Below are 51,255 nucleotides of genomic sequence, written 5' to 3' on the forward strand. Positions count from 1 at the left end.
GATGAAGTCGGACTCTCATTAAAACCATCATTATCGGTAAAACTGGCTTGCACGCTAATGGCCTCTCCACCATCGGCGGCCACTAGGGTGTATTTATCAGAAGTCGCACCACTAATAGCAACGCCACCACGGTACCATTGGTAACTGACTGAGTTAACATCAAAGCCATTGCTGTCGCTGACCGTTGCAGTCAGCTCTGAGCCGATACTGCTAGTGCCAGTTATCGACACCGTAGCGACAACATTGGTTGCAGCTGTGATCTCATTAGAGCTCGGGCTTTCATTAAAACCGTTATTATCGGTATAGGTTGCCACCACAGACAGCTTTTTACCCGCATCTGCTAAGGCTATGACATAAGTGGAGCTAGTGGCGCCTGTTATCAACACACCATCGGCGTACCATTGGTAGTTGACTGAGCCATAGCCGTCATCATCGCTGACCACCGCCGTTAAGGTACTGCCAATGGCTGTATTACCCGAGATGGTCACTGAACCGGTATTATTAGTTGCAGTGACCGATGGATCAGCGGTTTTTGCAATACCATCTTCAATTCCGTCATTAGGAGTTAAGGTAAAAGCAGGTAAATCAGAACCAGCATTAACCAGTGCCAGACCAGCTGCCGTTAAAGTAACAAGTTGATTGCCTTCATCTAGGGCATAATTGATAGTATCTGATAAAGTAACAGTGACTGTGTCATTATCGGCATCAGCTGTGGTATAGCTAACTACAGTTTCCCCTACCGTATGACCATTATTTTGGGTGAAGTTACTAACGGCACCCAAGGTTAACTCTGGAATATTATTATTTGGGATCAACTCTTCAGAAAATAATCCCAGTTCAGCAAAGGTTTTATCTAGCTCACCTGCTAAATTATCATCAACACCCGCAAAATCCCCATTCAAGGAATTCGTTTGCTGGGCACTAAATAACATAAAACGAATTTTTTCATTGGCTGCAACAGCTGTTTTGCCATTGGCAATTAACGCGCTGTTGATTTGAGAGAAGGCAAATTTAAAATTTAAGAAATGATCAAGCGAACCATTATTATCGACATCGGAATTAATGTTATTTCCATCAATGCTCTGGGTACTAGCAAAATAGTAATTAGTGAAAGAAACCTCATCATAATCTTGTGCCCATAGGTTTGAACCTATGGTAGTAGTACTTGGAGAGATATTACACTGGGGGATTTTATTGGGGCATTCATCTGTTCCCCATATTGTGATATTTCTAGAATTACGTCCATCCGCACTGATAAACAAATCTAATTCGTTATCTGTATTTATATCCAGTCCAATCAAGTAGACATTAGATTCAGTATTATCGGTTAAGCGTATCCTAAACGCTAAATCCTCATTTTCATCAATCCAAGAGTACAAAATAGGATGATCATCATCACCAACCAGATCAAGACCCGCTGCTTGAGCTTGTTCATCACCAGAAGGATCAAAACTCTGGCCATAGAGAATGATGCGCCAATTCTCAGAAGAAGCGCTAAGGTCTATCACTGCAGCAAATGCAAATTGATTAGCGCCAAATAACAACAATAAAAAAGTTATGCTCTTTAAAAACGTCATTTAATTCTTCCTTGAAAGGCTGATCGTTTAATAATCGTGCAACGATAGCGCTAGACGACCGAAAAAGCAAAAACTTTAGGGCAAATCCAATTAAATTTTAAAAATTATTTTCCATTATATTTCAATGCCTTAGAGTATTGATTACCAAAATTAGTGATAATTTAGCATAAAAAAAACCGCCTATAAGTGGCGGTTTTTTTAAATATGAATAAATTAGGCAAGGTATTATCTTTCCCAGTAAGCTTCTTCTAGTGAGTCTTCTCGCTCTGGTAATGCCCTTGAAAGACGTGGGCTATGTTGTGCCAACACCTCAAAAGCCACACGGTTGGAATATTTGCAAAGTTGGGCCAGTGATGAATAACACAAAGCTTCAACATTATGCTTAGATGAATTTGGAATGTTCATCTTGTGGTAGACGTTTGATGCCATATCATGCAGCAATGCTGCTAGTGCGCCATCGCCGGCACCATTGGTATTACGGATTTTATCTGGCCCCCCCATATAAGGTGCAATATGGGAAAATACTTTTATGGGATTTTTACAACCCCCTCTAGCCATCGGCCTAGAATATTCATATTGATTAAATTCAGCAATCGAGCCTGGTAATAGGGGCTGTTTAGTCTGACGCTTATGCTCTTCTTCAGTCCAAGCCCCCATATACAAGCCCGCAGGGCCTGCTGTGGTTAAGATCAGATCACACCATTGCAATGCAATATCTGTCGCTAGTAATGGATCAGTTTCCCCCGTTAGGGCTTCGGCTTCCTCTTCATTCATCGCTAACACGGTAACATTATCATTAATAAAGCCTTGCCACCATTTTGGATCTTGTGCAATGAGAAATTGCGTTCCTAAGGTGAGCACAACAGGTACGTTAGCTTGTTTAGCATACTCAACGGCTTGTATCGCTGCTGAGGTCATAGGATCACCTTCATCGGCCCGCATCAAATAGGCACTAATGACAAAAGCAGAAGCTTCTTGGATCACTTTTTTGTTGATGTATTCAGGCTCAAGTTTATCCATTACCCCTTTTGAGATCGCAAAAGTGCGTTCTCCGCATGGAGAGATCAAAGTGAAGCAGCGCCCTATCGCGCCATCTACTGGTTGTAAATGGTTAAGGTCAACTTTTGAAGATGTATTGCATAAATAACGGTATGAATAACTGCCAACATCGATTTGTTTACTCATAACGCCGAATAGTACCGACTTATCATCAGCTAACGTTGAGTAATTATGTAGGGTGTTACCTATGGTGCCACCAGCGAATTCTTCTGAAACCAACTCATTACGCTTTAGCTCTTGATAAAGCGCATGGGCAATATCGTCCGCAACAAGGTTAGAAGCCGCTTTTTGTAGGCCATAACGCAGCAAAAACTCTTCGTCAACAGCGGCCTCGATATCAACCAAAATTTGGTCAATACCGGTTACATATGTAGAAAACGGCACAGAATGTGGTTGTAAGTCTTGTAGGTGCGGATCCCGCGATTGCACCGGAAAATAGTGTTTGGACTTACGTTGACCAGGAAACTTCATAGCCCTTGTTACCTCAAGATTTTATTTGCCCCATTTTGATTTAATCAGTTCTACCATTAAATCAATATGTTTAGGGTCGTCATTTAAGCACGATATATAACGATAGTCGTTGCCACCATTTTCGATGAACAATTGTTTATTCTCTATCGCAATTTCTTCTAGCGTTTCTAAACAGTCGCTGGCAAATGCCGGACAAATTACATCAATGCTAGTACATCCTTGACTAGGAAGCGTGGTTAAATACTCATCTAGGTATGGTTGCAGCCATGGCTCACGACCAAACCTTGATTGGTAACACACCTGCCATTGCTGCGCGTTCAAGCCTAAGTGCTCAGCCAGCAATTCTGCAGTTTTTTGACATTGTGCTTGGTAAGGGTCGCCTTCATCCACAAATCGTTGTGGAATACCGTGGAACGACATTACCAATTTTTGCGCCTGACCATGTTGCTGCCAGTGCGCTCTTACCGAAGCTGCTAGAGCTTCAATATAAAATGGGTGCTGATAATACTCTTTTACAAAACAATATTCAGGTATATTTCTTAATTTTTTGATGCTATTGGCTAAATTATCTACAACTGATGCGGTAGTCGTGCAAGAGTACTGTGGATAGAGGGGTAAAGTGATGATTTTCTCTACACCTTGGGCCTGCAATTTAGAAATACCATCAGCAATAGCAGGGTCGCCATAGGTCATCGCCAACTGCAATGGCACCTCATGACCCATCGCCTCATTGAGCGACTGCTGTAGAGCTTTCGCCTGTAATTTTGAGTACACCATTAAAGGTGAGCCTTCATCAGCCCAAACACTTTGATAAGCTTTAGCGACCTTTGGCGGCCTAATGTTTAAGATCACGCCGTGCAGAATCGGTTTCCAAAGCCAGCGCGGTAAATCCACCACCCTAGGGTCGCTCAAGAACTCTTTTAAGAACGCACGCACTCCTTTGACCGTGGGCTCAGATGGCGTACCTAGGTTCACTAACAGAACACCTGTTTTATTAGCTGCTTGTGTTGGGCTCATTAAAGACTTCCTTGATTATTATGCTTTTTTGCTGGCTTCTCTTTGGGCCTGACGGCGAGCTTGTTTTTCCAGCTTACGTTGTTCCATCTGATTACGTGCATCTAAACCAATATGATCAAGACCACGCTCTTTGGCTAACTTAGCTTGCTTTTCACGCTCTTTAAAGCGGGCAATTTGTTCTGGGGTTAGCTTATCGTGGCACTGGTGACAGCTCACACCTTCAATATATTCTGGCTTAAGCTTATCTTCTTGGGTAATTGGTAAACGACAACCATGACATAAATCGTAGTTACCTGCTTCTAGGTTGTGATCAACCGTCACACGGTTATCAAACACGTAACAGTCCCCCTTCCACATGGTATCTTCTTGCTCAACCTCTTCTAGGTACTTGAGGATACCGCCTTCAAGGTGGTAAACCTCTTCGAAGCCCTGCTCTTTCATATAGGCGGTCGATTTTTCACAACGAATACCACCGGTACAGAACATCGCCACTTTTTTATGCTTAGCAGGATCTAAGTTTTCCTTCACATAATCTGGGAATTCACGGAAGGTCTCGGTATTTGGGTTTACCGCCCCCTCGAAGGTACCCAGTTCGATTTCGTAATCGTTACGGGTATCAACTAGAATCACTTCAGGATCACTAATCAGCGCATTCCAATCCTTAGGCTTAACGTAGGTGCCCACCACCTTATTAGGGTCTATGCCCTCAACACCCATGGTGACGATTTCTTTTTTCAGCTTAACCTTAGTGCGGTGAAATGGCTGTTCATCGGTGAACGATTCTTTCCAGCTGATTTCAGCAAGGCCATCAATGCCTTTAATATAAGCCAATAAAGCGTCAATGCTTTCGCGACTGGCGGCAACCGTACCGTTAATTCCTTCTTTGGCCAGCAATAGGGTACCAACCACACCTAAATCCAGCATTTTTTGCTGCAATGGTTGGCGAATTTCTTCAAAATTTTCCAAAGTGGTAAAGCGATAAAGCGCACAGACTACGAATTTTGACACTTTTTTATCCTTATAATTGTGATGGAGTTCATTTACAGCAATTTAATTAAGCCAAGGATTATACTATTGATAAAGAAAAATTTATAATACTGCGCTTCTCTTTAATGGGTAAGCTAGCCTTATTTATAAGCAATTGGCTACTTTACCCGATAAATTCTCCTGTTAAGAGTTTAAAAGATGTTAAAACCTGAACTGTTATCGCCTGCGGGCACCCTAAAAAACATGCGCTATGCTTTTGCCTATGGCGCTGATGCCGTTTATGCCGGCCAACCTCGTTATTCCCTTCGAGTTCGTAATAATGACTTCAACATGGAAAACCTAAAAGTAGGTATTGATGAAGCCCACGAACTTGGTAAGCAGTTCTATGTAGTGAGTAATATCTCACCACACAACACCAAATTAAAAACCTACATTAACGACATGAAGCCTGTGGTTGATATGAAGCCTGATGCTATTATCATGTCTGATCCAGGCCTAATCATGATGATGCGTGAAGCCTTCCCAGAGCAAGTTGTACACTTGTCTGTGCAAGCCAACGCCATTAACTGGGCATCGGTTAAGTTTTGGGAAAGCCAAGGCATTAAGCGTGTCATTTTATCGCGGGAGTTATCTCTTGATGAAATTGAAGAGATCCGCCAACGCTGTCCAGATATCGAGCTAGAAGTATTTGTACACGGCGCACTTTGCATGGCGTACTCTGGCCGTTGCCTACTATCTGGCTACATTAACAAGCGTGACCCTAACCAAGGTACCTGTACTAACGCTTGTCGATGGAAGTACGATGCCCATGAAGCGACTGAAAACGAAAATGGTGATGTGGTTGCAATCCAACAACCTGAAGCGGTTGCCCCTACCCTAGGTGAAGGTGAAACCACAGATAACATTTATCTGCTACAAGAAGCCAATCGCCCGGGCGAATACATGCCAGCGTTTGAAGACGAGCACGGCACTTATATTATGAACTCAAAAGATCTGCGTGCCATTCAGCACGTTGAACGCCTAACCAAAATGGGCATTGATTCATTGAAAATTGAAGGTCGTACTAAGTCATTCTACTACGTGGCCCGTACTGCTCAGCTTTATAAGCAAGCCATTAACGATGCCTACGAAGGTCGTGAATTCGATCCTAGCTTAATGCATCACCTAGAAGGCCTTGCTCACCGTGGTTACACCGAAGGTTTCTTACGCCGTCACACCCATGACACTTACCAAAACTACGAATATGGCTATTCGGTATCGGATCGCCAACAATTTGTCGGTGAATTTACCGGTAATCGTAACGCCGCTGGTCAAGCTGAAATTGATGTGAAGAACAAGTTCAGCGTAGGGGATTCAATTGAAATCATGACCCCGAACGGTAACTTAAACCTGCAACTTGAAGCACTAATGAACCGTAAAAACGAACAAGTGGAAGCGGGTCTAGGTTCTGGTCATACCGTATATATGGATATGCCAGAGGGTGTTGACCTTGATAAAGCGATTTTACTGCGTAACTTAAAAGGTGGTGAAGATACTCGCAATCCTCATGTTAAAATAACGGAAGTGAAGTAAGCACCTAAGTTCTAAGTCCTAGATCCTAAACCCTAAGATCTAGGTTCTGGAATCAAAAAAGCCGCGCCATGGTAACCCATGACGCGGCTTTTTAGTGCTTGTCACTCAGTGTAATTACAGTTGAGGACCCGCTTTAATTAGGTCTTTGCCTTCTTGGTTGTCGGCAAAGCGTTCAAAGTTATTAATGAAACGCTGGGCTAGGTCCTCAGCTTTACCCTGCCACACTGCAACATCTTGGTAAGTGTCGCGTGGGTCTAGAATATTACTATCTGCACCCGGTAAGCTCGTTGGTACTTCTAGGTTAAAGATTGGCAATGTTTTCGTTGGTTGTGCCTCAATTGAACCATCTAAAATAGCATCGATAATGGCACGAGTATCTTTAATCGAGATACGTTTACCTGTACCGTTCCAGCCGGTGTTCACTAGGTAAGCTTCAGCACCTGCCGCTTCCATACGCTTAACTAATACTTCGGCGTACTTGGTTGGGTGCAGTGTTAAAAACGCAGCGCCAAAACAAGATGAGAAGGTTGGCGTTGGCTCAGTAATACCACGCTCAGTGCCCGCAAGCTTAGCAGTAAAGCCACTTAGGAAATGGTATTTAGTCTGCTCTTTAGTCAGTTTAGATACCGGTGGTAACACCCCAAAGGCATCGGCCGTTAAAAAGATAACTTTTTGCGCATGGCCGGCTTTAGACACTGGCTTAACAATATTGTCAATATGATGAATTGGGTAAGACACACGAGTGTTTTCCGTCTTTGAACCATCATCGTAGTCTACTGTACCATCGCTCAGTACTGTTACGTTCTCTAGTAGTGCATCACGTTTGATAGCAGCATAAATGTCTGGCTCGGCCTCCGCACTTAGATTAATGGTTTTGGCGTAACAACCACCTTCAAAGTTGAAGATCCCTTCGTCATCCCAGCCATGCTCGTCATCACCGATTAGCTCGCGCTTAGGATCGGTCGATAACGTGGTTTTACCCGTACCAGATAGACCAAAGAAAACCGCAACATCGCCTTCTTTACCTACGTTGGCACTACAATGCATAGAAGCAATGCCTTTAAGTGGTAGGTAGTAGTTCATCATCGCGAACATACCTTTCTTCATTTCACCACCGTACCAAGTACCGCCGATCAGCTGCATTTTCTCGGTTAGATTAAAGGCCACAAAGTTTTCAGAATTCAGGCCGTGCTCTTGCCACTTATCGTTGGTTGCCTTAGAACCGTTCATTACTACAAAGTCAGGCTCAAAATCAGCAAGCTCTGCTTCGGTTGGGCGAATGAACATGTTTTTCACAAAGTGCGCCTGCCATGCCACTTGCATGATAAAGCGAACTCTTAAGCGAGTTTCTGGATTGGCACCACAAAAAGTATCCACCACAAACAAACGTTCAGCGGAAAGCTGTTTAGTCACGGTTGCTTTTAGATCATTCCAGACTTCAGTGCTGATCGGCTTGTTATCATTTTTAGCATGCTCACTGGTCCACCAAAAGTTCTCTTTGGTGGAGTCATCAAGCACAATATATTTATCTTTAGGAGAACGACCGGTAAACTCACCTGTGTCTACCGCTACCGCACCAGATTCGGTTACCACACCACGTTCATAACCAGTCAGAGAATCTTTAGTTTCTTCCAAGAACAGTTGCTCATAACTTGGGTTATGAATAACCTCAGTTGGGTTAATAATACCGTATTGGCTTAGGTCTAATTGCTTAGGTGTTTGATCTAGTGCGTACATCTTGTTTCCCAATGACATTAATTGCCCGTTAATTCTTTCAACTATGGAATAAGAATAACATCCCCCCCTGTGGGTAAGCTATTGAATTTAGTAAATTTATTTTCAAACCAAAATGTAACTTAATTACAAACATATAAGAAATTTTACACAAATTGAGCTGAGAAATTAGGCTTTTAGTAATTTTGCATCATTTTTAAATTTTCATATAAAAGTGCATGACCCATTTCAATTCACTTTACTTTATTAACAAATGATTAAAATACCATGTAACTACATACATTTAGCGCTATTGTACAGCAACGCACTGTCATCAGCTGTGGAACCAAAGATCCTACAGGATCGAGATTTTAAAAAGTTGTAAAATAACCAAAGCTATAATGGCAATTTTATTTTATTCACTGACAAGTAAAAAATTATTCATGTTTATTTAAGGGGTGACTGCATAAAAGTACTGTTAAAAAGCAGCAATACAAGCTAGCGATTTATACCAAATAATAATAAGACGACTTGTAACGGTGGGGTAATTCATGCTGACTTAGGTTCCGCCCTATTATCAAAAGTCTTGAACATTTCACTGGCCAACACGCATTTTTAAACTTCTCATTGAAAACTAAATTTTCCAATATGTTACAATAATCTTAATTGGTATTAATTTTTCTCTATGACTTGGAACCTAAACACTGTGGCGCTGTATATTAAGAAAAACTGCATTAACTGCGATATGTGTGAACCTGAATGCCCAAACCAGGCGATCACCATGGGAAAAGAAATTTATGAAATTGATCCTGCACGCTGTACCGAATGTGTCGGCCACTATGATAAGCCCACCTGCGTCAGTGTTTGCCCGATTGATTGTATTGACCCTGATCCCAACCATAAAGAAACCACAGACCAGTTAGCTGAAAAGTTCATATTGCTCACCCAAGCGTAAAATGATCCCGAAATGAACATTTCGGGATTTCTTCATTGGCTTTATACTCGCTCGGCTAAGTAGCTTTGATAATCAGGTATCGTAATTTCTACTTCTGTATCAAATAAAGGTGAGGCAATTAAAAAGTCAGCACTGGCTTGGTTGGCTGCCACCGGAATATTCCATACCGAAGCGATACGCAAAAGCGCCTTCACGTCAGGATCATGGGGAACGGCATTTAAAGGGTCCCAAAAGAAAATAAGCATATCAATCTTGCCTTCAGATATCATCGCGCCAAGCTGTTGATCTCCTCCCATAGGGCCAGAAATCAGCGGGGTAATAGCCAAGCCTGTTTCTTTAGCCAGAATATTACCTGTGGTGCCTGTGGCAAACAGAGTATGCTGGCCAAGTTGTTGCTTATGGGTTTGCACCCAAGTTTGTAATTGCGGCTTGTAATGGTCATGGGCAACCAATGCAATATTCTTGCTGGCTGCCATTACTCTTGTGGTTTGATTCATAATTTAATCCTTTAAAAATCTTCTTCTATAATGCTTTAATCAGTATTCTGGGCGCAATACCGCGATATCAGCAAGCCTTATAGAAAGTAGCTGAATGATATCTTGTGGTTTAATTTGCAGAGATAGGCCGCGTTTACCGCCACTGACATAAATATAATCGAACTCTGTGGCGCTATTATGAATAAAGGTTGTTAATTTTTTCTTTTGCCCAAGCGGGCTAATGCCCCCTTTTAAATAGCCAGTCACCTTTTGCGCATAGTCGACATCTGCCATATTCATTTTCTTAATGCCGCTCGCTTTGGCTAATTTTTTTAAATCCAAATGACAGACAACCGGCACTAATGCCACCAGCAACTTTTTAGGATCGCTTTCATCGGCAGCAAGCAGGGTTTTAAACATTTGCTCAGGCTTGATGCCTAGCTTTTGTGAGGCTTCATCGCCCACATTGGTGGTGCCAATAGGATCAGCATCGAACTGGTGAGCAGTAAAAGTAATTTTATGCTTTTTTAATAGGTTTATCGCAGGGGTCATACAAAACTCTCGAGCTTTGAATACAGAATACGGATTACCGACGTCTGTGATCCGTAACCCGTATTCTAAAAGCTTATCTTAACCGCGAGAAGTTACGATAAGTAGGTGGTAGCCAAACTGGGTTTGAACTGGGCCTTGAACTTCATTGATAGGAGCAGAAAATACTACCTTATCAAATGCTGGTACCATCATACCTGGGCCAAAGCTACCTAGATCGCCACCTTGAGCAGCAGATGGACAGTTAGAGTGCTGCTTAGCCATTTCTTCAAAGCTGGCACCGTCTAAAATTTGCTGTTTAATTTCATTACACTGTGCTTCAGTATCCACTAAAAGGTGCTTAGCCGTTGCTTGTACCATGGAAATTTTTCCTCAGATAAAAAAGAAAACGATTATACCTATCAACAGCCGCAAGTGCTATCGCAATCACTTTGTGGGCCGTGCTCATCGAACTCTATAACACAGCACTTACTCACCTCTTGCTTAAATTCCTGACGGGCACGTTTTAGACGAGATTTAACTGCTGTAAGACTTAGCTCAAGTTGCTCGGCAACCTGTTGCTGCTTAAGCCTTTGCAAATCCGCCAACTCAATCACCTGTTGGGATTTATCAGATAACCCCTGCACTAGGGTATGCACACACTCAAGCAAGGCATCTTGATCGTGATCGTATAAATCTGGCGCAACCAGTTGCTCTAATGCCAGTTCATCGTTGTCCGTTTTACGTTTGCGATAATAATCAATAATCGTATTACGGCAAATCTGATAGAGCCATGGAGTTAACTTAGTTTCGTCACTCAGTTTATCCAGTGATTGATGAACTTTAATAAACACCTCTTGCAAGATATCTTCAGCATCTTCACTGTGACTTACTTTAGAGCGAATAAACTGCAGCAATTGACTGTGAAATTGCTGCCATAAATCAATAAACATGGCTCCCACCTTTCCTCTAACCTAAGTTAAGATTAACTTAACAACAGCTGCTTGTCTGCTCTGCACAGCATTCCGTTTCTTTACAGCATTGTGCTGTGCAGCCGTTTGTGCCTTCACAGCAATTATCATCAGTGCAACACTCACTCTGGCTACAGCACTGGTTATCTTCACAACAGTTTTCGGTTGCACAACACGCCTCTTGGTTGCAGCACTCTGGTGCTGGCTCACAACAGTTTTGTTCAATTGGTTCTGGTGCTGAGCAGTTATAGTTAGTCATATTAATACCTCAATTAAAAATAGCGTTAATTTGCTTCATTAATAAAGACGCAAGCACTCCCAAAAGGAGTCAGATTATTTTTAAATAAGTATCAAAAAACTTGCCGAAAACCTTTACCCCCTTGTTTTTCACCTACAATTATTTCACAGTTCACTCATTTAATTTGATTATGCTTAGTTATCAGGTAAAACGGACGGCTACCATAAATAAAAACCTTGATACGGTAAAACAACATCTCACTAATTTTCAGCTTTGGCCCGAATGGTCACCATGGTTAATGATGGATCCTGACTGTCAATTTGAATACAAAGGAGAAACTCATCAAGTCGGCCATGGCTACTACTGGAGTGGTGATTTGGTAGGAGCTGGAAAGATGTTCCTTTTGGACGACTCAGACTCCCTAAAAATGTCCTTAGAGTTTTTTAAGCCCTTTAAGTCCCGTGCCTCAGTAAGTTTTATACTTAAACCTTTCGAGCAGAAAACCCATGTCACTTGGGTGATGGACGCCAAAGTTCCGTGGTTCTTACTGCCTTTTAAATCGTTTATTAAGAATATGATTACCCTAGATTATGAGCGCGGCCTAAAAATGCTAAAGGCAAAGCTTGAGCAAGGGCAAATCCATTCCCAGTTAAATATTATTGGCATTAAAAAGGCTAACAGTATTAACGCTATTGGTTTACGTTCTAAATGTCATATGAACGAAATGCCACAATATATGGGAGCCAACATAGAACAGTTAGAAAAATACCTAAATAAGATAAACATTACACCGACTGGAAAAACATTTAACTACTACCTAAGTTTTGACATGGCCAAACAAGAGTTTGATTTTTATACCTGTATTCCGGTTATGCAAACCAGTTTTGGGAAACCCTTTGAAAAAATCACCATTGGAGCTGGTAAAAGGTTTATTGTTGAACATACTGGGGATTATCAGTTTTTAGGTAACGCTTGGGCCAGTGCTCATCAGCACTGTCACCATCATAGCATTAAGGTTAAACGCAAACCTTTAGGCATTGAAACCTATTTAAATTGCCCTAGGGAGACTTCACCAGAGCAGTTAAAATCCCAAGTCAGTTTATTTTGTAAATAGAACCATTGGCGTGGGTTAAGCGTACTTATCCATAAAAGTACAAGGATAATTTTATGCTTAATATTGCTGTTTTTGGTGCCAAAGGTACTATAGCGAGTGCATTGATCAATGCGCTTCAACACACACATACTATTACTGCTATATGTCGCCACACAGATAAACTCCCTAGTTCCTATATTGCTATTGAGGATTATAGCGAAGCTAACATAATTAAAGCCTGCCAATATATAAATAATGATTCGTTAGATGCCGTCATAGTCGCAACAGGGTTGCTGCATAACCATCAGTTGCAACCTGAAAAAAGCATTCAAGAAATCCGTGCTGAAAGCTTCACCAAGATAATGCAGGCTAATTGCTTAACACCACTGTGTATCTTGAAACATTGCCTGCCTAAACTAAAAAAAGACAAATTCACATTAATGGCTACACTCTCTGCCAGAGTCGGCTCTATCAGCGATAACCGTCTTGGTGGCTGGTACAGCTATCGTTGCTCCAAAGCGGCATTAAATATGGGCCTTAAAAACCTCGCCATTGAAGCCCAACGTAATAAACAACAAACTTGCGTGGTTGGCTTGCACCCAGGAACGGTAGACAGTCCACTGTCTGCTCCTTATAAAAAAGCATCAAGCCAGTGGCAAACACCACAAGAGTCTGCCTCTAAGCTAATAAGCGTAATGCAAAACCTCAGCATGCAAGATACGGGTAAAGTTTTTGACTACAATGGAGCTGTGATTCAACCATGAAGAGTATCGACCTAGTCATTTTAAGAAACGATTTACGCCTTGATGATAACCCTGCTTTGCAAGCTGTGACGGGTAAGACTTTGGTGATATTTCCTAAAGAAGCCAAGCCCAGCAAATTGCCCAGCATATTGAAAATATTGAAGAAGAGTTAGTGACCAAGCCTCAAGTGAGTGAGTCATTATTATAACTAATGACCCACGGTTTGGCGCTAAAACTAAAAACCCAGCATGTGCTGGGTTTTTTAGTGACTAAATTAGCGTAAAGCGGCAATACGCTTTTCGATTGGAGGGTGAGTCATCATTAATTCAGACAGTGACTTACCACCATTAATGCCAAAGGCTGCCATATTTGATGGCATGTGCCCTTCTGCGCCTGATTGCAAACGCTGTAAAGCTGAAATCATCTTATTGGCACCAACAAGTTTAGCGGCACCAGCATCGGCACGATACTCACGCACACGAGAATAATAATTAACAACAAACGATGCCAGTAGGCCAAAGACTAAATCCAACACAAAAACGACCGCCATATGGGCCATCATACCCAGACCTTCGCCCTCTTCGTCATCACCACGTAGGAATGAATCAATGATGCCAGCAACCAAACGAGCGGCAAACATTACAAAGGTATTCACCACACCTTGCATGAGTGCCATAGTCACCATATCACCGTTAGCCACATGGCTAACTTCGTGAGCGAGCACCGCTTCGACTTCATCTTGATTCATGCTATACATCAATCCCGTCGAAACTGCCACTAATGAATTATCTTTACTAGGGCCTGTCGCGAAAGCATTCATATCATCACTATGGTAAATAGCAACTTCTGGCATTTTAATACCCGCTTGCTGAGCTTGACGGGCAACCGTTTGCATTAACCAATGTTCAGTTTGATCGCGTGGTTGCTCAATCACATGAAGATTCATGGTCTTCTTAGCCATCCACTTAGACATTTGTAAGCTGATGAATGAGCCGCCAAAACCAAACAGAGCACAGAAAATCAATAAGCCACCCATGGTTTTGGTGTTTACACCAAGAAGGCTCATAACAATACTTGCTAATAACAGTACTGCCATATTAGTAAGTAAAAAAAGAAAAACGCGCTTCATATTGCTCCTCAAATGCAATTAAAAATTAAAGGCTCCTATATAATATGGTCAGAAACCGTAATTTCAAGGCATAGAGTTTAACAAAATATTAATTGCGAATTATATGGCCTGTATATCGACTGCGTCAGTTGCTACTATCACTAGCAATACCGTTACCAAGGAATGGAAATGTCGCACAACTTGTTGTTACTTAGCACTGCTAAGTGTAATGGCCAACCTTATTTACAACAGGCCATCGAGCCCCTAAAACAATTTACCGTTACTCGAAAAAAATGGCTATTCATCCCCTACGCAGCCATCAAATTTAATGAACAGCAATACCACAGCATCGTCATTAATGCGCTGCAGTGTTTAGACATTAACATTCTCTCAATTAATCAATACCAATGCCCCAAGCAAGCAATCGAGCAGGCAGAAGGGATCATCGTAGGCGGAGGCAATAGTTTTCGACTGTTGAAGTTATTAAAAGAACAAAATTTATTAGAACCGATTAGAGCTAAAGTTCGCTCCGGCACCCCCTATCTGGGTTGGTCAGCTGGGGCCGTTATTGCTGGGCCCAGCATCCAAACCACTGTAGATATGCCTATTGTACAAGTGGATTCATTTGATAGCCTTAAGCTCGTCGACTTTTTTGTCCACACTCATTTTGAACCACTGGCGATCAAAACTAAGTTAGCGAATACTTTAAAAGAATTTTATCGCTTCAATCAAGATGCAACAATTTTAGCCCTACAAAACTGCAATTTGCTGCTAGTAAAAGAAAATAAAATCAGAATTATTGGCCCCAAGCCGGCCTATTTGTTCAATCGCTCATTAGAGCGCGCCCCATTATCACCAGAGCAAGATCTCAGTATCCTTTAAATTATGTATTTTAAAATCTACTTAGATTTGTTTCGCTACTCTGGCGCCATTAGCTTAGGTAAAAGATTCAATATAACTTAATTGGTTTTCTTTAGTAAAAGCACCCGGTCTTAATGCTTGCACTTGCTGTTTAATTTGCGGCCATTGCCAACCTAAAGCCAATAATAACCTAGCAGCAATTAACCCTGTACGACCAGATCCACCGGCACAATGGATCACGACCTTAGCATCCTGATTTAATACCGATAAAAGCTGAGTGCGGTTTTGTTTAAAGGCCAATTCAAACTCATCATCAGGGATGCCATCATCGTCTATCGGAAAATGAAACCATTGCATCGACTGCATTTCAACTTGAGAACCAAAATCGGTAACCCCTAACTGCTTTAATTCATCAAAGGTTAAACCAGTGATCACTGCAATTGCCCCTTGCTTTCTTAACTGGCTCAAGCTGTCTACTAAATCCACGCCTTTAGTTCCTGGGCAAGGTGTTAAAATCAGTCCCGCTTCTGAATCAAGGGGAAGAAACCAAGTTGGATGTGTCATTTTTATTCCTTGGGTTGGCTAAACTCAGATATTATAGAAGAAAATTTTGACAACTAAATTAAGCAAGTTGCAACTTTAATATTCTTCAGTCAAACAAGTTAAGTTGTGAATAAGTTGGCTTAGGCTGAAGTCTTAAACATACCCCGACTAAGCGCACCCCTTTTTGTGAATTTTGTTGCCACAACTGTTGTAATAAGCCTCTGACCATATCTGCTGCCAAAAATGAGGTTTTACACTCTTTTGAAAACACCTTAAAGCTGGCGTCTTTTATTTTTACTCTGATCCCCTCAAGCTGCATATCAGGCAACTGAATTAACTTAAGTTTAAGATACTCTAATAGTCCTAAACAGATTGGCTCTGCTTGCTCAATGGTGTGAATATCTTCAGATAAAGTCGTTTCTTTAGCCATTGATTTGGGCAGCCTAGATAATTGCAATACTCGCGGATCTATGCCGCGGGCTCTTTGGTATAACACTTGCCCAAACTTACCATATAAATCAATCAACTGCTCTCGGGTCAGCAGTCTTAATTGGGCAATAGTTTCAATACCTAAACCCTGTAATTTCGCAGTCATCACTTTGCCAACACCTGGAATTGCACTCACTGCTAACGGGCTTAAAAATTTCTCAATGTTATTTGGGGTAACCATAAACTGGCCATTGGGCTTATTTAAATCAGAACCTATTTTGGCGACAAACTTCACCGATGAAATACCGGCCGAAGCCGTTAAAGCCGTTGTTTGGTAAATCTGTTCACGGATGGCTCTGGCAATATCACTGGCACAATTATTAAATAGCGCGCAGTCTGTAACATCCAAATAAGCTTCATCAATTGACACAGGCTCGACTAGGTCGGTGTACTGATAAAAGATATTGCGAATAATTTCTGCCGTGTCCTTATAGACTTGCATTCTACCAGGTACCAAAACCAGTTGCGGGCAAAGCTTCAAGGCCATTGCTGTCGACATAGCACTTTTAACGCCATACTCCCTTGCTAGGTAGTTGCATGTCGCAATTACTCCACGGCGCTCCTTAGCACCGCCGATAGCCATTGGCACATCGCGAAGGGAAGGATTGTCACGCATTTCTATAGCGGCAAAGTAACAATCCATATCAATATGTATAAATTTACGATGTTTAGACATGAATAAACGTCAAAAGTCAGAAACTTAAAATGAATACGGATCACTGTTAACGCAATACAGTCAATCCGTCATCCGAATTCAGTTAGTTAAATCTCGAGCTCCGCAGTGGCGTTCTGAAAGCCAAAACTGCCCGCGCCGCTCTAATCTACGCAACTGTACAAAAACACAGTATAGCAAGTTTTGGATATAAAAAAACCGCTCGAAGAAAATCGAACGGTTTTATTAGCTCATAGCTTACTAAAGTTTAAACTGACTAATATTGCCATCGAGCTCATTAGTCAATTTAGAGAAATGTCCCATATTGGAAGCTAATGACTCACTCGCCTGTTGGGTTTCTGACGTCATCGAAGATACCATTTCAACGGAGCGTGCGACTTGTTCAGCCACTACCGCCTGTTGGCCAATCGCAGCGGTAATTTCTGTGGTCTGATTTTCAATTTGTTCAATCGCATTAGTGATGGCTCCTAGCGCACCATGAACTTGTTCTGTTAAAGCCTGGCCCGACTCTGCTTTAGCCACACCCTCTTCCATCACATTCTCAGCCTCAAGGGTCGATTGTTGTAATTTTTCAATAATGGTCTGAATATTGGCAGTTGAGTCTTGGGTACGGGATGCTAGGGTTCTCACTTCATCAGCAACGACTGCAAAGCCGCGACCTTGCTCACCGGCACGAGCCGCCTCAATTGCCGCATTAAGTGCTAATAGGTTAGTTTGCTCTGCGATGTTACGAATGACTGACAGCACCTCGCCAATCTCCTGGGAGCTGACTCGTAATTCACGCACCACCTTAGCGGCACTGATCACTTGCTCTGACAGTTGCTGCATACCTGTTGTCGCTTCGGCAACAATTTTGGCACCCTGCTCGGCCTCGGTATTTGCTTGTTGAGCAAACTGAGCGGCCCTATCTGCACTATTGGCAATCTCTTGGCTTGATTGCGCCATCTCAGTACTGGCAGTCGCCACCTGCTCCATTTCATGCTTTTGTTTGGTCACTGTCGTTAAGGTCTGATCACAAACCACCACCGATTGCTCTGAAGCTTGGTTAACTTGAACAGATAGGGTGCTGGTTTCTTTTAGTAGCTCTTGAATTTTAGCGGTGAAAATATTGAACGCTCGTGCTAGCTCACTGAGTTCATCATTTCCTGATTCACTTAACCTTAAAGAAAGATCACCATCACCTTGAGCAATGTCTTGCATCGCTTGCACTTGGCTGTTTAAGCGATTTTTAACGGGTAAAATAATTAACCACGCTGCAGCGCCAATGACCGCAAGAACAATCAATGCGATGATCAATACCAATGTTGCAGCATTACTAATCTGCTCTTCCATATAACTGGTGGGCATCATAAAGCCTAAATACCAGCGAACATGGGGGTAATCGGAAACCACCGGTGCGACTAAAATATGATAAGTGGCGCCTTTATAAGTCACCTCTTTAAACTGAGTTTGGCCTTCATTAACCAATTGCTCTATATTGCCAAAGCCCGCGCTGTCACTAAAGTGACGATCCACCTCTGCTAATTGCGAACTCGGTGGGAACTCTTGAGAAAATTCAGGAAATGAAATCAGCTTTCCTTGGTCTGTAAACACAAAAGCCTTGCCCATATTTTGGTACTGAATTTTAGCCACCATCTTATTCATAGTCGAAACTAAAATATCCATACCACCGATACCGACTAACTGGCCCTTGCTATCACGCACCGGTATTTTAATCGTGGTAGAAATGGACAAGTCGTTAGCATCAACCGCTGGATCACCTACGAACAAACGGTTTTGGTCTAAAGCAACCTGCCACCATGGACGTTTATTCGTATAATAATTAGCATCGCCATCGTAGCGGCCATTTAAATCAAAATACTCGAAAGTATTAGCAGATCCTAAAAATACCGATTTAATATCTGGATCTGAGTCCGAGAAAAACTTGAAATAGTCGACAATTTGTTGGTATTGCTTGTCCTTGGAAAGATCGCTGCGACGATCATTATAATTAGCAAACCAATCAACTAGGTTTGGATTATTAAATACTGAATGAATGATTTGGCCTTTTGATTCAAGATAAGCAGAGATCCGCGAAGCATTACCATCAACCACGCGCTCTATTGAATCGGTCACCTCCATTTCAACATTTTCGGCATCAAAAATTAACGTGTAATAAACCACCGGAATAAGCAGCGCCGTCATGCTTCCGATAATGCCAAACAATAATCGTTGACTGATCGACAATCTTTTCATGAAGCTCTTATAAAAGTCCATTTTTCCCCACTTAAAACAAAAATCAAAAAAATTAAAAAATTACTAAAAACAAAGCGTCCCAATTAACCTAAACTTTAAATTGTATACAAAAAAAGCGCAACCTAAAGGTTGCGCTTTCTTAACAAAAACTTAATAGAAATCATATGATTCGATTTTCTTCAAGCATTTTGCGTTTTTGTTCTTCTTTGGCCATCTTAGCTTTACGATTATCACAAGGATCATCGCAATCACACACCTTCTTCATTCCTAAAGAGCTAATGCCGCCACAACTACTGGCCATAGACTTACGTTTAAAAATATAGCCAACTGACATCAGTACCACTAGGGTTAGCAGTAAAACAAAGGCTGCTATAAAGGTTTGCATGGTTACTCCAACTCTTTATTTAAAAATCGTTCAAACGATTGCGAGTATATCACTTTATATTGTTCAGCAGAACGTTCAATAAACATCACCGCGAGATTTTCTTTGTTGGCTAACGCTAAACCTGCCTCAGTGCCCATCACAATTAAAGCCGTGGCTAATCCATCTGCAATCATCACACTTTCATGTAAAACGGTCACCGATGCTAAATTATGAGCGATTGGCTTACCGGTGCGGGGATCAATTAAATGACTTAAGCGCTGACCATTTTCTTCGAAGTAGTTACGGTAGTCACCAGAAGTCGCCAAACCAAGGTTACCAGGCGCAATCACTGACTGAATTGACCGTCCTTCACTGTTTGGTTTTTCAATTGCAATTCGCCAAGGTTGACCGTCAGGCTTGGTACCATTGGTGCGAACTTCACCGCCGATTTCAGCTAAAAAATTGACATAACCGCTCCCTTGAAGATAACTTGCGATCACATCAACACCATAACCTTTGGCAATAGAAGATAAATCAATATACAAAGCACTGTCGTACTTGATCAGACGATTACCTTCTATTGCAAACTGATGGATACCTGTTTGTAACTGGGTCCGTTTAATTTGTTCATCCGTTGGCGCTTTGAGTGGGCGCTTATCAGGTCCAAAGCCCCATAGATTGACTAGCGGACCTAAAGACACATCCAAAGCGCCATCAGTGAGTTGATACAACGCCAAAGCCGCTGCTGCAACTTTGATGGTATCCGCCGACACGGCCATTTCACCAATGCCCATCTGGTTGAATTGTGACAATTCAGAGTCCAGCTGATAGGTAGACATCTGATCATTCACTTTACCCAATAGTGCATCAATTTCGGCTTGGATTTGCTGCGAATTGACGGTTTCATTGGTAACAAATTTAACGTGATAAGTTGTGCCCATGGTTGCCCCAGATAGGGAAACAATGTGCGCTTTAGGGCTACAGCCCATAACAAAAAAGGCCAGCCCGATAAGGGCCAGCCAGTAATTAATTAATCTCATTCAGAAACCAATTTCAATTAACCACCGAAGTCGTCGAGTAGGATGTTTTCATCCTCAACACCAAGATCTTTTAGCATACCAATTACAGCAGCGTTCATCATTGGTGGACCACACATGTAGTATTCACAATCTTCTGGTGCTTCGTGATCACGTAAGTAGTTCTCATATAGAACATTGTGAATAAAGCCAGTGTAACCGTCCCAGTTGTCCTCTGGTTGAGGATCAGACAGAGCGGTATGCCAGATGAAGTTATCGTTTTCTGCTTGTAGAGTATCGAAATCTTCAACGTAGAACATTTCACGCTTAGAGCGAGCACCGTACCAGAAAGACATCTTACGCTTAGACTTAAGACGACGAAGTTGGTCGAAGATGTGCGAACGCATAGGCGCCATACCCGCACCACCACCGATGAATACCATTTCGTTGTCAGTTTCTTTCGCGAAGAACTCACCAAATGGACCAGAAATGGTAACCTTGTCACCTTCTTTCAGGCTCCAAATGTACGAAGACATTTGACCAGCAGGTAGGCTTAAATCACGTGGCGGTGGCGTAGCAATACGCACGTTCAGCATGATAATGCCTTCTTCTTCAGGGTAGTTCGCCATAGAGTAAGCACGAATAATCGGCTCATCAACTTTTGACTCAACTTTGAAGAAACCAAAGTGATCCCAATCTGGACGGTATTCTTCAGGAATATCGTAATCAGAATACTTAACATGATGCGCTGGCGCTTCAATTTGAATGTAACCACCCGCACGGAAAGGTACTGATTCACCATCAGGGATGCCAAGCTTAAGCTCTTTAATGAAGGTGGCTTTGTTATCGTTAGAGATAACTTCACATTCCCACTTCTTAACACCAAAGATCTCTTCTTCTAGTTCGATCTCCATGTCTTCTTTTACGCTTACCTGACACGCTAGACGACAGCCTGCTTTAGCTTCACGCTTGGTGATGTGGTCAAGTTCGGTTGGCAGAATGTCACCGCCACCTGAATGAACGTCCACACGACACTGGCCACAAGAACCACCGCCACCACAAGCTGACGATACGAAGATACCGCTTGAAGATAGTGCGTTAAGCAGTTTACCACCTGCAGCAGTGGTAATTGATTTTTCCGGGTCACCGTTAATAGAGATAGTTACATCACCAGAGTTCACCAGCTTAGAGCGAGCAAACATAATGATAAGTACTAGCACGGTTACAATGGCGGTGAACATACCTACGCCAAGAATAATTAGATCCATTACTAATTCCTACCTTATTACAGTGAAACGCCAGAAAATGACATAAAGCCAAGCGCCATAAGACCAGTTGTGATAAAGGTAATACCTAAACCTTTAAGACCATCTGGTACATCAGAGTACTTCATCTTCTCACGGATACCAGCCAGTAGCGTAATCGCTAATGCCCAGCCCACACCAGCACCTAAACCAAATACCACTGATTCAGGTAGGTTGTAGCTGTTTTGCTCCATCATAGATACACCACCGAAAATCGCACAGTTAACTGTGATCAACGGTAGGAAAATACCCAGTGCGTTGTATAGAGGTGGGAAGAACTTGTCTAACGCCATCTCTAGAATTTGCACAAGTGCAGCAATTACACCAATGAAAGTAATGAACTTCAGGAAGCTTAAATCAGCATCCGGAAGACCTGCCCAAGCTAATGCGCCTGGCGCCAAAATATTAGTATAAATAATTTGGTTTACAGGAACTGAGATAGTCAGAACGAAGATTACCGCAATACCTAGACCAAACGAAGTGGTTACCTTCTTAGATACCGCTAGGAATGTACACATACCTAGGAAGAAGGCTAACGCCATGTTTTCAATGAAAACAGCACGAACAAAAATGCTTAAATAATGTTCCATTGCTTATTACCCCTTCTCAACTTGATCAGGTTTGTAGGTACGGATAGCCCAGATGATCAAACCGATAATAAAGAACGAGCTAGGTGGCAGTACTAACAGACCGTTAGTGACGTACCAGTCTTTGCTTAGGATTTCGATGCCAAATAGGGTACCTGAACCAAACAGTTCACGGAAGAAACCTACTGTCATTAGAATCGCTGCGTAGCCTAAACCGTTACCAATACCATCAATAAAGCTTGGTAGAGGCGGAGATTTCATGGCAAACGCTTCAGCACGGCCCATTACAATACAGTTGGTAATAATCAGACCAACAAACAAAGACAACTGCTTAGAAATTTCATAAGAGTATGCCTTTAGGATAAGGTCAACCAGAATTACCAATGACGCAATCACAGTCATCTGTACGATAATACGAACAGCGTTAGGAATGTGGTTACGCATCATAGAGATAAACAAGTTTGAGAATGCTGTTACTGCAGTAAGAGCAATACTCATAACCAGTGCAACTTCCATTTTAGAGGTAACAGCTAAAGCCGAACACACACCTAAAACTTGCAGAGCAATCGGGTTATTGTTAACGATTGGATTCGTTAACGCTTCTTTTAATTCTTTTGCGTTAGACATTACTCTAGGCCTCCTTGACGAACTTTAGCAATGTAATTGCCAAATGCTTCTTCACCAAGCCAAAAATGAATCGAGTTAGTTACACCGTTACCCGTTAGGGTCGCGCCAGATAATGCATCTACCTGGTTCATTGCATCTAAACTTGGGTTTGGTTTAGCAACCGCAAGTGCAATCTCGCCATCTTGGTTATAAACCTTCTTGCCTGGCCATAGCGCCATCCAAGTTGGGTTTTGAATTTCTGAACCTAGACCAGCCGTTTCACCTTGCTCATAGTAAACAAGAGATTTAACTGTGTTCATATCCGTTTCAAGTGCAAGGAAAGCGTACATGGTTGACCACAGTCCAGCACCCTTAATTGGTAAGATGATGCTAGTAACTTGACCAGCTTCATCTTTAACAAGATAAACCTGAGCAGTGTTAGGAACGCGCTTAACCTTAGAACCCGCATCATCTGCAACTAAAGTAGAAGTTGCCGCTTCACGAGCCGCTTTAGCTTGATCAAAAGCTTCTGCATCACCGGCAACATAATCACCAGATTTTAGGTCAACTAAACGAGCTTCAATGTGCTTTTCATAGGTTGCGCCCACGTCACCGGTGGTTTCATAACCTGCAGCTTGTAATAGGTACTTTTGCTTATCAAGTTTGATGTTAGCATCTTGCAGTGGCTTAAGGGCAACTGCAGCACCAGATACGATTACTGAACACACTAAACATAGGCCAATAACTACACCTAAAGTTTTACCGAAAGTATCGTTGTTCTTAGACATTGCGTGCCATCCTTCTCTTAATGTTTGCTTGAGCTACAACGTGATCAAACAGAGGAGCAAACAAGTTAGCAAATAGAATTGCTAGCATCATGCCTTCTGGGAAAGCAGGGTTTAGGACACGGATAAATACCGCCATTGCACCGATCAACATACCGTACGCCCACTTACCTTGGTTAGTAAATGATGCCGATACTGGATCAGTTGCCATGAAGATCATACCGAAGGCAAAACCACCTAGTACGAAGTGCCATGCAAAGGTCATTTCGAACATTTTGTTGGTTTCAGAGCCAATAGTGTTGAATAGTGTCGCCACTAGGAAGCCACCTACAAGCACACCAGCAATAATGCGCCAAGAAGCAATGCGAGAGTACACTAAGAAGGCACCACCAACTAGAATGGCTAGGGTAGAAACTTCACCTACTGAACCACCGATGAAGCCTAAGAAAGCATTCATCCAGTTTGCATCAGAGTATTCAATAATACCTTGAGCCGCTTGTGATAACGCAGTAGCACCAGAGAAACCATCCGCAGCAACCCAAACCGTGTCACCAGACATGCTTGCAGGGTATGCAAAGAATAGGAAGGCACGACCAGCAAGTGCAGGGTTTAGGAAGTTACGACCGGTACCACCAAAGATTTCTTTAGCGATTACAACACCGAAAGTAATACCTAGTGCCACCATCCATAAAGGAATCGTTGCAGGCAGTGTTAGTGCAAACAGAACTGAAGTAACGAAGAAACCTTCGTTTACTTCGTGGTTACGAACAGACGCAAAAAGCACTTCCCAGAAACCACCCACGAAGAAAGTCACCGCATAGATAGGTAGGAAGAAACACGCGCCGTACCACATAAGGGCGGCAACGCCAGATTCTGCATTTAGCGTAGTGCCAAACAGTTCGAATAGACCCACTTGCCAAACATCAGGCAGTTGATAACCCGCGGCTAATGCGTCTTGTGCTTGCAAACCCACATTGTACATACCAACAAACATCGTCGGGAAGGTACACATCCACACCATGATCATCATACGCTTAAGGTCGATGTTATCACGAACGTGAACGCCACCTTTGTTGGTGTAACCTGGGGTATAGAAAATAGTAGCTACCGCTTCATAAAGGGCATACCACTTTTCGTATTTACCGCCTTTCTCGAAATCAGGCTCGATACGCTCTAGGAAATTTTTTAAACTCATTACCCTTCCCTCTCGATGATGTCTAGACACGCACGTAAGTGAGCGCCGTAATCATACTTACCTGGGCATACAACGGTACACAATGCTAAATCTTCTTCATCTAACTCTAATGCACCTAATAATTGTGCATTATCTGTATCACGAGCAATCAGATCGCGCAGTAATAAAGTAGGAAGAATATCAAGAGGCATTACACGCTCGTATTGGCCAATTGGCACCATCGCACGCTTAGAACCACCTGTCGAAGTGCTCATGTTGAACAGCTTAGAAGGACTTAAATGGCCTAGGAATGTACGGGTGAAAGAGAACTTCTCTTTACCTGGCATAATCCAACCGAATAACTCTTTCTCTGTACCTTCATGCAGAACAGATACCTGATTGTGGTAACGACCAAGGAAAGCATGTGGGCCTGCCGCATTTGTACCAGATAGGATAGAACCAGAAATAATTCGGTTAACACCATCTGATACGTTACCTGCGGTAATATCGCTCAAAGACGCACCAACTTGAGTACGAACTAGACGAGGTTTAATTACTTCAGGACCCGCAAGGGAAATCACACGATCAGTAAACAATTCACCGGTAGTGAATAGCTTACCAATAGCAATGACGTCTTGGTAACCTAAATGCCAAACTTGCTTAGTTGCAGACACTGGGCAAATATTATGGATATGAGTACCCACGTTACCTGCTGGGTGCAGACCCGCAAACTTTTCTACCTGAATGTTAGCTGGCGTTTGAATTTGGCTATCAGCAGCCTTACAAACGGTCACTTTTGCTTCAGTTAGTTGGTTTAGCACCGTTAGACCATCAACGAAAGCTTCGCTGTTGTCGCTAATGATCACTTCTGGGTTAGCTGCTAATGGGTTAGTGTCCATTGCAGTAACAAAGATCATTGCTGGAGTCGCATCTAATGCAGCAACTCGGCTAAACGGACGTGCACGTAAAGACACCCACTGACCTGATTGAACTAATACGTCTTTAACTTGCTCAGCAGTAAGCTGAGAAAGCGCGGTACGCTCAAACTTAGGGAACTCTACTGACTCATCGCCTTCTACTTCAATCACTACTGACTGAAGTACACGCTTAGCGCCACGGTTAATTTCTACTACCACACCGGCTGCTGGAGCTGTATGTAAAACGCCTGGTGACTTTTTATCTTCAAAAAGTACCTGACCTTTTTGCACACGATCGCCAACCTTTACTTTCATGGTTGGGCGCATGCCTACAAACTCTTCACCTAATGTAGCAACACGCTTGATGGCTGGGCCATCATGGATTACTTGTTCTGGGCCGCCACTAATGGGCAAATCCAAGCCTTGTTTTATTGTAATCATACTCTCAAGCACTACGTTAAATTGAAAGTGTTACGTCGCGTTCTTTAACGCCTAAAGATGACCAACGCACGTAGTTTATTTCCATACACAACATGAGTTGGTTCGATTAAATCTAAAGAAACGAGACACAAATCACATTGATCCGGGCGCATTCTACAGGAATTGAAAAATTGTTGCCATGAAAAATACCTTTTAAAATGGGTGCTAACCCTTTAGTTACACTAAAGGAACAATTAATGACCAATGCGTCCGAACGTTAACCAATTTACACCGCATAGCATAGAACCCATGGTTAGCTTACGCTTACAAAAAGCCCTACAAATTACACAAAGCCCTCATGCTATGAATTGGCTAAAGTTTAGTTAACTTTGATGAATTTTTCTCAAACAAAAAAGGGCGAACAGATAACTCTATTCGCCCTTAATATGGTCTAACCAGTTAGTGCTTATTCACGCCGAATTAATGCTTGTTGATCTCTTCAAGCTGGGCCGCTGACAGCGTTAACTCTTGGTTATAGTTAACACCAATTGGCTGCTTAAGAATATCTTGGGCAATTTCTTTGGCCTCTTCTAACGAGTGCATCATGTAAGTCCCACACTGGAACTCGTTTAGCTCTGGAATTTCATTTTGATTCTGCACGTTAAGCACGTCAGTCATAGAAGCTTTCCACGCGTCTGCCACTTCTTGTTCGCTTGGCTCCCCTAAAAGGCTCATGTAAAAGCCAGTACGACAACCCATAGGGGAAATATCGATGATTTCTTGTGGGCCATTATTAAGGTGATCACGCATAAAACCAGCAAATAAATGCTCAAGGGTATGTATCCCCTTTTCAGACAAGATTGCCTTATTAGGAATACAAAAACGTAAATCAAACACTGTGATCTTGTCACCACTCGGGGTAGACATGGTTTTCGCCACACGCACCGCTGGCGCGTTCATAATCGTGTGGTCCACTGTAAAGCTATCTAATAATGGCATCGAAATTATCCTTCAATTTAATTTTGCGCATACCTTACATAAGGGTAGCATCCCTTGCAAGCCCTTACTGGTTAATCGTATCTATTGCTGATTCGGTAATGGCATGATACTTACCAGCGCCCTCTTGGAAGGACTTATAATGGCTGTAAACTTTTTGTATTTGCGGATCATTGTTAGACATCTCGGCCACCACCTCATCCCAGGCAGTTTTTAAAGTAGTAAGGACTTCTTTAGGATAGGGTTTAGGGATAATGCCATGTTCTTTAGCCAATGATTCTAATGCGATAATATTTTTCGCTGTGTATTCATCCAACATATCTTGATTGACAGCTCGCGCCGCATACTTCACTATCGCCTGAAGATTTGCAGGTAATTCAGCGTAGGCCGCCTCATTAATAAGAAACTCAAGCGTTGAGCCGGGCTCATGCCAGCCAGGGTAATAATAATGTTTGGCGGCTTGATTTAAACCAAAGGCTAAATCATTGTAAGCCCCTACCCATTCAGTTGCATCAATGGCACCGGTTTGCAATGCGGTAAACAATTCACGACCAGGTAAAGTGACCGGCACACCGCCAACTTTTTCTAGCACTGCGCCACCTAAACCAGGCAAACGCATTTTTAAACCTTTTAGATCATCAATGCTGTTGATTTCCTTATTAAACCAGCCACCCATTTGAATGCCAGAGTTACCCCCCGCCATAGGAATAACACCATAAGGCTTATACAGTTCAGTCCATAACTCAAGGCCACCACCGTAGTGTAAGTAACCATTAAATTGCTGCGGGTTCATGCCAAATGGGCTAGAACAAAAAAACTGCGCCGCAGGAATTTTGCCTTTCCAGTAGTAAGCACCCGAGTGTCCCATTTGCACTACGCCACCACTGACCGCATCAAAGACTTCAAACGCAGGCACTAACTCACCCGCGCCATAGACTTTAATTTTTAGCCGCCCTGCCGACATTTCATCAACCATAGTTGCAAAACGTTCTGGCGCCATCCCTAGGCCTGGAAAGTTTTTCGGCCAAGAGGTGACTAACTTCCATTCATAATTTTTAAGAGGCACCGCCCCTTGGCTTGATTGGGCTTGCTCATTACCACAGCCCGCCAGCATTAATGCCGCTAATGCTAATCCAATTAACTTCTTCATTATTCTTCCTTACTTTCCATAAACCTGTTCTGGCAACCACGTCACCAGCTCTGGCCACAGGGCCAACATAATCAGTAATAAAACTTGAATACCAATAAAAGGGATCACCCCTTTATAAATGTCACTGGTATGCAACGACTTAGGTGCCACACCCCGTAAATAAAACAGACTAAAACCAAAAGGCGGCGTTAAAAATGAGGTTTGTAGGTTAACCGCCAGCATAATACCCAGCCATAATGGATCAATACCCATCATCATTAATACCGGCGCCACAATGGGCACAACCACAAAGGTGATTTCAATAAAATCAAGAATAAAGCCGAGTAAGAAGATCACCAGCATCACTAGGATCATCGCCCCAACCGCACCACCAGGTAACTGCTGGAATACACCTTCAATTAATTCTTCTCCACCTAGGCCGCGAAACACTAACGAAAACAAACTGGCCCCAATAAGGATCAAAAACACCATCGAAGTGACTTTAACGGTTTCCAAACCAATATTTTGCAAGCCCGACACATTCAGCTGCCCTTTAATAAGGGCTAACACTAAGGCACCACAAGCGCCCACAGCGGCCGCCTCCGTTGGTGTGGCTACTCCTAATAAAATTGAGCCAAGCACTAATATGATCAGCACCATTGGTGGCACTAGGGAGTTCACTAGAGCAGTAATATCAACCTTACTAGGGGCTTCGGTTGCTTTGCCAAACCACGTTGGTTTCAGTTTACTCATCAGCAGTAAGTAACCAAAATACATGGCCACCAGCAGTAACCCAGGAATTAAAGCGCCCGCAAATAAGTCCCCTACCGATACCGTTTTCGGAGAGAAAATGCCCATATCAAGCTGGGCCTTTTGGTAGCTACTTGAAAGCACATCCCCAAGCAGCACTAAGGCTATTGAAGGTGGAATAATTTGCCCCAAGGTGCCGGTGGCACAAATACTGCCACTGGCAATGGCTGGGTGATAGCCACGTTTGAGCATGCTAGGAAGACTCATTAAGCCCATGGTCACTACAGTAGCGCCGACAATGCCAGTACTGGCCGCCAATAGCATACCCACAAACACCACAGAAAAGCCTAAGCCTGCCCTAAAGCGCCCAAACAGCTGCGCCATAGAATTCAGCAGCGCCTGGGCAATCCCAGCTTTTTCAAGGGTGACCCCCATCATCACAAACAGCGGAACCGCCAACAAAGTTTGATTGTTAATAATGCCAAACAAGCGACTTGGAAACGCATGCAGCAATGCCATATCAAAGCCACCAAACATGGACGCGATAAAGGCCACAATTAATGACACCCCCGCCAGCGTTAACGCCACAGGAAAGCCAAACATTAACAAGGCACAAATAAACCCGAATAAAACAATGGCCATTAGTGTACTCCTTTTATTTGCTTAATTGCCTTAGCCAAACACACGCTAATACTCAGTAGCATCACTAACGGGAACATTAACAACATGGATTTTTGTAGGTAAACAAAGGGCAAACCACCGGTTTCTTGGCTGGATTCTAATAAACGCCAACTCATCAATACATAGGGATAGCTCATCCAGGCAATAAAGATAAATACTGGCGCTGCTAAAATGAATAAGCCGACCGCATTGATCATGCCCTGTTTTTGGAGGGGTAAATTGCGATAAAACACATCCACTCGCACATGTTTATCGTCAATTAAGGTCATGCCTGCCCCCATTAACAGGGCAAAGCCGTGAAAATACACCACCGTTTCTTGTATTGCTGTGGCACCAATATTAAATCCATACCTAAGTACCACCACACTAAGCAACAACACAGCTAACAAAACCGTTAGCCAAGCACACAGCTTTCCAAGACTGTTTATTATTCTTGTAAGAAATTTCATTTATTCCCAAACACAACTCAATTACTTTTTATAAACCTTTTTTAACATACCCAGCGGTAAAGACCAATTTATAAAAATTGAAGAAAGTCAGTTTTAGTCAAAACAGCAAACAAGTCTAAAACCTTAAAAAACCTTAAATTAATCGAAAAACGTACATTTGGTGCAAAAACCAGACAAACAAACACTTTTATTGAAATTTTAGTTGCAACCAGCGTCAACTCTGTTAAAGTGCGCCACCTGTTCAACGGGGTAACCCAGAAAACAGAACAACAATTCGGACGCGGGGTGGAGCAGCTTGGTAGCTCGTCGGGCTCATAACCCGAAGGTCGTCAGTTCAAATCTGGCCCCCGCAACCAATTCCTCTCATGATTAAGAGAGTTAAAAAAACTAATCACTACAATTCGGACGCGGGGTGGAGCAGCTTGGTAGCTCGTCGGGCTCATAACCCGAAGGTCGTCAGTTCAAATCTGGCCCCCGCAACCAATTCCTCTCATGATTAAGAGAGTCAAAAAAACTAATCACTACAATTCGGACGCGGGGTGGAGCAGCTTGGTAGCTCGTCGGGCTCATAACCCGAAGGTCGTTGGTTCAAATCCAGCCCCCGCAACCAATTCCTCAATATATTCATAAGCTTACCTTCAGGCTTCATGCTTTAAGTATAGTGCAATCTGTGACGCTCTGTGTCATAAATTCATATTCTATCTAGGTAGCCACTACCTACCATCGCTACAAAAAGCTAACTTTTCTAAATCAGCATTAGTTTTAGTTATCAAAATTTTTGCCAGGTCGACAAACAACCCTAAGCCGCTTTACGACACATGTGCCCTGTTCGTGTCACAAACTGACAAGAATCTCCAAATTTACCATTGCATAAGTATTCAAGATTTGACCTTAGGGTCATGTGACATCCATAGTGCTTGCGTAAACCAAATGACACAGATTTTCGTGTCGTATCCGTGTCATTTTTGACTTTAATTGACCTTATATTACTTTCAAGAAAACCTGTAATAGCACAATTAAAACATAAACTTACAATGATTAATCCAGATACACCGTTTGTTTTTACTGTGTCCTAATTTACAAAAAATAGAACAATTTGAAATGTAAAAATTGAATAGCTGAAAAGGACAAAATAGGCACAGTTAATGGCGATTAGCGACTATTAGTGTACCTGGTAGTTAAGCAGAAGAGTTAAGCTTTAGGGGTAAACTTAGGCCAACGATTGTAGCCAATACTAGGATTATTCGATTGATACTGGCGGATAAACTCCACCTCTTTTAATGAGAGATCACTTTCACTGCAGTTCTCAGACTCCCAAAGAATTTCCTTCTGAATGGTGTAATTCTTTCTGATGTGATCGGGCAACTTTTCAAAATCAAGATTTACAATTTCCATATTGGGAGTACCAAAATATTTATAGCTACCAACACTGTCTTTACCAATATAGATTTTGTTTACAGGATGATAGGTAATTTTATAGATCTGCTTCATTCACTTACCTGAGGTCAATCATCACTATCAACGTACCGCATGACATCTGATACTTCACACTCAAAATACTTACACAGCTTATCTATATTATCTGTTGTGACCGAGCTGCCCTTCTTATTCACCATTTTTGAAAGTGTCATTCGATGAATACCGGTATGCTGAGCAACCTCAGAAATGGTAATAACCTGCCCTTCCCTAAAACTTTTTTCCGAAATTAATTCTTTTATATAAAATCTTATCACGACCGCCCCTTGGTCTAAAAAAGTGAATTAACTTAATAATATGAGTCCATGTTAGTTCTTAATTAACCTCAAGTTCACTCTAAGCACATCAAAAGATTATTTAACTCTTAATTTGATAATAAAAATCATCACGACTAAAAGCAAATACGAATGATGATTTTTATTATCAAAGGATAAAGTTATGAGTCATACATACATTACATACTCTGCAACAACTTGGCCCATGCAGCTTATACGAACATGACTTAGCAATAGTGGCTGGGCTAATTCATGATTTTGCCAAAATCAAAAGCTACAACCAAGACTACGAGTTCACCGACTTAGCTAAGCGAGTAAACCATGAGGCACTGACCCTAGAAGTCTGCGCCCACAGCTTTAAATTCCTAGACACGGCAAACGCAGAAGCCGCTAATGACTTAAGGGTGTGTATCTGCTTCAACCACCATTATGCCTATCAAAGCCATAATCGAATTATTGAGGCATTGAAAATTGCAGACAATTTATGAGAGGTTTAATAAATGGAATCAATCTGCCCAACGCCTCGCTAAGTCAGCATCTTCCAGCTCATAAACATGGATTTCCCCTTTAATATTTTTGGCTTTCTTGTACCTTACTGAGTAACTAGAATTTGGCCTCTAGAAACTTACAGAATCTCTAAGTAACCCTAATACAAACAACTTGGCATTTTTGTCATACAAAATAGCGTTATATTCTTCACCTTTAGTGTCTGTTCTCAATACTGAAGTAATACCATATTTAGCAGCTTTCTCAGTTACTGCGGTTTTATTTTGGACTAGCTGCAAAATACCATGCTGACGAAGAATTCTATTTACACTTGCAGCAGTGTGAGCAGAAAATTCAGGGTGAAAAACAGCAATCTCTTGAATTGCTCTTGTAAGACTTACCCTCTCATCAGAAAATGTAAGGGTATTTGCAGTAGATGCAGCTATTGCAGATTCTGTTCTTGAAGAAGACTTTAACCCATCATCCACAAGATTTGTCGAAATATTTTTTTGATGAGTTTGACTTGGCCATAACAGCTCCATATCAAACTTATAATGGCAATGATTAGAAAAAAATACTTTGAGCTCTTTAGCTAATGACTTCAGAAGGTTAAGTGATGATTTTTCGGATTTTATCTTTTTAGATATTTCTTGAAGACCATCATCGACCAGCTCATTTTCAATATCGTTTTTAAACTGTGCAATTTGTACATTTTTTAAAGCTTTTCTCAGGGTTTCATAACTTTGTATCGAGGCTGAAACCCTGTTTATACAACGTTGAAATACGTTTGAGATCATTGCATTAGCTTCAAGTAAACTTGGTTTTTCAATGTCATTAGAAACTTGCTTAAAAAACTCAGCCAGGGTACAACCTTCATGAAAAACATCCTGTTCGCCATGCTGACTTAAAGATTGGATACCTTCAAACTGAATTTGTGCATTATTAAGGTCAACTTTTACTCGATTCATAATTGCTTGAATATCAGCACTTGTTTTAAGGTCTGATTTTGTAAGTACAAGCATTAACTTATGACTTGCCAGTAAATTCCGCGATAAAAAGGACAGATCTGACTTAGGTATTGTGCCATTTGCATCCAAGCCTATTAGCCATATCACTGCATCCGCTTGGCTAAGCGCATAACGAGACTTTTTTTCATCATTAGCTGTCGAGTCACTATGGGCAGGGTCGTAACCTGGTGTATCTATGAAATAAAATGATGGATGCGAAGTCTGCTTGGTCTTCGTTTCAATTAAGACTCTGCTGATGCTCTTTTGCAGTGCCGAAATACTCGGCGACTGGTCATGGTTCAGCTGCTTATACACATCTATGTCTACGCTTACTTTTTTACTTGTAGCATCAAATAGCTCGACAACATTCGTATCTGAAAAATCGATATATGTAGGTAAGCTAGTCATTGGTGTTAAACCTGTTTCAAGTTTAACGCCATCTTCCGCAATAAATGAGTTAATAAATGAAGACTTACCACTACTAAATCCACCACCTACAGCAAAACCAGCTTTTTCGTGAAAGCCACGCATGGGAACTAACTCTTTGGCATTTAAAAAAGCCGCCCTTAAATCGGCAACTTCCGAAGACACAAAAGGTAAATCTGAACGCGATAACAGCATCTGAACTTCAGAGATATATGCCTTCAAAGCTTTATTCTGAGTCATAGATGCTAATGTTTTGCATAAATCGACTTCTCTTTGAAGCGCTTCCTTCTCTAAAATAACCTTATCAACCTTGAGGCTAGACTGTTCTTCGTCAGTGGAAAACTTCGCCCCTTTTAACTGACTTAAAAGATCTTCATTTGCGTCCTTTAACTCAATAATTTCTTTCTTTAAACGCTCAACTTTATCTTTACAGCGCTTTAGCTTTTTATCCTCTTTAACGTCACTAGTCATCAGACAAGCCTTCAAGTGATTCAATCGCAGCCTCAATGAGTTCTTCAGCTTCCTCTTTGTGACCAACCAAAGCTAATAGATCATTGTTTTGTTGCTCAAACTCATTGAAAATATGTTTTGCTGGCGAGACTTCCATTAATTCAGCTTCTAACTTTGCAATGTATTCTTTAATATCTTGTCTGGTTTGTAATTTAAGTTTATCTCGGCCAAACGCGACCATATCTTGAGCATAATTTCTAGCCGAACGCCCACTCAGGGTACCAGATGGTTGGAGTTCTTTAGGGATTGCCGCTTTGTAGTTAATTTCCAAGTTTTCAGGATAAATGCCAGATAAAATTGAGCGGACCATATCAAGCTCAATAACATCATCATTAATCAGCGGCTCTAACTTAGTCGTTAAATCTCGTTTTAACTTCTTTTTCCAGTTAAAAAGCACTTCTTCAGATGTTGCCGACACATGATCTTCAACATTTTGTATAAGCAACTCTAGTTTGGCAAATGCGGCACCTGTACGTATCTGCTCTACTGTTCTACTGGCACTACAGGCACCACCACTTTTTACCGTCGTTTGAGTCAGAACATTAAAGTTATCAATGCTAGCGCTAATCCTTTCTTTCATGAATTTAGATAGTGCAATTTTAAGCTCACGAACTGAATCTGCATAAAAATCATTTAACTCATCAGTAATTTTATCTCTAAAACTTTGAATTAATTCAGATCTTTGCTTTAATTCTGCAACATCATAATCATCAAGTGCATCTAACTTAGCTTCGAGAGCATTTTGCAATTTATCCTTACAAAGTAAATGAATTTTCGATATTTTTTTACTGTAGGCTTCATTAGCTTCCTCGATCAATCGGTACTTATTTTCGTTAACATTAGCTAACACCGTATTCAAAAACGTATATTTAGAAATAGTTGAAAGGTTAACCATAGAACTATTATCGTCTTTAAAATCGTCAGGAAAAACTTGTTGAAGCCTATCTAACAGCAGTTGCTCATCAGCACTCAAATCTGTATCTTTGGCAACTTTTTTACACATAGTCTCAGCATATGATGAAACCAAAATAACACGCTCTTTGGCTTCTTCAATCAGCTCATCATACATGCTATCCACTTCCAAATTTGTCGCTTTCAAATTTCGAAATGTACGACTAGCAAGCATTGAAAGCTTTGTCTGAATATGGTCAATACGTTCAGGCAGGCCTCCTTGTAATTCCATATTAAACAATTGGCTATCTAACTTGCTGCCAACAATATACAACTCCCTTGCTTTTTCAGAATTCGCGACCCTATCAATCAGCTTTACATCTTCATTATTTAAGAACTGCCCGCAAGGGGTAACGATGAATACAACATCGCAACTTTTCAACCTACGGCGGGTAATGCTTTCACGGGATGCAACAGGATCATTGATACCAGGCGTATCGACAATCTTAATCCCTTTTAAGGAATCTAAAGGCAGACGAATATGAACAGATTTTGTAAATGGGGTGTATTTACCATCAGAGCCTACATAGTCCAAAATCTCTTTATTAATATTGTAGGGATCATCTACTTTTAGGGTTAACTTATCATCGCTCGGTAAATTATCGATATGAGCTTGAATATCATTGTAGCAATGCAGGTAGAAAGAAAGCTCGTCATCTTTCATTAAACTGTCAGCATACTCGACCGCCTTGCGTTCAATGTCTGAGCCAACTAACTTCTTAATAAAATTTGAATTTTCATGAATGTAGTCTTCAATAAGCCTTGAACGCTTCCGCTCATACTCTCTAGATTTTAATTCTATGTCTTTAATATCATTCTGATTGTAAAGCTCTACCTCTATAGATGCTTCTTCATCATAAGACAATATTGTTAGTGCTGCAGTCATAGGGGTTGCCGCTTTAGGCAACACCTCTTCACCCTCAAAAAATAAGGTATTAACAATTGAAGACTTACCTGCTTTTACACGCCCCACAATGCCTATTTCAAGAGTATCATCTTGATTATTAACAACACTCTTAAACTCTTCAACAGTGGGCAAATTAGTCTCACTAATTACCTGTGCTGCACTAGAGCCATAAGCCCCTTCATGCGCTTTCAAATGCGCTGATAACTCTTCTAGTTTTGTTATCGTTAAACTTGTACTCATTTATTACCTCTTAATACTTCTAAGGCGTTTTTGACTGATTTCTTGCTCAGCTTATTTGTTGTTTTCGGCTCTGCTACCGAGTTTTGTAGACTGCTTGTACCGTCAAAATCACTAAGTTCTTTTAATATTTGCTTTAAAGCTTCAAATTTTGTCTCGAGCGTTGAATACTGATCTTTTAAACGTTCATGTTCTTTTAAAACCTTGTCTTTTTCTTCATTAGCTGCAGACAGTTCTTTCTCTAAATCTGCAATAGTTATCCTTAGCTCTCGAGCACTAGTACCGTGCTTTAAAAACTCACCACATTTTTCAGCAACTTCCTTAGGTGTCCCCTCAAACCACTCAGAAACACCCCCATAGGACTTATGATGGCGCCGACTGAAATAGCGTTCTAAGAATGAGTGAATATCTCTTTCTGTTTGCTCGATATGTTCATTATCTACATCAAAATCAGTAAACAGCACGTAATCAGGATTTTCAGTTTCTGCAACGCGTACAAAAGCATCACGAGTGGTCATCCCTACTTTGGCCAAATCAGGCTTAGTAGTATCCCAAGCTACATAAATCTTACCCATTGTTCACCTTGTTACTTTCATTTATTCGCACAGGGTTAAGCCGCCCAACCATCGGCGACCACTTCTGCTTGCTTTAATACAAGCTCAATAGCCTCATCAGCTTTATCTGGTGGGTATTTCCAGCGACGCAGTAAACGACGAACCAAGTTACGCATTCTGGCGCGAACAGCCTCACGCTTTTGCCAGTCTACAGTGGCAGACTTTCTAAGCTGTTGCGTAAGCTCAATAGCTAAGGCACGCAAGGCATCATCACCAAGCTCTCTTACTGACGCTTCGTTAACGACTAAGGCACGGTAAAAAGCCATTTCATCGGGTGATAGCTTTAATTTATCAAGTAGTTCCGCATCTTCTTGCATCTCTTTTGCCCACTGGATCAACTCTTCAATCACTTGAGCAGTTTCAATGCTGCGGTTATGGTATTTATTAAGGGTATTCTGAATTAACTCAGAATACTTTTTCTCTTGCACTACGTCGCTTTTAAGGCGAGATTTGACCTCATCACGTAAGAGCTTTTCCAGTAACTCAACCGCAAGGTTACGTTCTTTCATGTTCTTCACATCTTCCATAAACTCTTCAGAAAGCAGTGAAATATTCGGCTTATCAAGTCCTACTAAACTGAAGATATCATCCACGCCTTCCGCCACAATGGCGTTGTCTAGAATACGTTTTAAGGTGCTATTACGCTCTTGCTCGGTGCGCTTCTTATCAACATTAGAATGCTTTAAAAAAGCCGTTTTAATGGCAGAGTAAAAGGCAACCTCAGCCTTTAGCTCTTTTGCTTCTGGTAAGGTGCTGCATAATGAATAAGCCTTACTTAATGCTGCCATTTCATCTAAAAAACGTTTCTTGCCATCACGTTTGGTTTCACCTTTGCTGTTAGTATGTGACAAACCTGATATATGATTAGCCGCCCCAGGAATTAACCTTAGCGGTTGCTTTTCAAAGGTATCCAAATAGATAAAGGTTTGCCCATCAACAGGTGTGGCAAACATGTCACGGATAACACTGACCTTTTCAGAAAACACACTAAAGGCCTCAGCAGTGTCCACCGTTGGTTGTCCTTTACCGTTACTGTTAGTATAAGTTTTCAGGGCATTTTTAAGTTCGTTAGCAATACCTATATAGTCCACCACCAATCCACCAGGTTTATCCTTAAATACGCGGTTCACCCTAGCAATTGCTTGCATCAAGTTATGCCCTTTCATTGGCTTATCCACGTACATGGTATGGCAACTGGGAGCATCAAAACCCGTTAGCCACATATCACGCACAATCACCAGCTGAAGCTCATCATTTACGTCTTTAAAGCGGCCCTCAAACGCTTTTCGGGTCGTCTTATCATAAACATGATGCTGTAATTTAGCAGGATCTGACGCACTGCCAGTCATTACAATTTTAATGGTGCCCTTGGCTGGATCATCGCTATGCCATTCAGGCTTAAGCGCAACAATTTCGTTGTATAAATCCACACAGATCTCACGGCTCATAGCCACAATCATCGCTTTACCCGGCAAGGTGCTAATACGAGTAGTGAAATGCTCAACTAAGTCTTTGGCCACTTGCTGCAGCCTTGGCTTACTGCCAACGAGTTTTTCAACTGCAGCCCATTTGGTTCTTACTTGCTGACGGTGATTAGTATCGTCATCACCTTCAAGCTCTTCTTCAAAGTCATCATTAAGCGCTTCTAATGCTGCATCTTCAATATTGAGCTTCGCTAAGCGTGATTCATAATAGATCGGTACTGTAGCCCCATCGTCTACGGCATCTTGAATATCATAAATAGAGACGTAGTCACCAAACACTGCGCGGGTATCTCTGTCATCCAGAGCAACAGGGGTGCCAGTAAAGCCAATGAATGAAGCATTAGGTAAAGCATCTCGTAAGTATTTGGCATAACCATACACGTAGCGCTGCTCCACCACCTCACCATGCTCGTTTTTAATATCAGCTAAGCGAGCTTGATTGCCATATTGGCTGCGGTGTGCCTCATCTGAAACTACCACAATGTTGGCGCGCTTAGAGAGAACTGGATGTTTAAGCTCATCATTAATCAAGGCAAAGCGCTGAATCGTCGTGAATATAATACCGCCCGATTGTCGGCCCTTTAACAAATCACGTAAATTATCTCGCCCTACAGCGTGTTCAGGGATTTGCTTAAGAACATCTGTAGCCATACTAAAGGTGTTGTAAAGCTGCCCATCTAAGTCATTGCGGTCTGTTACTACCACAATGGTTGGGTTATTCATGGCCGACTGCTGCAATAGCTTACTGGCATAACAGACCATAGAGATACTTTTGCCGCTGCCTTGGGTGTGCCAAACCACCCCCGCTTTACCGCTACCGGGCTTAATGTTACTGAGCCCACGGCTTGCCTTAACCTGATATTGCGGCGCACTATCGGCCACCATGGGTAATTCGTCGGCTTGCTTGGCCAACACCGTGGCTTCTACCGCGGCCCTGACCGCATGGAACTGGTGATAGCCAGCTATCTTTTTAATTAGCTTATCGTTATCGGTTTCAAACAGAATAAAGTAGCGAATGTAATCAAGCAGCAGTTCAGGTTTAAAAAAACCTTTCACTAAAGTTTCCAACTGCCAATCAAACATAGGCCTATCATCTTCACCACTAACGGTTTTCCAAGGTAAAAAACGCTCTTTGTTGGCAGTAAGTGATCCGACCCTAGCGTTCCATCCATCACTAATAACCAATGCCTCGTTAAATACAAATAAATCAGTAATTTCATCTTTATAGGTTTGCAGCTGATTAAACGCATCCCAAATATCGGTGCTTTCATTGGCGGGGTTTTTCAGCTCTACCACTGCTACAGGTAAGCCATTAATAAACACCACCACATCAGGCCTACGGTTACCTTTGCTGCCAGTAATGGTAAATTGGTTAACGACTAGAAAGTGGTTATTAGAGGTAGAGCTAAAGTCCATCAAGCTTGCATGGGTGTGAGTTGTGGTAGGCGTACCATCAACCACCTTGGTGTATTCAACAGGCACACCTTCAATCAGCAGCTTATGAAAATTATGGTTACTTTTAATTAGAACAGGGCTATCAGGGTTGACCACAGCAGCCACTACTTGGTTAATGGCATCTTGCGGTAGTTCAGGGTTAAGCTTCTCAACCTGCTTAATCAGCAAAGGCTCTAGCACCACCTTATGATAATCATCACGTAATGGATTGCTGCTATCCGGAGCAATATCCACGCCATGCTGATACTCATAGCCAACACCCTTAAACCACTCTAAGCATTCATTTTCTAATTGGTCTTCCGTGATATTCATAATTTTTCTTATCAAAATATTGATTTAATTCTGCGTGCAAGATAATCACCAAGCACTAATTCTATAAATGCCAAAACGGCATATGGGCCCCATACAAAAAACCACACTATGGCAATCAACCCATAAACAGGATAGGCAACTTCGCCCGACTTAGTAAACAGCCCTATTACAAAGCCTATGGTTAAGAAGACGATAATGTAAAAAAGCATATGCACCTCCTATATAGCTGTTGATTCAGCTATTTCAAGGCTGAAAAAGGATGAGAATTGATTATCCTTACTTTTGTCTAGTACAATCAAATTCTCTGTAGTCCTGGTAATAGAGGTATAGGCCACCTCTGGGCTATCTCCGTCATCCAAAATATAAAACACGGTTTTCGATTCCAAGCCTTTATAGCTATGAATAGTTGATAACTTTATATGGCCACTATTCCCATAAAAATGATTTTTCTTGGCACGTCTTGCAGATTCAATCCTTGAGACAGCTTGCTGCTTTGTGATTAATTCACGAAGTTCTAGTTCATTTAATTGCTTTAACTTTTCTATGCTAAAGGTAGGCGGTAATAGCAACTGGGCATGCAACTCTTCATAGTCTTCAAACATACAATGCACATTCTCTCGTTCCTTAAATAACTCTGCTAAATGCCTTACACAGAATATATGTGAAGACAAGATCACAATATCATTGGGGTGAAGGCTATGTTGCTGAATAAAGCTATTAATTTTTTCAAAAGCATTGGGGATCCAGTCATCCGGCAAAGGCTCATAGACCATTAAATCAAAGTTAAAGCCTGTTTGCGTATCCATCACTGCAGTCAATTCACTATCGGAATACTTTTCTAGTAAATACTTTTCTTGAAAGTCTTTAAAAAGCTGATTAAGTGGTGAGTCTTGTGTCGTCCTATACGAACGCTTTAGCTTAACCCAGCGCCCAAAGCCCTGTGCAATTACTGCAGCCCTTTGCGTTTCACGCTGATAGATATTTTGCGATTCATCTCCAAAAAGTACCATCTCGCCATTTTCGGCTAAAAAGTTATCTCTAACAATTTTTACCCATTCAGGCTCGTAGTCTTGCACCTCATCAATCAAAATAGTGTCAAACTTTTCAACTGACTTATCTTTGAAGTAATCGGTTTTAAAGATCTCATCAAATGAAGCCCCTTCACGGAGTGAATGAATATCTTCACCAATGGCAATTAATTGAGATATAAAAAATTGATGATAATTGGTCACACCATAGTTGTACTGATCCCTTCGGCCTAAAATATCGCTAACTTTGTCTTTAATTAAGTTCTTAAGGGTAATATTAAAGGTGACGATTAATACTGTATTGCCATGGCGTTCTTGAGCATTGGTTGCACGATTTGCCAAAATGGTTGTTTTACCACAGCCTGCTACCCCTTTCACTTTTTGATGACCAGGCTTACTTAGCGTTAAGCCATGTTGTTTATCATCAAGCTTTGGCAAAATCCCTTGGGTTTTAGTATGTTCGCTAGGCAATAAACGACGCTTAAAATCATCGTAGATTCTGTCATCAAACAATACATGACTGTTTGTACTTTTGATCTTCCTAATCAATGAATCTAGTGCATCGTTACCGTATGCCAAGCTTTTATCTCTAGTTAACGCCTTGGAATAACGCTGTAACTTATCAGACTGCCAATTATATTCATCGTAACTAATCTTTTTCTTTGCCAGTTGCTGACTCAGTTCCTGTTTTACAAAGTTAATGGACTGTTCCGCCCCCATATAAAGTTGATTAATACTGCTCTTATTTGCACAGTGTAAATACACTAAAGGGTATACAACTCGATAAAAATTGGGATTGCTTAAATTGTTTAGGCCAAGAACAGGAAGGTGGAGTTCATACAGATTTTTCTTATACCTAAAGGCTTGCGACTGAGGAGAAGCAATGGCAACCCACCTTGTACCATTATTGACCTGCCAACGATTACGCTCGGTAATTCGGTAGTTCGCTAGCTGATAATCCTTCACCTCTATAACAAAGGCACCTACCCCTTCTTTTAAAACTATAAAATCGGGCCTATCCCCATCCAAAAAAGGATTAAAAAAGATTTCATAGCTGTCATCTAGGTTTGTAACTAAATAGTTCGCCAAGTAAAGCTCGCCTTCGGTGGGCTTTACTTTTAAACGACTGATATTGTCAAAATCTGGGTAAATGATAGCCATTGAGTATCCTTATAAAAACGGCAATCCTAGAAGCGCAGCAACGGCGCCTATTGGGCTAATAGGTAGCGCTGTCTCGGTGACAACTTCAGCTAAACCCTCACTCACTGCGTCACTGCTAACTGAACTTGCCTCCCCTGCAAGGGCATCACTCACCGAAGAGGTTAACTCAGCATTTTCAATGCCAGAATCAATCACCATAGGATCGTCAACTTGCGCAGCCACTTCACTAGTCGCAATAATAGGAATATCAGGGTTATCAGCTAGTGTCTCCCTGATGTAACTTACATCATCAGTCGCTTTTAACTGCAACTCTGCCGCCACTTCGCCATCAAGGTAAATGGATAAATCGGTATCTGGATGATTAGTCGCCTCATGAATACTTGCTTCTAGCCCTTGCTCGTTTAGCGCACTGGTGACTTGCTGCTCGAACACCATTCCTTTTACATTGCTTATGTGGCCTGTCATCGCCTCACTATCGGCATTACCAAAAAAATCAGCAATATCATCATTGCTGGAACTTTCTAGGTCGTTATAGCCCCTTCTGACTGAATCAAAAACGTCTATTTTTTCTGACATTACTTACTCTTAATCTCTTTATTTACTGTTATTAAAGCAGGTTTAAAAGCTTTCTCTAGCCGTTCGATGTGCTCTACTAGCCAAGCGATAATCTCTGGCCAATTGTCTTTATTATAACCATCGAATTCTTGCTGAAACTGTACACGGCAGGCTTTTTTATCTTCTAGCCTTTGCCACTCTAATTCGCTGCCAAAGCGTTGTTCTATTTCGGCTTTATGTTCATATAGGTAATCGAATATCTGCTTATTTTCTTCGCTGCTGCTTTTACTCATGTAAAATTCGACACGGGCAAAACGGCTGCCAAAAATCAAACTAAATGGGCAGCTTCTTACACCACTGCCGGCACTTAACCAATGATCTTTACTCGGGCTGATGTTGTTGAACAGCTCGGTAGTGCTCTCACCCAATGCTTCTAGGCACTGCTGCCAAAACTCTAGGCGCAGTTTGTGGCGGTTTTTCTGCTCTTTTTCGGATGATTTCTCTTCGGCCTCTTTGGCGTTCATGCTTATCATCAGCTCTTCGGCTTCGGGTGTGGGGATGATTTGCTCTACGTTTAGCAGCAGCTCCTCGCCCATGGCGTAAGGGGTGACTTTAAAGCACTGTATTTGAATACCGTGGCTAAGTAGCCATAATGCAGTGCTGGTGACCTCTTTGCGGAAATTGGCGGCTACAAACATAATGCGCTGCTTTACGCCGGAGTTCAGCACCACTTCGTCTAACTCTACCTCGAAAAACTCGCTTAGTTTGGCCTTGGCGTTGCCGCCGCCCTCATAGCGGTCTAGGTAACTTTGGTAAATATCGATAATTTGGGTTTTGGTTAAACTAGAGCAGTAAGAGGCGTACTTTAACGCCTGCCACATCACATCGCGGCCCGTGTCGTCTAGCTTGTTTTCTATTACCACCAAGTTACCGCTTTTATCCAGCGCCAATAAATCGAGACGCTCGCGGGTGTCTTTAAAGCCATCAAACTCTTTTTGAATGATCAGCAAATCATTGTCTAGCGCTTCCGGCGCATTAGCGAGCCACTCCTGTAAATGCTCACGCTCTCGAAAGCCAAGCTCAGAAAAGCTCATGGTTTGAATGCGGCTGATGCGGTTGTCCGATTTATTGATTTTATACATGCTTAGCTCGCCTCGGCTTCTGCGGTTTCAGTGGCGAGGTTGTCTAGCTCAATTTCGCCAGAGAGGAGTTTCGGCAGCAAGGTGTCGCGGAGTGCTTCAAGGTTTTTATTTTCTAGTTGTAGTAATTTTATTTTTGCAAAAATTGGGTTAACTAAACCCTCGAAGCTGTCTAGTATATCTTTCGAAGGCACAATAACAGGTAAAGATTTAATTATTTTGGAATTTACTGCTTTTGCGATTGAAGAAGTGCTACCTAAAGATTCAAAGTTAAACTGTTTCATGTACGAGTATAGATAGTTGGTTGTTACCTTAGAATTATCACCTAACTTATAATGAGCGATAGCTTCGTTTGTAGTCATCTCTCCATTTGTGATTGCTATACGACCAACTGTAAGCTTGAAACTCAAGATCAATGTGTTGTCAGGGATAACTTTAACATTAAATTTTTCGACAGCTTCACTAGTTAGATATTCAGATGAATCTAGTGCATAAGCCCCTGAAGCACCCATATCTTTGATCGATATCCAAGTAATATTACTATTGTCATCAGAAAACCATTGCGACTCTTTTCTAGGTGGTGTTTTCCCTATACCAATGGTTGCAACTTTCTGTGATTCACATACCTCCCACCCTTCTGGGATGGGACCGAGTTCGGAGTCGACGAAGGTGCTTGGGAAGAGTGCGGCGGTGGCGGCGTCCATCCCCTCTGGGGCGTCGCCTCTCATTTTCGCTTTTGTGGGGTCAAAATCGACAAACCAAGACTTGAAGATGGCCTGCGCCATCGCTTCTAGGGTTTGGTTGGTTTGGGTGTTTAGAGTGATTTTATCGTCTAACTTCGAAATAAAATCAGCTATATTTTGCTGCCACTCATAAGTTTCTGGTACACGCACAATCTCTTGATGTAGGTGATTTCTGTTTACACCTGGCACCGCAGCTTTATCACTATATTTATGAAAATCAAATGTTTTCAAGAGGTAATAAACAAAGTTAGGGCAATTTCCCTTAAAGTCTTTGACATATAGTGTTGTGTTTAGAGGCCAATAATCACCTTCAACAAAAAATACTTCGCCAATTGTTCCATATCGGCCTGTGACTACACCAGGTCCTTTCACCTTTTGTGCATTATGAAAATCAGAAATTCCTGCAGATGAGACTATTGGGTAATCGCCAGACTGCCTTTTACTCTTAGGTAAGTCATAACCCCTTTTTAATTCAATGAAATCACCTAAAGGAATTTCAATCCAATTACAACTCATAACCCAACCCCGCTAGGTTCTTCTTAATTTCCGCTTCTAGCTTGGCGCTCTCGGCGAATTGTTCGCTTAGGGTGTTGGTTAGCGTTGTCATTTTCTCACCGAATGGGATGCCATCGTCTTCTTCTTCGGCGGCGCCGACATAGCGGCCTGGGGTGAGCACATAGTCGTGTTTGGCGATATCTTCTAGCTTGGCCGCTTTACAAAAGCCTGCTTCGTCTTCGTAGCTTACGCCGTGAACTTCTTGCCCGGTTTTCCATGCGTGGTATAGATCGGCCACTTTTTGGATGTCGTCGAAGTTGAAATCGCGTAGGACGCGGTCTTTCATGTAACCAAGGTTGCGGGCATCGATAAACAGTACTTCGCCTTTGCGATCGCGCAGCTGGCGGCCGGCTTTGTCGGTGCGGGCGCCTTTGTTCTTGGTTAAAAACCAGATACAGGCGGGAATTTGGGTGTTGGTAAACAGCTGCCCTGGCAGCGCCACCATGCATTCGATTAAGTCGTTTTCGATAAGTGCTTGGCGTATTGTGCCTTCGTTATTGGTGGTGGAGCTCATGGAGCCGTTGGCCAGTAACAGGGCTTGGGAGCCATCGGGGGCGAGGTGGTGAAGCATGTGCTGCATCCACGCAAAGTTGGCGTTACCCGCTGGCGGCTGGCCATATTTAAAGCGGGGATCGTTATCGTCTACCCCGGTGTTCCACTCTTTCATGTTAAATGGCGGGTTGGCCATGATGAAGTCGGCGCGTAAGTCTGGGTGCTGCACATTGGTGTAGGTGCTGGCGGGCTCTTTTCCGAAATCGTAATCGAGACCTCGAATCGCCATGTTCATGGCGGCGAGCTGCCAGGTGGTGTGGTTGTATTCTTGGCCGTAGATGGAGATTTTTTGCTTTTGGGTAATGGCGTCTAGCTGGCGCTCGCCTGCGTGGCGCTCGATAAATTTTTCCGATTGCACAAAGAAACCGCCCGAGCCCATGGCCGGATCGTACACGCGCCCTTCGAAGGGCTCTATCATTTCGACAATTAGGCTAACAATGGAGGCTGGGGTGTAGAACTGACCGCCCTTTTTGCCTTCGGCTAGGGCAAATTGCCCCAACATGTATTCGTACACGTGGCCAAGGATGTCTTTGCTGTTTAAGTCGGCGTGGACAAACGGAATGGTGGCAATCAGGTTGATTAGCTCGTTCAGTTTGGCTTGGTCGATTTTTAATGCGGCGTAGGCTTTGTTTAGCACCCCTTTTAGTTTGGGGTTGTCGCGCTCGATCCCTTCTAGGGCGTTATCAATTAGGTGGCCTACCGAGGTAATGCGCTTGCTGGCGCCATCTATGGTTAATTCTGCCCCACCAATACAGAGCGGCGCGTTATCTTGCAGGAACTGCCAGCGCGATGCAGTGGGCAACCAGAATACGTTTTTCTCGGTGTAGAAATCGCGCACTTCTAGCTCGGCGGCGATCTCTTGTTCTAACTCTTGTTCTGTAAAGTCGTCGGGATCGAGGTAGTATTCGTGCTCGGGATTGGTTAAATCCGCTTTGATTTCGTCTTGGCGCAGTTTGAAGGCGTCGGATACGTATTTAACGAAGATAAGGCCAAGTACCGCGTGTTTGTATTGTGCCGCATCGAGACTGGCGCGCAGCTTGTCGGCGGCGTTCCACAGTTTGGATTCTAAATCCTTTAGAAATTGTTGTTCTTGGTTGTTCATTGGGCAACTTAATTGATGTTGTTATTACCTCAAATGTACCAAGGTGCTTTAAATGAAACAATGACAAATAACCCCACCTGAACAGGTAATAACCCTATAACGTCACTTTGTTAATAAATTGCAGCAAAAGCTTACAGCGTGTATATCAAGATTTCCCCTTGATGGGTAACACATGAACACTAAACGACATATTAACGCCAAAGTTGGACAACTAGATACCTTATGGTGTGATAGATTACTCAGCATATGCCCATTAAAATAGTGATCTTTATCACATTAATCCGAGCATAATAACAATGATAAAACGCTTGATAATAATTGCTGGCTTGGCTGTATTTTTAACGGGTTGCATTACCTCTGCACGTAATGCTAATGAGCAGTTTTATAAAGCAGTTGCCATGCAACAAGTAGCACTAGATGTTTGCCTAAAGCATGGTCATATTAATAGCTACTTTTATAATTCTGCTAAAAAGAACAATGAAAGCTTTGTTGGGTATTACTCCCACAGTAAAAAACAAATGGCAGAAGCATTAGCCACTTATCAAGAAAAAGTAAGCACCACAACCAAAGAAGGCAGCCAGAAATACTGTAGCACCAGTTTAGTTGCTTTTAACAACCAAGTGGTTAGGATGATTCCTGTACTTGCCCAAGAGTTAGCATACAAACAGGCTAAATTTAACCAGAGTATGCAGCAGCTTAGTAATTCATTAAACCAAGCCGCTAATCAGCAACGTGCTTATAACAGTTATACGCCAAGCATCCCAAGCTACACACCTAGCCCAACCCATTATCAACAAGCGCCTGTCCTTTATAACCCAAGTGGCTGTATTGGTAATGTGATTAATAATCAGTGTGTTGGAACTATGACACCCACTTCAACATTGCCTGGACAAGGGCAAAAATGTTTAGGTACTGTAATCAATGGCCGTTGCATTGGCCCATCGGTTACCAACTATTAAAAGGAAATGATTATGACTAAAGGAATGTTACTCGGATTCGTCGCTTTAGCTATTGGTTTTAGTGCCAGCGCCCAAACTAAAATTGATGCCAGCCAAGCCCCTTTTTACAATGGTAAAGACGTTGTCGCCTGTGGTGTGGTTAAACAAACTACTCGCTTTAAACGCGGCGTTTACTTAAATATTAATGAGCGCTACCCAAAGCAGCCATTAACCCTGGTGATTTGGGAAAACAGCATGGGCAGCTTTAATGAGCGCTTCGGCTCAATTGATAAACTGCTAAACCAACAAGTCTGTGCCCAAGGCACGGTAAACCAATACAAAGGTCGCAGCCAAATAAGCCTATACAATGCTTATTCGCTTAACCTAAGTACAAAACTATAACGATAACAAGAGAACTATCATGAAAAAGACCATTGCCGCCCTATTAATCGCTATTGCTATGCCAGCGTCAGCCGCCGTTTTAATGCAAGAGTGGACCGAAGGCATGTACCGCTTCTGTAAATACAGCGACAACAGCGTAATACGAGTTGGATTTAACGAGATGTGCCCACGTACGATTTAAGTTCGGAGCAAGGTTGTTAAAAAGCCAGCTTCGAATGAAGCTGGCTTTTGGGGTATGTTAATTAAGTTTTATTTGTTTTCAGAACGATTTTGAAGAACTTTTACTCACACCAAACATCACAAGACTCATCACGCTGAACATTAAATAAAGTCGCAGAAGCGCATGCACCATATTCACTCCCCTCAAGAAAAATTACACTCTCTCCCTCTTCCCATCCCAAGCAGTATGTCTGAGCTTCAAATTTTTCACCATTTATAATAAATAGCTCATCATTATGGGCGACTTCAATTAAATAGGAAGAACTTGAAACATTAGCAGATGTACTATTTGTGTCGGGTGTGCTTCGTGAGTTAAAAACTGATTTAACTTGGCATTCAGTACCAGTACTAAAAATAAGTTTGTTATTGTATGAATCAGGGCTATATTTGAGTATAGCGTTGTCTCCATAGGTATACTGGTAACAGTATTTTGTTTCAATAAAAACCCCTGAAGAGTCTTGATATAAGTTACTACTAGCTCTTTTAACGTTTACTGAATAAGTCTCAGCAAACAGATTCGAAGAAAAAGCCAAGAATAATAACGAAAAAATAAGCTTCATAAAACCAACCTTATCAAATAGTGCTTCTTGTTTTAATCAGTATCTGTATTAGTTACGAAAAAAGATAAGATAAATCTTTTAGCCAACATCATGGGTATTCCACCAAAAACAAAAGAAAATAGGGTTGCTTGTGATACGTACCTCATTTTCTCAAACCCAATAAGACTGCATAAGAAAGTTAAAATAGCGACAAAGCAAGAAGCCTGTAGCAGCTCAATTAATAATTCCTTAATTTTCATAATATATCCTTATACTCAGTTATCAATATAGAAAAATTCATCTCAGGAAACAGCCAAAGTTAATACTGTAACATGAAATATTAAAAATACTAGATCCGCCCTAAAAGAGGAATAAAGGCTATTTTGATGAATGATTGAAAAAATAAAAATACAATCATTTCAAAAATATAAAACAGGTATTAGATCCCGAGTTTAATACCCGCTTTATCTATAAAATATGAAGATAGGTTAATGAGCGAGAATTTGTGTAACTGACACTCTCGCTCACATTATGCTGACTAGTTTATCAATTAATGCTTTGGATATAATTGAGGAGTGCGTTAATTAACTACTGACCTTAAAAAGTAATCAGCAAGGTTCTCACCTTCATACTCGCAACTATCAACAGATGTTTGGCCTTCTTTCGAGCGTCGATACATCCCAACAATCTCATTTGTATCATATACTAAGCAAGCGTATAAATATGTCACTCCGGTATAGCTATCATAAGACTCGTAACCGCCCTCAAGATAAGGGATAAGATCTGCTATCTTCATTGATAGCCAATTACCTGATTCATAAGTATTATAATCAACTGGCTTCATTAACACGCTTGTTGTTTTAGGGCTTGTACTATAAAACTGAACTACTTTGCCTGTATTCTGGTAATGAACACTTTCATCTGAATTGTATAAAAATCCCCCCGTAGATATGGGATCGGCTTGAACATTAACGTATGCATCATTATTAAGATATGCACCACCAAAAGAGACTGCTAATTTTCTATATCCCTCTGGTTGCTCTGAAATAGAAGCTGTCATAAGCCCTTCATGCCCAGGGTAGTTTGCATGGATTACGTAACGATCGCTATAAGTTTCAAAACTTAAAGTTGGATTATAGTCACTTGTACGCGCCACTAACTGATTGCCAACCTGTACCGTTAACTCGCCATCTTCACGTACGGCCTCTTTGTATCCATAGGTTGGTAAATCAACAAATAAACCAACGTAATCTCCAGCATTAGCATCATAGGAAAAATAATTCTTATTCGCATCTTTGTTAATAAACAGCTGCACACCATCCTCTATAGGTGTTGGACTATAAAACGTCCCCCCTTCAAGAATAACTTCCCCTTCTTCAGAAGTATCTTCAGAGTTACATGCTGTTAAAAACAATAGTACAGCTGCAATTGATGTCCATTTCTTAAATTCCATAGTTATTTGTTGTCTCTATAAGTAAAAACTGTCCACTTCCCCTAAACTGAGACATTGATTAAGTAGAGTTTTCTGGCAAAGTAATGTTAGGAGGCACTATGAAAAAGTCACGATTCACAGATACCCAAATTATCAGCATTTTAAAAGAAGCTGACTCGGGCATGAAGGTTGAACAACTCTGTCGTAAGCATGGAATAAGTTCAGCCACCTATTACAAGTGGAAATCAAAGTTTGGTGGTCTT

General features: G+C 41.8%; 49 protein-coding genes, 3 tRNA genes and 1 pseudogene. 14 read left to right on the plus strand and 39 right to left on the minus strand.

What is annotated here, in order from left to right; translation table 11 throughout:
- From GFB48_RS14790 to GFB48_RS14805, 4 genes and pseudogenes are all read right to left on the minus strand, one after another.
- Positions 1-1,577 (minus strand): annotated as a pseudogene (locus tag GFB48_RS14790) (hypothetical protein); the annotation flags it as partial.
- Between the two features lie 225 nt (positions 1,578-1,802).
- Positions 1,803-3,107, minus strand: coding sequence for an inosine/guanosine kinase (locus tag GFB48_RS14795; RefSeq protein WP_163937464.1), 1,305 nt, complete (start codon positions 3,105-3,107; stop codon positions 1,803-1,805).
- A gap of 21 nt (positions 3,108-3,128) precedes the next feature.
- The gene (hemH, locus tag GFB48_RS14800) at positions 3,129-4,124 is read right to left on the minus strand and encodes a ferrochelatase (protein WP_163937467.1); all 996 of its coding nucleotides are present in this window, start codon (positions 4,122-4,124) and stop codon (positions 3,129-3,131) included.
- Between the two features lie 18 nt (positions 4,125-4,142).
- The gene (locus GFB48_RS14805; RefSeq protein WP_163937469.1) at positions 4,143-5,132 is read right to left on the minus strand and encodes a rhodanese-related sulfurtransferase; all 990 of its coding nucleotides are present in this window, start codon (positions 5,130-5,132) and stop codon (positions 4,143-4,145) included.
- 177 nt (positions 5,133-5,309) lie between these two features.
- Here GFB48_RS14805 and yegQ point away from each other — a divergent pair, with 177 nt between their 5' ends.
- The gene (gene yegQ, locus GFB48_RS14810) at positions 5,310-6,683 is read left to right on the plus strand and encodes a tRNA 5-hydroxyuridine modification protein YegQ (RefSeq protein ID WP_163937472.1); all 1,374 of its coding nucleotides are present in this window, start codon (positions 5,310-5,312) and stop codon (positions 6,681-6,683) included.
- Between the two features lie 114 nt (positions 6,684-6,797).
- Here the strand turns inward: yegQ and pckA are convergent, their stop codons facing one another.
- Entirely contained in the window at positions 6,798-8,420 is a 1,623-nt protein-coding gene (gene pckA / locus GFB48_RS14815) for a phosphoenolpyruvate carboxykinase (ATP) (RefSeq protein ID WP_163937474.1), read from the minus strand.
- 682 nt (positions 8,421-9,102) lie between these two features.
- On the opposite strand from pckA, the gene GFB48_RS14820 reads away from it, so the two are divergent.
- The gene (locus GFB48_RS14820) at positions 9,103-9,351 is read left to right on the plus strand and encodes a YfhL family 4Fe-4S dicluster ferredoxin (RefSeq protein WP_163937599.1); all 249 of its coding nucleotides are present in this window, start codon (positions 9,103-9,105) and stop codon (positions 9,349-9,351) included.
- Positions 9,352-9,392: 41 nt separating this feature from the next.
- Here the strand turns inward: GFB48_RS14820 and GFB48_RS14825 are convergent, their stop codons facing one another.
- The 4 genes from GFB48_RS14825 to sigZ all read right to left on the minus strand — a co-directional run bounded on the left by GFB48_RS14825 (position 9,393) and on the right by sigZ (position 11,308).
- Entirely contained in the window at positions 9,393-9,848 is a 456-nt protein-coding gene (locus GFB48_RS14825) for a methylglyoxal synthase (protein ID WP_163937477.1), read from the minus strand.
- Positions 9,849-9,887: 39 nt separating this feature from the next.
- Positions 9,888-10,379: a Cys-tRNA(Pro) deacylase gene (gene ybaK / locus GFB48_RS14830; protein WP_163937481.1), complete on the minus strand. Its 492-nt coding sequence runs from the start codon at positions 10,377-10,379 to the stop codon at positions 9,888-9,890.
- 78 nt (positions 10,380-10,457) lie between these two features.
- Complete coding sequence (locus tag GFB48_RS14835) at positions 10,458-10,736, minus strand: peptidylprolyl isomerase (protein WP_163937484.1); 279 nt, start codon at positions 10,734-10,736, stop codon at positions 10,458-10,460.
- Between the two features lie 41 nt (positions 10,737-10,777).
- The gene (sigZ, locus tag GFB48_RS14840; protein ID WP_163937486.1) at positions 10,778-11,308 is read right to left on the minus strand and encodes an RNA polymerase sigma factor SigZ; all 531 of its coding nucleotides are present in this window, start codon (positions 11,306-11,308) and stop codon (positions 10,778-10,780) included.
- Between the two features lie 95 nt (positions 11,309-11,403).
- Between sigZ and GFB48_RS14845 the strand changes: the two genes are divergently transcribed.
- The 3 genes from GFB48_RS14845 (at position 11,404) to GFB48_RS14855 (ending at position 13,421) form a co-directional block, all read left to right on the plus strand.
- Positions 11,404-11,577 carry a hypothetical protein gene (locus GFB48_RS14845; protein WP_163937489.1) on the plus strand — a complete coding sequence of 58 codons (174 nt, stop codon included), beginning with the start codon at positions 11,404-11,406 and terminating at the stop codon, positions 11,575-11,577.
- 177 nt (positions 11,578-11,754) lie between these two features.
- Positions 11,755-12,678, plus strand: coding sequence for an SRPBCC family protein (locus tag GFB48_RS14850; protein WP_163937492.1), 924 nt, complete (start codon positions 11,755-11,757; stop codon positions 12,676-12,678).
- A 53-nt stretch (positions 12,679-12,731) separates the two neighbouring features.
- Positions 12,732-13,421: an SDR family NAD(P)-dependent oxidoreductase gene (locus GFB48_RS14855; RefSeq protein WP_163937495.1), complete on the plus strand. Its 690-nt coding sequence runs from the start codon at positions 12,732-12,734 to the stop codon at positions 13,419-13,421.
- 253 nt (positions 13,422-13,674) lie between these two features.
- Here the strand turns inward: GFB48_RS14855 and htpX are convergent, their stop codons facing one another.
- A complete protein-coding gene (htpX, locus tag GFB48_RS14860) occupies positions 13,675-14,529 on the minus strand; it encodes a protease HtpX (RefSeq protein ID WP_163937498.1) in 855 nt (284 codons plus the stop codon).
- Positions 14,530-14,697: 168 nt separating this feature from the next.
- Here htpX and pepE point away from each other — a divergent pair, with 168 nt between their 5' ends.
- The gene (gene pepE, locus GFB48_RS14865; RefSeq protein ID WP_163937500.1) at positions 14,698-15,390 is read left to right on the plus strand and encodes a dipeptidase PepE; all 693 of its coding nucleotides are present in this window, start codon (positions 14,698-14,700) and stop codon (positions 15,388-15,390) included.
- Positions 15,391-15,444: 54 nt separating this feature from the next.
- On the opposite strand, the gene GFB48_RS14870 is transcribed toward pepE, so the two are convergent.
- The 15 genes from GFB48_RS14870 to GFB48_RS14940 form a co-directional block, all read right to left on the minus strand.
- Positions 15,445-15,933, minus strand: a complete 489-nt coding sequence (locus tag GFB48_RS14870) for a tyrosine-protein phosphatase (RefSeq protein ID WP_163937503.1) — start codon at positions 15,931-15,933, stop codon at positions 15,445-15,447.
- An 85-nt stretch (positions 15,934-16,018) separates the two neighbouring features.
- Positions 16,019-17,077, minus strand: coding sequence for a DNA polymerase IV (gene dinB, locus GFB48_RS14875; protein ID WP_163937506.1), 1,059 nt, complete (start codon positions 17,075-17,077; stop codon positions 16,019-16,021).
- A 237-nt stretch (positions 17,078-17,314) separates the two neighbouring features.
- Positions 17,315-19,309 (minus strand): methyl-accepting chemotaxis protein, encoded by a 1,995-nt coding sequence (locus GFB48_RS14880; RefSeq protein ID WP_240464888.1) that lies wholly within the window; start codon positions 19,307-19,309, stop codon positions 17,315-17,317.
- A 160-nt stretch (positions 19,310-19,469) separates the two neighbouring features.
- Complete coding sequence (gene nqrM / locus GFB48_RS14885) at positions 19,470-19,694, minus strand: (Na+)-NQR maturation NqrM (protein ID WP_163937511.1); 225 nt, start codon at positions 19,692-19,694, stop codon at positions 19,470-19,472.
- A gap of 2 nt (positions 19,695-19,696) precedes the next feature.
- Positions 19,697-20,713: an FAD:protein FMN transferase gene (locus GFB48_RS14890; RefSeq protein ID WP_163937514.1), complete on the minus strand. Its 1,017-nt coding sequence runs from the start codon at positions 20,711-20,713 to the stop codon at positions 19,697-19,699.
- Positions 20,714-20,730: 17 nt separating this feature from the next.
- Positions 20,731-21,957: an NADH:ubiquinone reductase (Na(+)-transporting) subunit F gene (gene nqrF / locus GFB48_RS14895; protein WP_163937517.1), complete on the minus strand. Its 1,227-nt coding sequence runs from the start codon at positions 21,955-21,957 to the stop codon at positions 20,731-20,733.
- Positions 21,958-21,974: 17 nt separating this feature from the next.
- Complete coding sequence (gene nqrE, locus GFB48_RS14900) at positions 21,975-22,583, minus strand: NADH:ubiquinone reductase (Na(+)-transporting) subunit E (protein WP_163937520.1); 609 nt, start codon at positions 22,581-22,583, stop codon at positions 21,975-21,977.
- A 6-nt stretch (positions 22,584-22,589) separates the two neighbouring features.
- Complete coding sequence (locus GFB48_RS14905; protein ID WP_163937523.1) at positions 22,590-23,207, minus strand: NADH:ubiquinone reductase (Na(+)-transporting) subunit D; 618 nt, start codon at positions 23,205-23,207, stop codon at positions 22,590-22,592.
- Positions 23,207-23,974 (minus strand): Na(+)-translocating NADH-quinone reductase subunit C, encoded by a 768-nt coding sequence (locus tag GFB48_RS14910; protein WP_163937526.1) that lies wholly within the window; start codon positions 23,972-23,974, stop codon positions 23,207-23,209. Before GFB48_RS14910 ends, GFB48_RS14905 begins: the two co-directional genes overlap by 1 nt.
- Positions 23,967-25,166, minus strand: coding sequence for an NADH:ubiquinone reductase (Na(+)-transporting) subunit B (locus GFB48_RS14915; RefSeq protein WP_163937529.1), 1,200 nt, complete (start codon positions 25,164-25,166; stop codon positions 23,967-23,969). The genes GFB48_RS14910 and GFB48_RS14915 overlap by 8 nt, the downstream gene beginning before the upstream one ends.
- On the minus strand, positions 25,166-26,503 hold the full coding sequence (locus GFB48_RS14920) for a Na(+)-translocating NADH-quinone reductase subunit A (RefSeq protein WP_163937532.1): 1,338 nt from the start codon (positions 26,501-26,503) through the stop codon (positions 25,166-25,168). The genes GFB48_RS14915 and GFB48_RS14920 overlap by 1 nt, the downstream gene beginning before the upstream one ends.
- Before the next feature lie 459 nt (positions 26,504-26,962).
- Positions 26,963-27,481, minus strand: coding sequence for an S-ribosylhomocysteine lyase (gene luxS, locus GFB48_RS14925; protein WP_163937535.1), 519 nt, complete (start codon positions 27,479-27,481; stop codon positions 26,963-26,965).
- Between the two features lie 64 nt (positions 27,482-27,545).
- Positions 27,546-28,628 carry a TRAP transporter substrate-binding protein gene (locus GFB48_RS14930; RefSeq protein ID WP_163937537.1) on the minus strand — a complete coding sequence of 361 codons (1,083 nt, stop codon included), beginning with the start codon at positions 28,626-28,628 and terminating at the stop codon, positions 27,546-27,548.
- Positions 28,629-28,637: 9 nt separating this feature from the next.
- Positions 28,638-29,999: a TRAP transporter large permease subunit gene (locus tag GFB48_RS14935; protein WP_163937541.1), complete on the minus strand. Its 1,362-nt coding sequence runs from the start codon at positions 29,997-29,999 to the stop codon at positions 28,638-28,640.
- On the minus strand, positions 29,999-30,487 hold the full coding sequence (locus tag GFB48_RS14940; protein ID WP_163937543.1) for a TRAP transporter small permease subunit: 489 nt from the start codon (positions 30,485-30,487) through the stop codon (positions 29,999-30,001). The genes GFB48_RS14935 and GFB48_RS14940 overlap by 1 nt, the downstream gene beginning before the upstream one ends.
- Before the next feature lie 279 nt (positions 30,488-30,766).
- Here GFB48_RS14940 and GFB48_RS14945 point away from each other — a divergent pair.
- The 3 genes from GFB48_RS14945 to GFB48_RS14955 all read left to right on the plus strand — a co-directional run bounded on the left by GFB48_RS14945 (position 30,767) and on the right by GFB48_RS14955 (position 31,097).
- A tRNA-Met gene (locus GFB48_RS14945) sits at positions 30,767-30,843 on the plus strand.
- 50 nt (positions 30,844-30,893) lie between these two features.
- Positions 30,894-30,970, plus strand: a tRNA-Met gene (locus GFB48_RS14950).
- A gap of 50 nt (positions 30,971-31,020) precedes the next feature.
- A tRNA-Met gene (locus tag GFB48_RS14955) sits at positions 31,021-31,097 on the plus strand.
- Positions 31,098-31,678: 581 nt separating this feature from the next.
- Here the strand turns inward: GFB48_RS14955 and GFB48_RS14960 are convergent.
- Together GFB48_RS14960 and GFB48_RS17775 are read right to left on the minus strand one after the other, a co-directional pair.
- Positions 31,679-31,978: a GIY-YIG nuclease family protein gene (locus tag GFB48_RS14960; RefSeq protein ID WP_163937547.1), complete on the minus strand. Its 300-nt coding sequence runs from the start codon at positions 31,976-31,978 to the stop codon at positions 31,679-31,681.
- A gap of 14 nt (positions 31,979-31,992) precedes the next feature.
- Complete coding sequence (locus GFB48_RS17775; protein WP_163937548.1) at positions 31,993-32,220, minus strand: helix-turn-helix transcriptional regulator; 228 nt, start codon at positions 32,218-32,220, stop codon at positions 31,993-31,995.
- A 254-nt stretch (positions 32,221-32,474) separates the two neighbouring features.
- Between GFB48_RS17775 and GFB48_RS14970 the strand changes: the two genes are divergently transcribed.
- A complete protein-coding gene (locus GFB48_RS14970) occupies positions 32,475-32,726 on the plus strand; it encodes a hypothetical protein (protein ID WP_163937551.1) in 252 nt (83 codons plus the stop codon).
- Positions 32,727-32,855: 129 nt separating this feature from the next.
- Here GFB48_RS14970 and GFB48_RS14975 read toward each other — a convergent pair whose 3' ends face one another.
- From GFB48_RS14975 to GFB48_RS15015, 9 genes are all read right to left on the minus strand, one after another.
- Positions 32,856-34,628: a dynamin family protein gene (locus tag GFB48_RS14975; protein ID WP_163937555.1), complete on the minus strand. Its 1,773-nt coding sequence runs from the start codon at positions 34,626-34,628 to the stop codon at positions 32,856-32,858.
- The gene (locus tag GFB48_RS14980) at positions 34,621-36,765 is read right to left on the minus strand and encodes a dynamin family protein (RefSeq protein ID WP_163937558.1); all 2,145 of its coding nucleotides are present in this window, start codon (positions 36,763-36,765) and stop codon (positions 34,621-34,623) included. The genes GFB48_RS14975 and GFB48_RS14980 overlap by 8 nt, the downstream gene beginning before the upstream one ends.
- The gene (locus GFB48_RS14985) at positions 36,762-37,337 is read right to left on the minus strand and encodes a GIY-YIG nuclease family protein (protein ID WP_163937561.1); all 576 of its coding nucleotides are present in this window, start codon (positions 37,335-37,337) and stop codon (positions 36,762-36,764) included. The genes GFB48_RS14980 and GFB48_RS14985 overlap by 4 nt, the downstream gene beginning before the upstream one ends.
- A 35-nt stretch (positions 37,338-37,372) precedes the next feature.
- The gene (locus GFB48_RS14990) at positions 37,373-40,627 is read right to left on the minus strand and encodes a type I restriction endonuclease subunit R (RefSeq protein ID WP_163937564.1); all 3,255 of its coding nucleotides are present in this window, start codon (positions 40,625-40,627) and stop codon (positions 37,373-37,375) included.
- A 218-nt stretch (positions 40,628-40,845) separates the two neighbouring features.
- A complete protein-coding gene (locus GFB48_RS14995; RefSeq protein ID WP_163937566.1) occupies positions 40,846-42,816 on the minus strand; it encodes a nuclease-related domain-containing DEAD/DEAH box helicase in 1,971 nt (656 codons plus the stop codon).
- 9 nt (positions 42,817-42,825) lie between these two features.
- On the minus strand, positions 42,826-43,392 hold the full coding sequence (locus GFB48_RS15000; protein WP_163937569.1) for a hypothetical protein: 567 nt from the start codon (positions 43,390-43,392) through the stop codon (positions 42,826-42,828).
- Positions 43,392-44,513, minus strand: coding sequence for a DUF4268 domain-containing protein (locus GFB48_RS15005; protein ID WP_163937572.1), 1,122 nt, complete (start codon positions 44,511-44,513; stop codon positions 43,392-43,394). The genes GFB48_RS15000 and GFB48_RS15005 overlap by 1 nt, the downstream gene beginning before the upstream one ends.
- Positions 44,514-44,515: 2 nt before the next feature.
- Positions 44,516-45,769: a restriction endonuclease subunit S gene (locus GFB48_RS15010; protein ID WP_163937575.1), complete on the minus strand. Its 1,254-nt coding sequence runs from the start codon at positions 45,767-45,769 to the stop codon at positions 44,516-44,518.
- A complete protein-coding gene (locus tag GFB48_RS15015; protein ID WP_163937578.1) occupies positions 45,759-47,462 on the minus strand; it encodes a class I SAM-dependent DNA methyltransferase in 1,704 nt (567 codons plus the stop codon). The genes GFB48_RS15010 and GFB48_RS15015 overlap by 11 nt, the downstream gene beginning before the upstream one ends.
- A 308-nt stretch (positions 47,463-47,770) precedes the next feature.
- On the opposite strand from GFB48_RS15015, the gene GFB48_RS15020 reads away from it, so the two are divergent.
- Genes GFB48_RS15020 through GFB48_RS15030 form a run of 3 tightly spaced genes read left to right on the plus strand, consistent with a single transcriptional unit; the run spans position 47,771 to position 48,983 of the window.
- Positions 47,771-48,421 carry a hypothetical protein gene (locus tag GFB48_RS15020; protein ID WP_163937581.1) on the plus strand — a complete coding sequence of 217 codons (651 nt, stop codon included), beginning with the start codon at positions 47,771-47,773 and terminating at the stop codon, positions 48,419-48,421.
- Positions 48,422-48,433: 12 nt separating this feature from the next.
- Positions 48,434-48,802, plus strand: coding sequence for a hypothetical protein (locus tag GFB48_RS15025; RefSeq protein ID WP_205597747.1), 369 nt, complete (start codon positions 48,434-48,436; stop codon positions 48,800-48,802).
- 19 nt (positions 48,803-48,821) lie between these two features.
- Positions 48,822-48,983, plus strand: coding sequence for a hypothetical protein (locus GFB48_RS15030; protein WP_163937588.1), 162 nt, complete (start codon positions 48,822-48,824; stop codon positions 48,981-48,983).
- A 100-nt stretch (positions 48,984-49,083) separates the two neighbouring features.
- Here GFB48_RS15030 and GFB48_RS17715 read toward each other — a convergent pair whose 3' ends face one another.
- The 3 genes from GFB48_RS17715 to GFB48_RS15050 form a co-directional block, all read right to left on the minus strand.
- The gene (locus tag GFB48_RS17715; protein WP_240464889.1) at positions 49,084-49,581 is read right to left on the minus strand and encodes a hypothetical protein; all 498 of its coding nucleotides are present in this window, start codon (positions 49,579-49,581) and stop codon (positions 49,084-49,086) included.
- A 32-nt stretch (positions 49,582-49,613) separates the two neighbouring features.
- The gene (locus tag GFB48_RS15045) at positions 49,614-49,820 is read right to left on the minus strand and encodes a hypothetical protein (protein ID WP_163937591.1); all 207 of its coding nucleotides are present in this window, start codon (positions 49,818-49,820) and stop codon (positions 49,614-49,616) included.
- A 320-nt stretch (positions 49,821-50,140) separates the two neighbouring features.
- Positions 50,141-51,013 carry a hypothetical protein gene (locus GFB48_RS15050; protein ID WP_163937594.1) on the minus strand — a complete coding sequence of 291 codons (873 nt, stop codon included), beginning with the start codon at positions 51,011-51,013 and terminating at the stop codon, positions 50,141-50,143.
- 98 nt (positions 51,014-51,111) lie between these two features.
- Here GFB48_RS15050 and GFB48_RS15055 point away from each other — a divergent pair.
- The coding region (locus GFB48_RS15055) for a transposase (RefSeq protein WP_163937596.1) at positions 51,112-51,255 on the plus strand (144 nt) is incomplete at its 3' end.

Source organism: Paraferrimonas sp. SM1919 (assembly GCF_010993985.1).
Classification (GTDB): domain Bacteria; phylum Pseudomonadota; class Gammaproteobacteria; order Enterobacterales; family Shewanellaceae; genus SM1919.

Bases quoted from the DNA above. Each gene is read 5' to 3' on its own strand.
- GFB48_RS14835 (WP_163937484.1), bottom strand. From the start codon at position 10,736: ATGGTACAAGCAACGGCTAAGCACCTTTTAGTGGATACTGAAGCACAG.
- GFB48_RS15015 (WP_163937578.1), bottom strand. From the start codon at position 47,462: ATGAACAACCAAGAACAACAATTTCTAAAGGATTTAGAATCCAAACTG.
- yegQ (WP_163937472.1), top strand. From the start codon at position 5,310: ATGTTAAAACCTGAACTGTTATCGCCTGCGGGCACCCTAAAAAACATG.
- dinB (WP_163937506.1), bottom strand. From the start codon at position 17,077: ATGTCTAAACATCGTAAATTTATACATATTGATATGGATTGTTACTTT.
- pepE (WP_163937500.1), top strand. From the start codon at position 14,698: ATGTCGCACAACTTGTTGTTACTTAGCACTGCTAAGTGTAATGGCCAA.
- nqrF (WP_163937517.1), bottom strand. From the start codon at position 21,957: ATGGATCTAATTATTCTTGGCGTAGGTATGTTCACCGCCATTGTAACC.
- GFB48_RS15025 (WP_205597747.1), top strand. From the start codon at position 48,434: ATGACTAAAGGAATGTTACTCGGATTCGTCGCTTTAGCTATTGGTTTT.
- GFB48_RS14940 (WP_163937543.1), bottom strand. From the start codon at position 30,487: ATGAAATTTCTTACAAGAATAATAAACAGTCTTGGAAAGCTGTGTGCT.
- GFB48_RS14920 (WP_163937532.1), bottom strand. From the start codon at position 26,503: ATGATTACAATAAAACAAGGCTTGGATTTGCCCATTAGTGGCGGCCCA.
- nqrM (WP_163937511.1), bottom strand. From the start codon at position 19,694: ATGCAAACCTTTATAGCAGCCTTTGTTTTACTGCTAACCCTAGTGGTA.
- ybaK (WP_163937481.1), bottom strand. From the start codon at position 10,379: ATGACCCCTGCGATAAACCTATTAAAAAAGCATAAAATTACTTTTACT.
- GFB48_RS15010 (WP_163937575.1), bottom strand. From the start codon at position 45,769: ATGAGTTGTAATTGGATTGAAATTCCTTTAGGTGATTTCATTGAATTA.
- GFB48_RS14935 (WP_163937541.1), bottom strand. From the start codon at position 29,999: ATGGCCATTGTTTTATTCGGGTTTATTTGTGCCTTGTTAATGTTTGGC.
- GFB48_RS14995 (WP_163937566.1), bottom strand. From the start codon at position 42,816: ATGGCTATCATTTACCCAGATTTTGACAATATCAGTCGTTTAAAAGTA.
- GFB48_RS14825 (WP_163937477.1), bottom strand. From the start codon at position 9,848: ATGAATCAAACCACAAGAGTAATGGCAGCCAGCAAGAATATTGCATTG.
- GFB48_RS14915 (WP_163937529.1), bottom strand. From the start codon at position 25,166: ATGAGTTTAAAAAATTTCCTAGAGCGTATCGAGCCTGATTTCGAGAAA.
- GFB48_RS14905 (WP_163937523.1), bottom strand. From the start codon at position 23,207: ATGTCTAACGCAAAAGAATTAAAAGAAGCGTTAACGAATCCAATCGTT.
- GFB48_RS14985 (WP_163937561.1), bottom strand. From the start codon at position 37,337: ATGGGTAAGATTTATGTAGCTTGGGATACTACTAAGCCTGATTTGGCC.
- htpX (WP_163937498.1), bottom strand. From the start codon at position 14,529: ATGAAGCGCGTTTTTCTTTTTTTACTTACTAATATGGCAGTACTGTTA.
- GFB48_RS14910 (WP_163937526.1), bottom strand. From the start codon at position 23,974: ATGTCTAAGAACAACGATACTTTCGGTAAAACTTTAGGTGTAGTTATT.
- pckA (WP_163937474.1), bottom strand. From the start codon at position 8,420: ATGTACGCACTAGATCAAACACCTAAGCAATTAGACCTAAGCCAATAC.
- GFB48_RS14975 (WP_163937555.1), bottom strand. From the start codon at position 34,628: ATGACTAGTGACGTTAAAGAGGATAAAAAGCTAAAGCGCTGTAAAGAT.
- GFB48_RS15030 (WP_163937588.1), top strand. From the start codon at position 48,822: ATGAAAAAGACCATTGCCGCCCTATTAATCGCTATTGCTATGCCAGCG.
- GFB48_RS14980 (WP_163937558.1), bottom strand. From the start codon at position 36,765: ATGAGTACAAGTTTAACGATAACAAAACTAGAAGAGTTATCAGCGCAT.
- GFB48_RS14890 (WP_163937514.1), bottom strand. From the start codon at position 20,713: ATGAGATTAATTAATTACTGGCTGGCCCTTATCGGGCTGGCCTTTTTT.
- GFB48_RS14960 (WP_163937547.1), bottom strand. From the start codon at position 31,978: ATGAAGCAGATCTATAAAATTACCTATCATCCTGTAAACAAAATCTAT.
- GFB48_RS15005 (WP_163937572.1), bottom strand. From the start codon at position 44,513: ATGTATAAAATCAATAAATCGGACAACCGCATCAGCCGCATTCAAACC.
- GFB48_RS14880 (WP_240464888.1), bottom strand. From the start codon at position 19,309: ATGAAAAGATTGTCGATCAGTCAACGATTATTGTTTGGCATTATCGGA.
- luxS (WP_163937535.1), bottom strand. From the start codon at position 27,481: ATGCCATTATTAGATAGCTTTACAGTGGACCACACGATTATGAACGCG.
- sigZ (WP_163937486.1), bottom strand. From the start codon at position 11,308: ATGTTTATTGATTTATGGCAGCAATTTCACAGTCAATTGCTGCAGTTT.
- GFB48_RS14850 (WP_163937492.1), top strand. From the start codon at position 11,755: ATGCTTAGTTATCAGGTAAAACGGACGGCTACCATAAATAAAAACCTT.
- GFB48_RS15000 (WP_163937569.1), bottom strand. From the start codon at position 43,392: ATGTCAGAAAAAATAGACGTTTTTGATTCAGTCAGAAGGGGCTATAAC.
- GFB48_RS14855 (WP_163937495.1), top strand. From the start codon at position 12,732: ATGCTTAATATTGCTGTTTTTGGTGCCAAAGGTACTATAGCGAGTGCA.
- GFB48_RS14990 (WP_163937564.1), bottom strand. From the start codon at position 40,627: ATGAATATCACGGAAGACCAATTAGAAAATGAATGCTTAGAGTGGTTT.
- GFB48_RS17715 (WP_240464889.1), bottom strand. From the start codon at position 49,581: ATGAAGCTTATTTTTTCGTTATTATTCTTGGCTTTTTCTTCGAATCTG.
- GFB48_RS14930 (WP_163937537.1), bottom strand. From the start codon at position 28,628: ATGAAGAAGTTAATTGGATTAGCATTAGCGGCATTAATGCTGGCGGGC.
- hemH (WP_163937467.1), bottom strand. From the start codon at position 4,124: ATGAGCCCAACACAAGCAGCTAATAAAACAGGTGTTCTGTTAGTGAAC.
- nqrE (WP_163937520.1), bottom strand. From the start codon at position 22,583: ATGGAACATTATTTAAGCATTTTTGTTCGTGCTGTTTTCATTGAAAAC.
- GFB48_RS14795 (WP_163937464.1), bottom strand. From the start codon at position 3,107: ATGAAGTTTCCTGGTCAACGTAAGTCCAAACACTATTTTCCGGTGCAA.
- GFB48_RS15050 (WP_163937594.1), bottom strand. From the start codon at position 51,013: ATGGAATTTAAGAAATGGACATCAATTGCAGCTGTACTATTGTTTTTA.
- GFB48_RS14870 (WP_163937503.1), bottom strand. From the start codon at position 15,933: ATGACACATCCAACTTGGTTTCTTCCCCTTGATTCAGAAGCGGGACTG.
- GFB48_RS15045 (WP_163937591.1), bottom strand. From the start codon at position 49,820: ATGAAAATTAAGGAATTATTAATTGAGCTGCTACAGGCTTCTTGCTTT.